This window comes from Nostoc sp. (genome assembly GCF_036919495.1).
Lineage (GTDB): Bacteria > Cyanobacteriota > Cyanobacteriia > Cyanobacteriales > Nostocaceae > Nostoc.
Window position 1 is genome coordinate 1 of record NZ_JBALBZ010000085.1, and the last position, 57,671, is coordinate 57,671.

The following is a 57,671-nucleotide window of genomic DNA, read 5'->3' on the forward strand; positions in this document are numbered from 1 at the left end:
ACTCTCAGAAGCCCAAGGGCCATGAAAGTTAAAAGTAACTGGTACTCCCTTTGGTAAAATATCTAAAATAGGAAAGCTATATAATGCAAAGTGCAAATTAATAGCATCTGGTTTGCTTGTTCTTGTTTTCTGGAAATTAGTGCGAATAGACCATAATCTTTGCCAAATAGCACTGTCGGGACTCGCTAAATTAGTCAGCTTAATCGGCGAATTTGTTTCCATCTTTGGTAGACCGACTCCGCATAATTCAACCTGGTCTTTATTTGCAGCTAATTTATGAGTAAGTTCATAAAGATACCTTTCTAATCCTCCGGGATTTTTGGGAAACCAGCCCAATCCAAGGGTGAGAATAGATGCAGATGACGAAGCAAAATTTTCTGGTTTCTTTTCCACTGATATATCTCCTATAAATATATTAAAACAGGCGCACATCTATGCGCTCCTTCATCTGTATCTAAACCTGAATCATTAAAATTTACGAATATACATTACCAATAAGATTTTTTGTATAGAACACTAATTTATAAACTATTTATATGTCAACGTCAACAAGGAATGAAACCTGTGTTTTTATTAACTAAACAACACTGACATAGATATATATGATACCTTCCAATCTAGAAAGTTGAATACTATATAGGGAGAGAGGAAAGCTGATATAAAGTAATAAACTTTAAATTACTTTGTATTAATTTTTACCATTAGCATTAAATAACAAGTAAAGATTAATACATAAAATATATTAGCTGAAAATTCAAAGAATCAGGTGAGCTTTATAAAGCTTATGTAAAACTTACTATAAAATGTTATGTCTATGCATAGCCTGTATCTTAGCCACTTCAAAATAGTTATATTTTTTGCGGATTACCGAAAAACCTATTGTATATAAATAATTAAAAGCTTAAAAAGTATATGAAAAATAAATTACTGGCGCAGTTAATAAAACTCCGTCACCAACTCAACCAGCACCTCGAAAAAATATTTAAGATTAGATATATACAAAAAAGTAAAACTTTTAATTTTTTACTCAGTCTGACTGTTGGAGTAATTGTTACTACTCTTGGAATTACAACAGACTGGGCGACAACAGGAACACGCACGCTTATCTACAAAACATCGTCGATAAGTAATACTATTGGCAGTGAGAATCTGTCGATACAAAAACATACCGAAACACCCACACTTATACACAAAGAAATCTCGCTAAATAATACTATTGCCAGTGAGAATCTGCTAGTACAAAGCAATACGGGAATATCCACACCTACCTATAAAACATCGTGGATAGGTAACACGATTGGCAGTGGAAATCTGCGGGTACAAAACAATATTGAGGCAATGTATGTTGCCCCTGATGGCACAGTTTATACTAACAGCCATTGGGATGAGGCGGGAATGGAAGCAGCCATCTATAAGGATGGTAAGGTTGTTGCTGCTATTGGGGATACTCACGGCTGGAGTCGTGGTGGTGGCATAGCTGTAACAGCGAATAGTAAATATATTTACATTGCCATGACTCAGGGATCGAAGGGTAAAACCAATGAAGATTACCCAGCAGAAGGAACAACTTGGCATTGCGTTAGACGCTATGATTTGTCGGGAAAGCCTGCGCCTTTTCCTAAAGGGCGTGGCTGGGATAAAAGTATGTTAATTACCAGTACTAAAAGTGAAGTCACTGGATTAGCAACTGTGGAAAACGAGTTGTATGTGAGTGATTTTGCTGCTAATAAGATTCGTGTCTATGATACTGATACGATCAAGGAACTCCGCAGCTTTACCGTTGCTAATCCCGGAGCAATAACTATTGATCCACAAAAAAATCTGTGGATTATTCAAAATAAAAATGGTAGTAAACCTACCAAGATTTTACATTATTCCCAAAGTGGAAAGCAATTACCCCAACAGATTGCAGATATTGTTGAACCAACTGCGATCGCAATTGATCATCAAGGTAAGCTATTGGTGGCAGAAAATGGGCCACGTCAGCAAATGTTGATTTATGACATCAAAGATCAGCCGACGCAGGTGGGTAGTTTTGGTTCTAAAGGCGGTATCTATGCAGGAGTTGCCGGTGAAGTTCGAGATTTGAAACTTTATGGACTTACCGGAGTTGGTGCAGATGCTTCAGGCAATATCTATATAAATAGTAATGGTTTCAATAAATCAGGCACAGATTTGCGGAAATTTTCGCCATCGGGAAAACTAATGTGGCGATCGCTGGGATTGATATTCGTCGATAATGCAGATGCAGATCCTAAAACTGATGGTGTAGATTTATTCACCAAACAAGAACACTATCTCATGGATTACAGTAAGCCTGCTGGTAAGCAATGGACTTACAAAGCCTACACCTTAAATCCTTTCAAATATCCTCAAGATCCCCGTCTGCATACATCGCCAGATGGAACCTTTGTTCGCCGCATCCAAGGGAAGCCGTTTTTATTCCTCACAGATATGTATAACAGCTTTCTGCAAATATATCGTTTCAATCCAGCCACAGATGGTAAAATAGCTATCCCAGCCGGAATGTTTGTCGGTAGCAATGGCGCAGATAAACCATTTCTCAAGGGAAATTGGCCACCGAATCAACCAAAACAAGGGGAATGGATCTGGCGCGATCGCAACGGAAATGGCAAATTTGAAAACAACGAATATGATACCAGCAAAGATTATCCTTATATCGGCGGCTGGTGGGTAGACAGCAAAGGAGATGTTTGGAAAGCTTTGCGAACAGAAGATGGCATCCGACACTATCCTTTACAGGGAATAGATGCTAAAGGCAACCCCATCTACAGTTATAGTTCGATAGAAAAGCAAACTACTCCCAAAATATTTAACGATTTACGGCGAATCGAATATTTCCCCCAAGCAGATACTATGTATTTGTCAGGCTTTACAGGAGATCACCCTGCATTTGGTGACGATACTGGAGTTGCTGGATCTGAGATTGCCCGTTTTGACAATTGGAGTAAAGGAAATCGTACTCCCCGTTGGCGGATTGTGATTCCCTACGACACTAACGGTAAACGCGAAGTGTCTACGGCGGCTATAAGTGTGGCGGGAGACTATGTATTTGCCGTGACAGTTAAAACCGCAGAGGTATATGTTTACAATACCAAGACAGGAGCGCAAGTACAACAGTTAAAACCAGGCCCAGAAGTTGGCAGCGAAAGTGGCTGGATTGATATACCCTACGGTATCCGCGCTTTTCGTCGTTCCAATGGTGAGCATCTGGTATTTGTGGAAGAAAATTGGAAAGGAAAAGTAATTATCTATCGGCTGCCGGGGTAAGCGTTTAATATCGTGTGCGCTTAAAAAAGTTTAGGGAATAAGCTATAGCAATCCTATCTGATTTGTAAAAATTCGCGGTGTCCAGATCCACGACTTATCAAAAAAATCGAAGAGCTAACTTTTCACGAATAATTGAGGATTGCTATAACCATATTTCCAGATTTAGTATTCCCAGATATATTAAGTTTTTTATAAACAAAAGTAAAAATTTACAACGGAATTTCAATGATAAATTCTGTATCCTGTATCTGTGTGGAAATGCAGCTTAACTGACCCCTATCTTTTTCTACCATAATCGAATAGCTAGTTAATAATCCCAAGCCTGTAGCACTACCTACTGATTAAACTATCTCTTGTTGTTTTTGACTTAGATGCATTGCAATTCCTTTCTCATAGTAAGCTGCTTCATTAATAAAAATAGGATAAACAGTAGACTCTCCTTCATAGAAAATGTCTTTTCCTTCAAAAGTTATAAACATTGGATCGCCTGGATTCAAAGGTTCATAATCCCTAAACTGGAGGTGAGGGTGAATCATGGCTTTAATCTCACCACAATTGCTTCTCGGATAATCGACAGATTTAATGTATTGATAGAATGTAAGCGTATTGTTTATCTGCGGAATATTCCCTTGGCTGCAACCCTCAAAATAGTCTAAAATTCCATAGATAAGCTGCTCTGTTTGCTGAAATAATTCTGCGTTTAAGATATTCTGAGCCACAGCACCAACTTCTATAACAAAACCCAACTCGCACAAAGAACGGAGAAATCCACCTTCTCTAGATTGTTGATTAACAAAAACCTTTACCATCGGATTTATAGAACTTAAATAAGCGCCTAACCGTAGTAAAAAAGGATGCATATCGCAAAAAATTAGACTTAAACCCATATTGGCAGTTGTGCTGTGCAAATCAACAATTACATCTACAAAGGGCTGATTTTGCGGTTGCAATATCTGTTGGATTGCTTTTGCCCGCGTATCTTCATAACTTGAGAGTTGAGGATTTTGTAAGCCTTGATTAGTAAAGCAACGATTTAAATCTTTGTCAATGTATCGTTTGCCTTCTTCAATAGCTTTGAGATTACCAAGTAATGCCAGAGTTTCAAAACTTGCTCTGTCGATTAAATTTGGATACTGCTGAAACTTTTTGACAAGATGTACTCCTGTTAACTCATTACCGTGGTTTCCTCCAACGATCGCAACTCGTTCAATCTGACTCATAACAACCTCATCTCTAAAAAACTACCCTACAGTTATTGAGAATAGTGCAAGATACAAGATAGAAGTATACCTGCTACTGACTAAATCTTGTAAAAGGCTGACGCGATGTCTACGACGGGCTATGACGCTCCTGCGTCGCTAACGCTACGCTATCGGCGTCGCTCCATATTAGAGCCAAAATATGATAACTGTTAAGCTGTTGGTTTTAGCACAAAAGGGGAGGAAATTTATGGAGTATAATTTTCAAGCGCTCGCTGAACTTTACAAAAACGCTCTCCTCAACGATGTCCTCCCCTTTTGGGAAAAATATTCTCTCGATTGGCAGCAAGGCGGCTATTTCACCTGTCTCGATCGCTACGGCAAAATTTATGATGCCGACAAATTCATTTGGCTGCAAAACCGCCAGGTGTGGACTTTTTCGATGCTTTACAACCAGCTAGAAAAACGCGAAAACTGGTTAAAAATTGCTAGCAATGGCGCTAATTTTCTTGCTCAACATGGCAGAGATAGTGATGGTAACTGGTACTTTGCCCTCACCAGTGAAGGGAAACCACTGGTTGAGCCTTACAATATCTTTTCTGACTGCTTTGCAGCAATGGCATTTAGTCAATATGCACTCGCTGGCGGTGAAGAATGGGCAAAGGATGTGGCGATGCAGGCTTATAATAACGTATTACGCCGTAAGGACAATCCCAAGGGCAAATATAATAAAACCTATCTCAGCACACGCCCGATGAAATCGTTGGCTGTACCAATGATTTTAGCCAACTTGACTCTAGAAATGGAATGGTTGCTGCCAAAGGAAACGTTAGAGAATGTCTTAGCTGAGACAGTCCGCGAAGTGATGAGCGATTTTCTCGACCAAGAACGGGGGTTAATGTACGAAAATATTACCCCTGACGGTTCTCACATAGATTCTTTTGAGGGAAGGCTGATTAATCCAGGCCACGGTATCGAAGCTATGTGGTTCATCATGGACATCGCCCATCGCCAAAACGACACCAAAACTATTAACCAAGCCGTTGATGTCGTGCTAAATATCCTGAATTTTGCTTGGGATAGCGAGTACGGCGGATTGTATTACTTTATGGATGCAGATGGTCATCCCCCACAACAATTGGAATGGGATCAAAAGCTGTGGTGGGTTCACCTAGAATCTTTGGTTGCATTAGCAATGGGTTATCGCTTGAGTGGGCGTGAGGAGTGCTGGGAATGGTATCAAAAAATGCACGATTACACCTGGTCACACTTTGCTGATTTAGAATACGGTGAGTGGTTTGGCTACCTCAATCGGCGTGGAGAAGTATTATTGAACCTTAAAGGTGGCAAATGGAAAGGATGTTTTCACGTACCGCGTGCATTGTACCTTTGTTGGCAGCAATTTGAGGCATTGTGATGCCTGCGGCGGTAAACAACGCACTCAGTTTAATCTTCAGGGAAAACGCATCTTATTTTTTATGCTCAAACAATTATTTGATGGCGTAGACTATACAACCGATCCACTTTGGATAGTCAAGTCATACTTTAATGCAATAGAGGGTATTTCTTTCCCTGATGCATTAAATTATCTTCTTGAAGGTACTGGTTATGGTAGTGAATATGCCATGTGTGAATTTCCTTGCGAAGATGAGGATGATATGTTTGAAGGAGTTCGTTTTTGTTTTCTGGATAAAGATGAAATAATAGTTTCTCAGGAGATATTCAAAAAATATCTCAAAATAGCGGCTGAAAGGTACATTGAACTTAATCCAGAAAGGGCAGATGAGGTTCAAAATGTACTCAAAAAATTATCTTAATAGCACTGAAAACTTCAAGACTTGTTAAATTAAGCAACAAATAAAATTTAGCAGATAGAAATTCAATTAATACCTTCAAAGTCAGTTTTAAATCAATTATAAATTACGATTATTTAGAAATTGTGAAATATATTGAGATGCCATTTCTGGCTGTTCAACTTGAGGGGCATGACCACAATTTTTGAGTTTTATTAATTTAGAATTGGCAATGGATTGCTGAAATTTTTCTGCATCTTCAGGTGGGAGCATTTCATCAGCTTCTCCCCATAAAAGTTAAGAAAACGCAATCTTAACCCCACTGAACATTTACTACACTCCGTACCCAAAAGCTTTACAAATAATAGATTTGCCCTAATCAAGCGTGCCATTTAGATATAAACTTTAATGCTTAACTGATAAAGTTAGCTGTGCTTCCCTGCACTAAATCTATACTCTAATTAACGTGTCATTCAAACCCTATGAGCTGCGAACATTTAGATAGTCTGACTACGGAGACTCTGATTTCTAAAGCAAACTACCCAGTATTTCGTTGTGAAGAGTGTATCCTAATAAACAGTCACTGGGTGCATCTCCGTATTTGTCAAAGTTGCGGCAAGATGCTGTGCTGTGATTCTTCTCCTCATCAACATGCCCGACAGCATTATCAGGAAACTGGACATTCAGTAATTAGCTCGGCTGAGTTAGGAGAACAGTGGTTATGGTGTTTTTTGGATGAACAGGCAAAAAACTATTAAAGTGAGGTAAACACAGGAGCAAAAGAGTGCAGAGGAACTGGAGACACTGCGCCAAGGGAAACCGCTACTTGATGATTATTACTTTTGCTATTTCTTAATAAAAGAGACATCTCCGAAAATGATTGTAGAGATGTTGCATTGCAACGTCTCTACAAGGGTTTCAGGTAACGCATAATTAATTTCTGGAGATGTCAAAGGTATTGAATGCTATATTTCCTTTATTTACAAAGGATAGCCAAATATTGCAAACATAAATCAAAGTTACACAACTGTTGTCAAAAGCTGAAAAAGGGTTGCCTTTTTAATTGCAGCATAGCTTAAAATGAGATTTTAGACTATTCACCCTAAATTAAATAATTTAATTAAAAATATCATCTTAAAGAAGATATTTCAATATTTCCAAAGACTGATGAACAAGTGTTAATTCTCATAGTTAATTGAAATTACTTAATTTAATATCAGGAGTGGTTATTGTGGAAAGTAATAGTAAACAACTCATAATTATTGGCGGAGCCGAAGATAAAAAGGAAGATTGTCAAATCCTACGCGAGTTTGTACGACGCGCTGGGGGTACGAAGGCAAAAATAGTAATTCTGACAGCAGCCACAGAACTACCTAAAGAGGTTGGAGAAAATTATATTAGAGTATTTGAACGGTTAGGATGTGAAGATGCTCGGATTGTTGATACAGAAACTCGTGATGATGCATCTTCGTCTAGTGCATTAGAAGCTGTCAGCAAAGCTACAGGAGTATTTTTTACTGGAGGAGATCAAGCTCGAATTACAAGCGTTATTAAAAATACTGAACTTGACAGAGTTATTCATAAGCGTTTTGCTGAAGGGGCAGTTATTGCAGGCACAAGTGCAGGAGCAGCTGTAATGCCAGATAAAATGATTGTAGAAGGCGATTCTCAAACTAACCCTCGGGTGGAAATTGTAGATATGGGCCCAGGTTTAGGCTTTTTGCCTGGAGTAGTAATTGACCAACATTTTTTACAGCGTGGACGCTTGGGACGCTTAATTTCAGCTTTGATACAAGAGCCTGCTGACTTAGGATTTGGTATTGATGAAAATACAGCGATGGTAGTTACTGATAAACAAGTTGAGATCATTGGTGAAGGTTCAGTCACAATTGTCGATGTAGAGGCCACATATAACAATAGGGACGAAATTTTAAAGGATGAGTCTTTAGCGATTTGTGGAGCAAAGCTTCATGTCTTACCGCGTGGCTACAAATTTGATTTGAAAACCCGCCAACCAATCTTAAATAATGGTTCTATGCCAAATGTGACTGTATTAGTAGGTTCAGCAAATAGTTAACTATACATCTGGTGAAAATGAATGTAGAGACGTAGCAGTGCTACGTCTCTACAAGGAAGGGTTCTAGATAACGCATATTTAATTTCTGGAGATGTCTTATCCTTTAATGAAATTATTGACGACAAAAATAACTCTAGCCAAATGGCTAATAAAATTGCACTTTATCAAGCTTTTTTAAAGCAAAAAATAATGAGCTAATATGTAATGTTTGCAGCAGAATACCTTTATCGATACCTTCAATGAGCTTTTTTAAAGGCAATAAAACTACATCAATTTGTTCGGTAAGGTCTAACTTTAAATCAGCTACACATTCCACATCTGTTGCTAAAAAACAATGGGTTAAATTGGTATGAGTCGCTGGATTGGGTGATAATATACCAGTTTCAATAAAATGATTGCTAGTGTAACCAGTCTCTTCCAATAATTCGCGTTTTGCAGCTTCCATTGGTAAAACATCTTCAGTTTCTACAGCACCACTAGGTAATTCTATAATTGTTTGTTTCAGACCGTGGCGATATTGCTTTACTAAAATAACTTCCTGATTTTTGGTTAAAGCTACAACATTTACCCATGTTGGATATTCAAGAACATAATAGGGGTCAACTATTGTTCCATTAGGCATTTGGCAAGTATCAGACCGTACTGAAATCCATCTATCTTTTACTAGATATTTAGATTTTAATACAATCCAATCAAATGGAGTTACCATATTTAAACCTCTATTCAACCTGTGTTACAGGAATTATTTTTTATGAGTTTAAATCACCTAAAGCTAGTATTATGACCACTCACTATTTTCTCTGGCAGCTAATATCTAACTAAAATACTATAGCAGTCCTAAATCATTTGTGAAAATTATATATCTCTTTTTTATTTCTTACCTTTGCGCCCAAAGCCAATACTTTGCGGTTCATTTTATTATTTATATTTTTCACGAATAAAATAGGACTGCTATAGTCATACTTTAGAAACTCACACTGGCAATAATGAAACATGGGCTGAAACTACCTTCCATCCTTCGGTAAACCTGTACCAAGTCTGGCTTTGTCGTCCGAAACGCTCTACACCATTGATGATTCGGCGAAATTCTAAAGTTACGGTTACTGCATCTTTCCCAAAGGTTACAACCTTGAGGTTCGAGATTTCTCGCTCTATTTTTGGGTTGGGTCGATTCTGGCGAAAGTTACGAACTTCCTCGCTACCATAGAGGTTTTCTGTGATTCCAAAGCGCACTACTTCGACCGCATCCCAAAACAAGCTATCCATCACCTCCAAATTGTTATTACAAAGAGCTTCTTCATACTTGAGGTACAAATGAGTTACTTCAGCGACAACAGCAGGGTCATTTATAGTAGTCATTGTTGTTACCAATTTTTGATGTTATGGCTGATTATGCACTCTTTTGAATTGTCAAAGCTATTTTTCTTTTAAGAATATCGAAGGCGTTGATAATCCCTTACAGCACACCAAGAATTGCTATGCACTGGATATTAATCGTACCGCTTAGGGCTAGCCAAGTTAGAGCTAAAGACTGAAGCATTCCTAGAATTTGGTGACGATTCCAGCGAACGGCAATGATTCCACCCAGGGGAATCAACACAAGTGTGGGAATTTGGCTGGCAAAGCCCACTAGACCTAGTAACCAAGCAGAATCGGTGAGGCGATATACTAACCAACTAGTAGCCACTTGAGTCATGGACGTACCAATCAGAGAAATTGCCTGACCTGTGTAGTACAGGCGAAAATTTCTAGAACTAAAAGCACGCAGCATGACCTGTGATTTGTTTGATGCTTCCATACATCACCCCTGAGTAGTTCCCAGTTCTTAACCGTGAATAAAAAAGTAGGCAGTCATTGTAAAGGCAACAATCATCACAAATTTCCGAATTAAGTGCGGTTCAAGTTTACGAGCATAATGGGCGCTTAAGTAACCACCAAGAGAGCCACCGACTGCCATTAAAATAGCTTGATGCCAAGCAATCACACCTGCAAAAATAAATGGAACGATCGCAATACCATTGATACAACTCCCTAAAAATGTCTTGAAAGCATTCATTTTGTGGATACTTTTGATACCTAAAAACGTTAGAGTTGCCAGCATTAAAATCCCTAAACCTGCGCCGAAGAAACCGCCATAGATTGCGATCGCTAGTTGAGCCAGTACCAAATTAAACAACGGTACAGATTCCGGTGATGTATTCTGGTTTCGACGCTGCAACCACTTTTTGAACGGTTCGCCAAAGGTAAACACAACTGTTGCTAGCAGCAATAGATAGGGAATCAGCTTTTTAAAGACATCTGGCGATGTATACAACAAAGCTATGGAGCCAATCATGCCACCAACTAAACTGACACCACATAGAAGTAAAAAATCTCGCCGCTCGATGCCCAAATCTTGACGATATGCTCCAGCACTGGCTAGGGCAGCCACCCATATAGCTGTATTATTGGTGGCGTTAGCTGCGATCGGTGGTACACCTGTAAAGATGAGAGTTGGAAAGGTGATAAAACTTCCACCACCCGCTACAGCATTTAAGCCGCCTGCAATGAAAGCGGTACTAAACAGAAGTAAGCTATGGAAAAGTGTTAAAGATGGTGGCATTATTTACGAATTATTAATTTGGGAATATCACTTGGAGAATGGGCAATCCAATCAGCACCATGAGCTTTTAATTCTTCCTCAGTTCCATAGCCATAGGTGACACCAATTGAAGCGATATGATGGCGTTTGGCTCCAATGATGTCATGTGAGCGATCGCCTATCATTACCACAGTAGAAGGTAAAAGTTTTTCTGTTAATAAAATATGGTGAATTAAGTCACCTTTTATGCTACGCGTTCCATCAAGTTCGCTACCATAAACACCATCAAAAAGCAATGATAAGCCAAAATATTCAATAATTTGTGTCGCATAAATATATGGTTTAGAAGTCGCCACAAAAGTTTTATAATCAGCAAAACCAATGGCTTTTAGGACTTCTGAAATTTGGGGATAAAGGGAGTTTTCAAATAATCCAATGGTGGCAAAGCGACGACGATAAAGTGAAATAGCTTGTTCAATTACTGTACTATCCAAGGTATTGAGTAATTGCGAAAAGCTATCTTTCAGTGGTGGGCCAATACACCAATGTAATTCATCAGCATTCGGTGGTTTGTAACCGAGTTCAGAGAGTGCATATTGAATACAACTAGTGATGCCAGGTTTAGGATCTGTCAAAGTCCCGTCTAAATCAAAAAGGATAGCGGAGAAAGGCATATCTTAATTCCCAATTCAACCCCTAATTTTGAGCGATTTCACAAAGCCTTCTGCACTAAGTAACGCGATGCCCAAGGTGACAACACCAATCCCTACACTCTGAATTACATTTAAAGTTTCGTTAATGGTTATCCATGCCACTAGCGCCGTCAATGCTGGACTACTAGAGCCAATTATAGAAGCGGTAGATGCGCCAACCATCCGAATGCCTACATTGTTTAAAGTGTGTCCGAGAAAGCTGACAAGACCCGAAAATATGCTACCAATCCATAGGGGTGTCCAATCAAGTTGGCCGCTCTTAGCTGGCCAAAACAGTAAGCTAACACCAGAAAGCAGTAGAGTGGAGGCAAAACTGATCCAAGTAAAAGGAATTGGATGGAATTTTTCTAAACATTTTTGGGCAATGATGCAATAAAAGGCATAAACAATCCCAGCGCCAAAACTAGCGAAAATACCGATCGCAATGGTATGACTGCTGTAGGTGGCAGAAGATTGGGGAATGGTGAGAGCGCTTCCCACCAGAATAATAGCCATTACCAGCCAACGGAACAATGTGGGGCGATCGCCAAAAAACCTCCAAGACAACAGTGCTGTAAATACGGGATATGTGAAGAAGAGTGTCAAGGCAATACCTGTGGGAATCAAGCCAATAGCAATGTAGAGTGAGGCAATATACACAAACATCAGTACTCCACAGCCAAGAGCTTGAATCAGAACATCCCTGCGCTTGCGGGTGAACAAGTCTTGGAGTTCTGTCCAAGCAGATGGATATAGCTTGAATGATAGAGATGCCATGAGTGGAACCACCAGCAGCATTCGCATGAACATCAGCAAGAAGGAATTCTGCAAATCCGGTTTAACGTATCCACCGAGTAAAAATAAACCTAGTACGAGATGTTCTGAAAACAAAACTCGGACAGTAACGTTGTGAAACGTCAAAACAAAGGAGGATAGAAGAACCGTCAGGATGCCCAACACGATAAAAAGTTTCCTTAGAGACGACTTGATTGTATTGTTAAAACCACTGGAATAACAAACCAGATGAAGTTTGAGGAAATCAAAGCCGTCGCTTCAAAAACACTGCCAGTTGTTCAATCAAAATTATGCCAAGGAACCGACGCCCACAGGTTCAGGAGCAGTCTTTGTAATGAACTGGTTCACCGGACGAGGCAAACCAAGATTTTCACGCAAAGTACTACCTTCATACTCAGTACGAAATATTCCTCGGCGTTGCAGTTCGGGAATTACCAAGTCCACGAATTCTTCTAAACCCCCAGGTAGCCAGGGCGGCATGATGTTAAATCCATCAGCCCCACCATTAACAAACCAATCTTCTAACTGATCGGCAATGTGTTCTGGTGTTCCGAGAATCGTTCGATGTCCCCGCGCTCCTGCAATCCACAAATATAGTTGTCGGATTGTTAAGTTCTCTCTACGAGCAAGATCGGTAATCAACTGCAAGCGGCTTTTGCCACCGTTGGTATCAGGCAGATCCGGTAGGGGCCCATCTAAGGGATATTTGGACAAATCATGGCCACCCACTAGCCCAGAAAGCAGCCCTAATCCAACCAAGGGATGAATCAACTCCTGAAGTTGCTCATATTTATCCTTAGCTTCTTGCTCAGTCTTACCAATTACCGGGAATATCCCTGGCATAATTTTGAGATGGTCAGGGGAACGTCCGTATTTAGCCAATCTCCCCTTGACACTGGTGTAGAAGGCTTGAGCTTCTGCCAATGTCTGTTGTGCAGTGAAAATCACCTCTGCTGTTTGGGCAGCTAAATCCTGTCCAGCCTCGGAAGATCCAGCTTGTACGATTACTGGATATCCCTGCGGTGGACGCGCCACATTGAGCGGGCCGCGTACCGAGAAATATTTACCCTTGTGGTGAGGAACATGCAACTTTTCTGCATCAAAGTAAATACCTGACTCCTTATTGTGAAGGAAAGCATCGTCTTCCCAACTGTCCCAAAGTTTGGTAACAACATCCACAAATTCCCTCGCCCGTTCATAGCGCAGCGAGTGTTCTAGGTGGTTTTCTTGGCTGAAATTCTGCGCTGCGGCTTCAGCAGCAGAGGTTACAAGATTCCATCCGGCACGACCACCGCTTAAATAATCTAGTGACGCAAACTTGCGGGCGAGATGAAAAGGCTCATCATAAGTTGTTGATGATGTTGCCACCAAACCGATATTTTCTGTCACCGCAGACAGAGCCGACAATAAAGTTAAAGGTTCAAAGTGGACGCTGAATTGTCCCGAACGGCTAAAAGCCTCAGCCCCTTGTCCTCTATCCCAGACAGCCAAACCATCTGCGAGGAAAAGCATATCAAATTTACCCCGTTCAGCCGTTTGTGCCAGCTGCTTATAATGTTGGAAGTTCAGACCTCCATCAGCCGGGGTGTTGGGATGCCGCCATGCTGCTACGTGATGACCACTACCGGGTAAAAATGCTCCGAGTTTAAGTTGTTTTTTTGTACTCATGTTTGTATTGGCAAGGGCGTACTTATGCTTTTTTCGTTCTCTTGTTTGGAACAAGAAAATGTTAGTTATTAAGACTCTGGTCTTGTTGCTTGGATGGAGGGTAGTTTAAAGAATTCATCGTACCAATTAGCAAGTTTTGGATATTTCTGCCGCCATTGCAGATCGGGAAGGCGGATTTCTAGTCCAAGTGCAGAGGCGAGGGTTATATGAGCAAGTTTAGAAGTTTGGTCGAGTTTATCTGATATCTTCTCGAAGTAGTCCAAAATTCTCAACGCCCGCGATCGCTCAAACTCGATCACCCCAAGAGACTGCTCGCTGAGAGGACGCCTTAACTCCCTTACCCAAACAGCAATACCATCTATGAACCCACCAGTCATACCTTCAAGTTGCTGTAAAAAGCCATTAGAAATGTCAGCAACTAGTTTAATTTCAGGATTTAAGTGATTCAGATAGACGCAAATTATACGTGTTTCACTTAAGATAAATCCGTCGTCAGTCGCTAGCGTTGGCACTTTACCTGTAGGGTTGTAATTTAGTAGGTCGCTGTTTGGATCTCGTGCAATGACTTTTTGCGTTTCGATGCGATGGCACAGATTCAATTCTATTATTGCTACCCGTGCAATGCGTGCATAGGGTGAGTTAGGTGTATAGAAGAGTTTCATGAAAAGCGCGATCGTGATTAGATACTGGCTTCAAACGTCTATCATTTTTGGATTTTAGATTTTAGATTTTTCCTTCAATCCAAAATCCAAGTTGCACTGTAAGCGCACCAAAGGTGCGACTCAAAATCTAAAATTGGTAATATCTGCTGATTTCTAATTCCTTTTATCTGCTAAACACCAGGAGTAGAGCCGCCATCAACGATAATCTCTGTTCCTGTAATCGATGCAGCAAGATCGGACACCAAAAATAACGCCAGCGCGGCAATTTCTTCTGGCTGGGCGATTCTTTTTAAAGGAATACTTTGGATGTTTTGCGCCTTTACTTGCTCAACGGTAATCCCTTGCGCTTGGGCGTTCTGCCGCGCTAAAGTCTCGGCACGCTCAGTAGCTGTAGCACCGGGCGATATGGCATTAATGCGAATATTGTACTCGGCTAACTCTTTAGAAATGCCCTTTGTAAAGTTGAGCAGAGCCGCATTGCTTGTACCACTAGCTAAAAAGTTAGGACGAGGTGTCCGTCCTGCACCGCCGACTATATTGACAATCCGTCCATCACCGCGACTTTTTTGATGGGGAACGACGGCTCTAACTAGGCGGATATAGCCCAATAATTTTAAGTTCCAAGCATCCAAAAATAAATCATCAGTGGATTCTAGGAAAGACCCAGCACGGGCTGAACCTGCATTGTTAATCAAAATATCAATCTGATTAAATTGGGCTAATGTTGTGGAGACAACTTTTTCAACATCCTCTGCTTTAGTTAAATCGGCGCTGATGGCAATAACTTTAGCGCCTGGCGTGGGTAAGGACTGGATGTCTGCTACAGCCCGATCTAAGCGTTCTTGATTGCGGGCTGCGATTGCAACATTCACACCTTCACTATAAAGTGCTTTGGCGGTGGCTAAACCAATTCCCGCACTTCCTCCGGTGACGATCGCTGTTTTACCTGATAATTTTAGTTCTAAACTCATACAACTTACGCTCAAAAATGTAATTTACTTGCGAACCAATAATATTGCCGATTGAGAGCCTGTATTGTGGATATCCAAGATGACTCGACTTTCCTCAGATGTACAACCCAGAAGTATCTTAATTTCTGTATCTCGCTTTTCCAAGTCAACACCACAAATGACGGCAGTTACTGTTTGACTAGATAAGCTACCTATCCAAACATCAATATCATTTCCATCTCCAGAGCGAGTGTCTTGTAAATATCCATAGTCCAGGGGATAAACTAAAGATGGATAACGTGGATGTGATGTCCCTTTTGGGCGATCTATCTTGAAATTGCTAGCGGCTACAAGCCGATCTAGTTTGAACCAGAAATCAGTACTATCCCCCATTTCATCTACTAATACTCAATTGGAAATGTGCAATACAGCCTTGCCAGGAAAACGCCTGTCGAGTAATTGTTGGGCTACATCAGCTATTTGTGTCCAAGAAGCTTCTAAATCAATGTGAGGACGCAACTTACCTGCTTCTACTAAACTTAAAAGCCGTTTTAGACCAACTGATGCTGATTCAAATCTCAATTCATCAAACAGACGTAAACCATACAGACTCACGCCACCAGTCCCGAAAAATTGGGCAGCGTTGAATGTCACTTCTGCTCCCCCAGATACTCCATACAGCACAGTTTTTCCATCCTGTGCCAATAAGCCAAGGGCTACCCCCAAAGTCTTGCCACCTACTGACTCTACAATTAGATGATAGGGGCCATAATCGCTAGCGGGTGAGAGGTCTTCGCCAATCACCACCGATTGTGCGCCTGCTTCTCTAACTAGAGTTTCATAACCAGCTTGACGAATATATGCGACAACGTGCGCCCCTGACAGCCGCGCTAATTGGATAGCAAAGTAACCAACACCTCCTGATGCACCTGTAACCAAAACTGGGCGGTCTAACAGCGAACCACCTTTTAGCACAGCATGATATGCGGTTAAACCTGCTACAGGCAGTGTGGCAGCTTGAGCAAAGGATATCGATGGCGGCACTTCTGCTAAGGCGTTGGTGGGAACAGACACGAGTTCAGCCCAAGCACCGGCGCGGCGCAAGCCAACAACACGCGTCCCTTGGGGAGGCCCCGACCCATCAGCAGCAGAGGTTTCCACTACACCTGCCAAATCCCAACCAGGCTGCCAACCAGCCTCAGCAGAAGTTGAACGTTTCACCTCTCCCCGATTGAGAGAAATCGCCGCCACTCTGACTAGTGCCTCATCTGGGGCAGGCTTCGGTGCAGTCACTTCACTTAGTGCCAAACGTCCAACCACATTCGGATCAACAATCACAGCACGGATTTTACTCATAGAGAATGCCCTGGCTTAGAGATGAATTTCTAGAGCGTTGGTTCACGATGTACTGCCTACAAGAATAAACTCGATAGATTTAGCTAGTCCTTTTTAATACCACATCTCTACAACTAGGTTAATGATATTTAATAAACTACGGTAATTTGATGGGTTTATAGTATTTTTAGGACGTAGAAAGAAAACTATCACAAGACAGACAAAAGAATCAAGCACCCAGCGAAAAGATTTGTTTCATCAATGCTTGCATTTATTGCTACGTTGTAAGCTAGTCGCTGTGAATATCCTACTCCTATGATAAGCTGCCTTGCAGGCATCTAGAGATATTACTACGTACTACGGGAGTATTCAAAAGTAAATAATTTTATTTTATGAAAATCAAGCGTTATTTATGGATCGCTATTTTAACCATAACTGCATTATTAGGTATCATTCTTCCAGGGAACACTCAGCAATATACCTCATCAAAGACTCTATTCCAAACATCTACATTTACTGCTTTGTCAATAGGTCTTTATGAGGGAACTACTAATTTTACCCAGTTGAAAAAATACGGTAATTTTGGTTTGGGGACAGTAAATCGTCTTGATGGAGAAATGATTGGATTAGATGGCAAATTTTACCAGATGAAAGCTGATGGAGTTGCCTCTGTCATTCCTGATTCGATGACAAGCCCTTTTGCTACAGTCACCTTTTTTAAACCACAAATATTAATTAATTTAGAAGGGCAGATTAATTATCAACAATTGCAGCAATTATTAGATCAGCGCTTACCGACTAAAAATTATCCTTATGCTATTCGTATCCAGGGTAATTTTCCTTATCTAAAATTTAGAAGTATTCCCAAACAAAGCCTACCCTATCGTCCTTTGACAGAGGTTCTTAAAGAACAATCAATTTTTGAGTTAAAGAATGTCAATGGTACTTTAGTGGGTTTTCGGACACCCAAATATATGCAAGGAGTAAATGTTAATGGCTATCACTTTCATTTCATAACTGAAAATCGGAAAACTGGAGGACATATTTTAGATGGACAATTTCAAAATGCTAAAGTAGAACTTGATACTTTATCAAACGTTGAGATAAATTTGCCCAAAACTGCTGAATTTGACCAAGCGGATTTGGGAGATAGCAAACCTGCTGAAGTCAACAGAGTTAGACGGTAACTAAAGATTTTTGGATTAAAGCTATGTCACTACCAGAAACTATTGCACAAGAAAAAGATACGCGTCCCCCGGTGGCGATTGGGCATTTGAGATTATATGTGAGTAATGTACCAGAGGCTAGGGATTTTTTCGTTAAAATAGGGTTGCGCCCGATCGCTCAATCAGAACAATTAGCTGTTTTAGAACTACGGGGAGGAACGCACTTAGTTTTGAGAACAAGTTCAGAGACGATCGCTCCTGGAATTAATGCGCCTTTTGATCTGATGGTAGATGATGTTTTTGCCACTAGAGATACTTTTAAGAAGTGGGGGCTGACTGTTTCTGAGATCGAAACAGGCAGAATCCACACTTCGTTTACTTTGACTGGGCCGGACGGCTATCTATTAACGTTAACTTCCTCACATACAGGCGGTAGAGAAGTTTAACAAAAAACAAGAAAAGTATCAGCCGTCAGAATTGGCCATGAATTAGAGTCCGACTTAGCTGAGGTGCGTAATCAATAGCGATGCTTACAGTGGGCTGCGCCAACGCACCTCAGCGACGTAAGCCAATTACCCGCTCTAAGTCTGCTCCGGTAAAAATTGCATCAGTCACATTAGCATTAGTCAGATTTGCATCTTCTAGATCGGCTTTCGTAAAATTAGCTTTGCTAAGATTTGCTCCCGTTAAATTTGCCTTTCCTAAGTCTGCATCGGTTAAATCAGCTCCACTGAGGTTAGCATTACTCAAATTAGTTTCATCCAAGTCAGCATCAATCAGGATGGCATTACTCAAATCTACTCCGTTGAGATCGGCTTTATCTAAGTTTGCGCCTCGGAGGTTACAGCCTTGACATTTTTTGGTGGATAGAAGTTTTTGAACTGAGTCGCTTGTTGCACTTACAAGGGTGGAAGGAGGTGAAAAAGTCTCTGGATTTTGCTGATTTGTTTGTAGGGATGTATTTGGAGCCGGGGCTAGATTCGGTTCTGCCGCCTGGGGTTGTTCCGGTCTAGAACATCCGGCTAAAACTCCTGCTGCTAACATGGCGATCGCAGCTAGACTAATCTTTTTCTTCACAGCTACAGACTTCAATTTTTATCACCATTTTCTGCTTTACATCAATTCTTAATTTAGCAATTCAAGCAGTAAGGGCAAGTCTATCTTAAGTTTAAAACAATGATTATCAAAAATTTTAACTGCTAGCATCACAGAATTTAGTAATAAAGCTTAGATGCATTTTCGTAAGCAAAACCAAGAAAATAGTGTTTTAAGGGATCAGTTACATTCAGTGGTTTTAAGTAGTCTACACAAGCTTTTTTTGAAATTATTGGAACAAATTATGAGTTGTATAAGTTTGAAATACTAATGTATTATAGGACTCATATTTGATTATTGAAATATACGTAGGGTGCGTTACGCCAAAGGCTAACGCACCGCCCAAAGGTTAGGTGCGTTAGGCTACGCCATAACACACCCTACTTACTACTTAGATTTTTTCAGAAATCAAATCATAGTCTTATAGTACTTTCTAAAAAGTTATGAATTTCAGAGTATTTTCCATTTTTCAACACCATGTTTGCACAACATGACCCTTAATCTGTTGTCCTAGCCAAGGTGTATTTTGTGAAAGTGTATAAAGACTTTTTCGTTCGACTTTCCAAATTTGCTGGGGATCAAATAAAGTAAGTTCTGCTGGTTGATGAGGTAAGATCGCACTAACTTTTTGCCCCAAACACTCTGCTGGACTGGTACTCAATGCCCGCCATAATTCTAAAGCGGTAAATTCTTCAGTTTCAACGAGATATTGCCACAGCAAAGGTAATGCTAACTCTAAACCAATTGCACCGGGAGGTGCTTCGGCAAAAGCTTGAACTTTTTCTTCGTAGCTGTAGGGTGTGTGATCAATAGCGATCGCATCTATCACACCCGCACGCACTCCTGCACGCAACGCCGCTACATCACTAGATTTTCCTAACGGCGGGTCTAAATGCAAGCTAGTGTTATAACTCTTAACAGCTTTTGTATCAAGTAAAAGGTGCATCCAGGTGGTGCTGGCGGTGATGGGTAAACCAGCAGCTTTGGCTGAAGCGATTAGTTCCACGCTGCGGGATGTAGAGACGCGCATGATATGGACTGGTGTACCTATAGTTGCAACCAATTCTAATAAAGCTGCGATCGCACTAGTTTCGGCGCTGGCGGGTATTGGGGGTAAACCGAAACGCAGAGCATCTGCCCCTTCTCTCATTACACCATTTGCTGATAACTGGCGATCGCTTGGCCAAAATGCTACTGGTTTACCCAACGGCTGGACATACTCTAACACTCGCCGCACCAGCGCCAAATTCTCTAAAGGCTTACCATCGCTAAAACCAATAACTCCAGCAGACGCTAAATCTGCCAACTCCGTCATTTGCTTGCCAGCAACATCTAGGGTGATAGCACCCCAGATATGAAGCAGGGGGAGAGGAGAGGCAGGGAGAGCAGGGGAGGCAGGGGAGGCAGGGGAGGCAGGGGGAGCTAAATTAATTTTTTCGCTCTCTTTCATTTTCCCGTGTCTCTTTTGCTGCAACTGTGCCACAAGTGCAGGGTTATCAATAGCTGGGGATGTATCGGGTAAGATGCTAATTCTGGTAAAGCCGCCAGCAGTAGCAGATTGTAAGAGCGATAACAGGGTTTCTCGTTCTTCAAACCCTGGTTCACCGGAATGGCTGTACAAATCCACTAACCCCGGCCCGATAACCAATCCCCGACAATCTCTGATTGGAGTATCGGGGCTAATGTCAGTAATGTGCGAAGCCACTTCTTGGATATAACCATCAGCAATCAGCACATCAAAGAGTTCATCGATTTTAGAAACTGGGTCAATTACCCGTACTTTTTGCAGTAGTTCAGTCATAAAAGTTTTTAGTTATGAGTTAGGGGTTAGGAATTATGAGTTATTTGTTCCTCAGTCATTGCTTCTAACCTTAATTCCTCACTTCTAATTCCTCAGACGCGATAAATCGCGTCTCTCTTGTACAGACGCGATTCATCGCGTCTCTTTGTCTTTTTATCACAACGCTCCTGCTGCTGTTTTATCTAGTACACCTCCGCCAAAGTGAGCGGTGATGTTCATCGCTTGCAATACAGGTAAACTATCGATTCCACAAGGATAGTCGATAACACTAACTGCGCCATTACCCTGACGGAAATTCCAGAAATTTTCCAGCGATAAACCTAGAACGTGACAAAGTAAGGTTTTATTAGTTGCATCGTGAGCTACTACTAATACAGTTTTAAATTGATTAGTTGATGCTGTTTCTACAATTGATTGCCAAGCTGTAACGCTACGTTCCCACACTTCTTGCAAATTTTCTCCTTCAGGCATTTGCACTTGGGCTGGCACTAACCGCCAGCGCTGCAACTCTCCGGGAAATTCTTGTTCTATTTCGGTTTCAAATTTTCCTTCCCAGAGTCCGTGGCTGATTTCTCTTAAACCATCTTGCAAGTCTAACTTTACATTAGGATGTTGTTTTAGGATGATTTCTGCTGTTTCTTTAGGGCGCAGCATTGGGCTACTTACAGCATAATCAATCGCTACGTCTTGGAGAAATTCGCTTGCTTTTTGCGACTGTTGTCTACCGTTGTCATTGAGAGGGACATCAATTTGCCCTTGAAACCTGGTTTGGCGATTCCAGTCAGTTTCACCGTGACGCACTAATAATAACCGTATTCCTTGATGATCCGGTCGCAATGAGGGTAGACTTTCCCCAGTGTGTTGTGTCTGATTTAAGGATTCTAGCTGAACTGGTTCCCCCAAGCCTCCAGCAAAATTTAGTACGCTGATGCCACAGTTAGATTGCTGTATTGAATGGTAGCGACTTGCAGGGATGCCCAAGGCTGTGCTAATCAGGGCGCGATTAATGCCGTTATGTCCCACTATCAGAATAGTTTCGCCTTGATGTTGGGACAAAGTTTCTTGCCAAAAGTGCCGCGCTTGTTCGTATAAAGCAAGAACAGGAAAATGTTCTCTTGTCCCTTGTGCATCATTTAGCAGCATCCGCAGTTCGTCGGGGCGTTGATGCCAAGTGCGATAATCTTCGGCAAATTTCTGCTTAACTTCAGAAGTTAGCAATGCTTGCCATAAAGGTAAGTCAATTTCTAGCAGCAAATCAGAAACTTGGATTACAGCAGACTGTTCAGGATGAGTAGCTAACTCACTATGGATAATATCTGCTGTATGTTTCGCTCGTTGCAGGGGACTGCTGTAAATCGCATTAAATAAAATATTGCTGAGGGCTTTGCCAGTTTTAGTGGCATCGTTACGACCTTTTTCGGTTAATGTTGACGCATCAGTGCGTCCCTGAATACGCCGCTCGGTGTTATAACCGCTTTGACCGTGGCGCACAATGATGACACGAGTCATCTAAAAGCCCTCCTCTTATCTAGACGATTAATTCTACTGCAAAATGATTGCACATTTAGCAATTCAGGAAGGCGGATTTAGTTAAATAAGAAACTTGATTCTTGTGGAGGACGTAGGATAAGCAGCTAAAATTGCTGCCGTGTTAACAATATTTCCTAACAAAACTGTTTTGATTCAACCAGGAATATTTGGTTTGATACTATTGAAAAAAATTTTTGCAACACATCAATAATATATAGGACTCATATTTGATTATTGAAATATACGTAGGGTGCGTTAGGCCAAAGGCTAACGCACCGCCCAAAGGTTAGGTGCGTTAGGCTACGCCATAACACACCCTACTTACTACTTAGATTTTTTCAGAAATCAAATCATAGTCCTATAGCAATCCTAAATGAGTTTTAAGGAAATTTACCCCCCGGCTAACGCCGTTCCCCCTTGGCAAGCTAGGGTGTACACACAAGTCTTACAGCAGCCATATCTTGATTAATAAATCTGGCACTGCATTTCTATCCCGCCTCGAAATGAATTCCGAGTCTCATAGCTAAAGTCCACTCAAGTGGACTAAATAATTAATTCAGTCCACTTGAGTAGACTTTGGCTATAAGCCGCTGAACTTTAGTTCTGGGCGGGATGCCAGTAAGTGTGACAGTTTCACTCTGACAAAAATGTGGCTAGAGAATTTTTCGACTTGTGTATACACCGTAGCCTTAGCAAGGGGGGACTAAAGGGGGGTATTGATAGTCTAAATTTTTTACGAATGATTTAGCATTGCTATAGGAGATGCGTACAGTTGTACATTGGTGTAAATTTAACGCTAAATTAGGGACTTCCAAGAAATAAATTATTCCAAGAAACGAACCACAGAGACAAGGCAGCGCGGTCTTGGGGGTTTCCCCCATGAGCGACTGCCGCGCAGAGAACGCAGAGAGAAGAAATAGAGAGAGTTTTTGCCTCAGTTTTGGAACATTTTTTTATTTGGAATTCCCTTATTCTCTGTCTATATCTAACTGCACTTGCAATCCATCATTGTCACTCCCAGACTGAGCCGGTGCTAATAAAACAGAAGTGTCTGGCTGTGATAATGATTCGTTAAACTGTATTCTGACTGGAGTTTTATTGTCTCTTCTATTATTGTTGGAAATGCTTGCTGGATTAGTTTGCTCAAAAAAGCTTTTAAAGTCATTTTGGGCTGTTCTATTATTAATTCCATCGAGAGAATCACCAGTTAATCTGTATTGCTCTAGATTTGAGCTTGATGTTGGTGACTGTGCGTATACTTGGCTTCCTAAGCTTGCAAAGGCTGCCGTAATCCCCAAGAAAGCAATAATTTTGGTGTTCATCTGTTTTATCCAAATTATCTTTAATATTGCTCGTCTGTTATTCTCTGGAAAAATTATTTTGATTAACTCTATTGTTAGGTTCTACAATAATAATTGTATTGCGTATCTACTTAGAACGTCAATGATTCTGGCTCTATCTAAAGATACTTATACTGTTATCGTATTGCTTAGATTTGTACAAGTTAGACAGTAAGGTTATCTGGTTCAGTTTCCGAGCGATCGCACTTAAGTTCTTTAAGATATGGCAGGATGAAATTAAGGATATTTAACAGTCGCTCTAGTGCGATGCCTACGGTGAGCTACGCCAACGCACTCAGCACAGAAAGCGGTAAGATTGCGTAGGCGTAGCCACGTCTTATACTAATTCTGTATGAAGATGCACATAATCAGTCCCCCCAAAACATCGGGGGGTAAATATATGCAGCTTCACAAAGAAACGGTATTAGAGGATGTTTGAAAAGTCGCAAAGTATACTATAAACCCCTCTCCAAACCTCTCTCCGTATCGGGGCGTGTACACACAAGTCGAATTACCCCCCTTAATCCCCCCTTATAAAGGGGGGAAACCGGAAATCTAGTTCAATCCCCCCTTATAAAGGAGGGAAAGCGGAAATCTAGTTTAATCCCCCCTTATAAGGGGAGGGAAAGCGGAAATCTAGTTCAAATCCCCTTTATAAGGGGAGGGAAACCGGAAATCTAGTTCAATCCCCTTTATAAGGGGAGGGAAACCAAAAATCTAGTTCCCTCCCCTTTATAAGGGGAGGGTTAGGGTGGGGTAAAACCTTGGGCTAATCAGCTATTTCAGACTTGTGTGTACACCGTAGCCGTATCGGAGAGAGGCTTTAAAACCCACCTTCGCAATAGCAATCGGCGATGTCTTGCAGTTCCTAAACCGATGCAGCGAAGCCTTAGAGCGCTACGAAGCAGCATTGGCATTCTACCGCGACATAGGTTTCTTGCTTGGGTGAAGCTAATACATTACAAGCAATCGGCATCTTGCAAGAAAATTTAACTTTGGATCATGGTTTTCATTCACAAAATCACGAGTTTCATTCACAAAATCATGAGTTTCATTCACAAAATCGTGAGTTTCATTCACAAAATCATGAGTTTCATTCACAAAATCACGAGTTTCATTCACAAAATCACGAGTTTCATTCACAAAATCATGATTTTTGCGCTAAATACTGAGTTTTTTGTTATATTAAACACTAATTATTGAGGACTTTACTGAACTAAGATCCAGCTTTAATAAGGCAAACTAGCTCTAAAGCAGATAAAAAGGATACACTGATGTCTCGTCAAAAACGTACATACCGCGTTCTCGAAAAAGCTGAATTCAGAACGGCGGGACTTAAAGCCATCGATCCTACTATGGATTTTGGCGATGGGCGCAACATGGAAAGCATGACACAACTAATTGAGCAATACCGTACCAAGATAGATGCTTATAATACTGCTCTAGCTGTGATTGACTCTTCTAAAACTGAGATGGACGAATTGGATAGAACCTTAAGCGATCTAACTGAGAAAATGCTCTTGGGAGTTGCCTTTAAGTACGGCAAAGACAGCCATGAATATCAGATGGCGGGTGGTGTTCGCAAAAGCGATCGCATCCGCAAAAGCACAGCAACACGTTTAAAGACGACTTCTAAAGAAGCATCTAGTGCAATACTGCTCGGTTAAGAATATTTGTAGGTTAGGTTGAACTTTAGTGTTACCCAACAAAGCCCCAGAAATGTTGGGTTACCCTGCGAGAAGCAAGCTACGTTCCTCAACCCAACCTACGAATTTTAAGCTTTTTCCGCTTAACCGAGCAGTATTGGCATCTAGTGAGAATATTAAAACTGCATCATAGTTTAATACGCTTGGGTTAATACCAATTCACGAAAGCCCTAATCTAGCAAGGAACTGGAGACTGGGGACTGGGTGAAAAGTCTTTTTGTGTCTAAGCTTTATCATCTGTTGATGTCATAATCACCCCCCTTAGTCCCCCCCTTACAAGGGGGGGAAACAAGAAAAATCCGGTTCCCTCCCCTTTATAAGGGGAGGGTTAGGGTGGGGTAAAAATATTTGGCACATCAATCATGACTTTTCAAACATCCTCTAAAGGCATGGCATTGTCCATTGTTGTCAACTTAAACAAAAAATCAGCATAAAATTTAATCTAAGAATATCAAACTAGATGTTCTTAGATTACATCATAAGTAAAAAATGTTAGCGTTCAAATGTTTTAATAAAATAGCGATCGCTATTTTAAGATAAAGCTTAATTCCCCGACTAATTGCTATTTTAAAATTTTATTTAATACTTCAATTCAGCAACACCTAAAATTAAGCTGTTAAATTATATTTTCAATAGCCTCTGCTTGAAAATGATGAGTATCATCAAGGCTCCAGCTTAGGAGTTCGCCAGCTTTGCCGTTTTGAACAGAAACTATTATATACGAGTAACCTTGCCAAGCGTATAGGCGATCGCATTCTGAAGGGATAGCAGGATGATCTGGGTGGGAGTGAAAAATGCCAATAATGTTGAGCGATTTATTGCGTGCTTCCCTTTGTGTTTTTAACATAACTTCGGGTGCGATCGTATATTGCCGTTTTTTACTTTCTGCTGTGTATTCCCCTGCAAACTCAGCCGCCGCTTCTGTATTCCAGGCATTTTCTGTTGGGATGACTTCTACCACAATTTTACCCCCATTAGCCAGATAGCCCAAAATCATACCACAGCACTCCTCTGGATAGGTGCTTTCTGCATGGGTGCGGATAGTTTGTAAGTGTTCTTGGCTAAATCGGATCATCTCTGCGTTTGTAATTTTAGTAACCTATAACGATTTTTGCACAGATATAAGATATTGCTAGGCGTAGGCTAGCAAGAACCGCAGCGATCGCACTATTCAAATATGTATTTTGTATCACTCATTTAAACATTAGCCTACTGCTTTTTGGAAATTATTGCCTAGAAACTAAAACAATATGAAGAAGAGACAAAGTTCAGTATTTGTATATACATCTATGGGCAAATAATGTGAAGAGTATGCAAAGACGTTTATTTAAGTATAAACATTTAAGTAAAATATTGACTATGTAATCATTTGAGGCTACCTATTCCTATTGAGATGTTATCTATTTTCAGCCTACACACCCAGAGCTATTTCGTTCTAGACATAAACCGCCCGGAACTTTATTTAGTTTTGGGCTAATAGCCCAACTCGTCTAAAGAGGACTAAAAGCCTTTATTAGTCGTCTTTAGACAATTTTTGCTATTAGCCTCAGAATTTATTCTGAGGCGGGCTAGATGAGAATGAAATAGCCCTGCTACACACCTGCGGAGAATAGCTCACTAATGTATAAGATTTTTCATAGACTGAATCTTCAAGAAATATTAGGGACTTCCAAATAAAAAAATGTTCCAAAACTGACGGAAAAACTCTTTCTATTCCTCCTCTCTCTCTGTTCTCTGTGTATCTGTGGTTTGTTTATTTGGATAATTTATTTTTTGGAAATCCTTTACTGTTCCTCAACAGTGGCGTGTAAAGTATGCCGAAAAGGTCAAATTTCGATGAAATTTTATGCCCAAAAACAGCACTAAATTCAAGATTGAGAACTGAAATTACTGAAAAAATCGATTTAATTAGGTAAAAATCATGGCAGATATTATTGGAACCAACGGGAATGATACCCTACTGGGTACTGACAGCGCAGACACGATTAAGGGTCTTGCAGGCAACGATACCATCACCGCTAAAGAGGGCGACGACACCCTGATTGGTGGTGGCGGCAAGGATACATTTGTTTACGATTTCGGCTACTTAAGCAACACTGATACCATCACCGATTTCGGTGGCGTAGGTAAAGGAACAAACCCAACAGCAGCAGTTACTGCCGAAGTGGACACCCTAAAATTTCAAGGTACTCCCTTCACTCCTCAAAATCTGCTGCTCACCCAGAATGGTAGCAATCTGGAAATCACCTTTGAAAACGACTCTTATGATACCAAAGTCATCCTGCAAAACTTTGCCCTAGAAAACCTGGATAACCTGAGCAAATCTACAGGAGCCACTGTAAACTTGGGCAATATAGAGTTTGATGGGCAAACTAGTGTTAGTGATAGCTTTGATGTCTTCAATGCCAACTCCACCCAAAGCACTATCTTTAATAAGAACACAGTTACCTTCCTTAACGACCTGAATAATAACGTTAACGGCTTTGACAACTCAGATGATGTCATAAATGGTCAGGGGGGTGATGACATCATTGATGGCAAAAGTGGCAACGATTTATTGCGGGGTGGTGCGGGCAATGATACTCTCATTGGTGGTGTAGGAAATGATACACTGTTTGCTGGTGCGGAGAATAAGATCCTTGGTAGTATTGGCAATAACTTGAATGCTGACTATAAGTATATTAAAGGCGATAATAATCTTCTCTCTGGTGGCGATGGTAATGATTTTCTCGATGCTTCTGGCGACACATACATTACTACTAATGTTTATTATGTCTCTGGCAATAACACTCTCAACGGTGGCGCTGGTGACGATACGTTAAATATTAAATTTTCAGAAGGCGATAACCTGCTCGATGGTGGCGATGGCAATGATTCTCTCTATGCCTCTAGCGACGCCAGCGACTCTATCATTGGCGTCTTTGGCAATAATACCCTCAACGGTGGCGCTGGTGACGATGACTTGAGTGTTAACTCTTCAACAGGCAATAACCTGCTCAACGGTGGCGATGGCAATGATTTTCTCTCTGACTCTGGCTTTCAGTACTTGCTTGGTGGCAATCTTGGTGCTTCAGGCAATAACACCCTTAACGGTGGTGCTGGTAATGATTACTTGACTGCTAACTATTCAACAGGCAATAACTTACTGGATGGTGGCGTTGGTAGCGATACCTTGGATGTTAGCGCTTCACAAGGCGATAACCTACTTAATGGTGGCGATGGTAATGATTATCTCACTGCCTTACTTGGGAGTCCCAGATCCGGCATTATTGATCTCTCTTCAGGCGATAACACCCTCAACGGTGGAGCAGGTAATGATACATTTAATATTAACTATTCAAAAGGCGATAACCTACTCAATGGTGGCGATGGCAATGATTCTCTCTCCGGTTCTGGCTCTTATTATGATGATTATGTAGGATTCGTCGCCGCTTCTGGCAATAATACCCTTAATGGTGGCGCTGGTGACGATACATTAAATGTTAACTATTCAAAAGGCGATAACTTACTCAATGGTGGCGATGGCAATGATTCTCTCTCCGGTTCTGGTTCCTTAGAGGATTATGAATTGTTCAACGGTTCTGGCGGCTACTTGGAGGTGCACGAATTCTTCGCCGCTTCTGGCAAGAATACCCTCAACGGTGGTGCTGGTGCGGATAACTTGAATGTTGACTATTCATCAGGCAACAATCTGCTGTCTGGAGATGATGGCAATGATACTCTTAGTGCCTCTGGCTACAAGTACGACAAACAGGGCAAGTCTGGTAAAGGAGTTTATTACAGAACATTAGGAAATAATACCCTCAACGGTGGCGCTGGTGCTGATAACTTAATTGTTGATTATTCAACAGGCACTAATTTGCTCTTAGGGGGCGATGGCAACGATACTCTTAGTGCATATAGCGCATTAGGTAATAACACTCTTAATGGTGGTTCTGGTAATGACATTATCACGGGTGGCAACGGTAATGACATCCTAATTGGAGGGGATGGTACTGATACCTTTGCTTTCAAGAGTTACAATGGGGGCATTGATAGTCTTTATGATTTCAACGCCACTAATGAGTTGATTCAGGTATCGGCTACTGGTTTTGGTGGCAACTTAGCAACACCTTCACTTAAGCCAAATCAGTTTACCATCGGCACATCTGCAATCACTAATGCCCAACGATTTATCTATAACAATGTTACAGGTGGATTGTACTTTGACCAAGACGGCAGTGCATCTGCATTTACTCAGGTAAAATTTGCCCAATTATCTGCTGGATTATCACTAACCGAAAACAATTTTGTGGTTGTTTAATTGTGATTAGCGCTCCATTACTTTAGGCAGGGATTGCGAGGTGTTAAAAATAGCATCTGGAAGTCAGAGTCTCCTATGAATAATATAAATGGCCTATTTCAGTCGGGGTTAAATCCCGACTGCTTTCAATGAGTAATATCATGTCCGCTTGATTGCTTATTAAACCCGAAGAACCCCACCCCGCCAAAGCTGTGCTTTGTCTCCCCTAAGAGCAGGCGGGGAGGGGTTGGGGGTGGGGTTCTTTTATTATGGGTAATTTGACGGACATGATATAACTGTTTGTACTTTCAGTATGTGTATGAATGATTGCTACTCAACTCAAAGTTGAGAACTAAGGTTACTGAAAAAATCGATTTAGCTAGGTAAAAATCATGGCAGATATTATTGGAACCAACGGGAATGATACCCTACTGGGTACTGACAGCGCAGACACGATTAAGGGTCTTGCAGGCAACGATACCATCACCGCTAAAGAGGGCGACGACACCCTGATTGGTGGTGGCGGCAAGGATACATTTGTTTACGATCTCGGCTACTTAAGCAACACTGATACCATCACCGATTTCGGTGGCGTAGGTAAAGGAACAAACCCAACAGCAGCAGTTACTGCCGAAGTAGACACCATCAAATTCCAGGGTGCAGGCTTAACTGCTCCAAATCTGCTGCTCACCCAGAATGGTAGCAATCTGGAAATCACCTTTGAAAACGACTTTTATGATACCAAGGTCGTCCTGCAAAACTTTGCCCTAGAAAACCTGGATAACTTGAGCAAATCTACAGGAGCCACTGTAGACTTAGGCAATATAGAGTTTGATGGGCAAACTAGTGTTAGTGATAGCTTTGATGTCTTCAATGCCAACTCCACCCAAAGCACTATCTTCAATAAGAATACAGTTACCTTCCTTAACGACCTGAATAATAACGTTAGCGGCTTTGACAACTCAGATGATGTCATTAATGGTCAGGGGGGTGATGACATCATTGATGGCAAAAGTGGCAACGATTTATTGCGGGGTGGCGCGGGGAACGATACTCTCATTGGTGGTGTGGGAAATGATACACTCTCTGCTGGTGCGGGGAATAAGATCCTTAGTATTAATAGTATTCATAACAATAAATTGAATGCTGACTATGACTATAAGTATTTTGAAGGCGATAATAATCTTCTCTCTGGTGGCGATGGCAATGATTTTCTCTTTGCTTCTGGCGACAGTAAATTATACAGTATTACTCCTGTTTATGATTATGTTTCTGGCAATAATACTCTCAACGGTGGTGCTGGTAACGATACGTTAAATATTAACTATTCAACAGGCAATAACCTGCTCGATGGTGGCGATGGCAATGATTCTCTCTATGCCTCTAGCGGCTACGACAGCTCTAGCATTAGCGTCCTTGGCAATAATACCCTCAACGGTGGCGCTGGTAACGATAACTTGAGTGTTAACTCTTCAACAGGCGATAACCTGCTCAATGGAGGCGATGGCAATGATTCTCTCTTTGACTCTGGGTTCCAGTACTATATTGGTGGTGCCCTTGGTGGTTCAGGCAATAACACCCTTAACGGTGGTGCTGGTAATGATTCCTTGACTGCTGACTATTCAACAGGCAATAACTTACTGGATGGAGGCATTGGTGATGATACCTTGAATGTTAGCGCTTCACAAGGCAATAACCTACTTAATGGTGGCGATGGTAATGATTCTTTTACTGCCTCTGGTGAGAGTCCCAGAGTCGGCATTGTTAGCTCTTCAGGCGATAACACTCTCAACGGTGGAGCTGGTAATGATACGTTTGATATTAACTTTTCAGAAGGTGATAACCTACTCAATGGTGACGATGGCAATGATTCTCTCTCCGGTTCTGGCTCTTATTATGATGATGGTTTCTTCAGTCCCCCTAAATTCATCGCCGCTTCTGGCAATAATACCTTTAATGGTGGCGCTGGTGACGATACATTAAATGTTAACTATTCAGCAGGTAATAACCTCCTCAATGGTGGCGATGGCAATGATTCTCTCTCCGGTTCTGGTTCCTTGGAGGATTACAAATTCTTCAACGGTTCTGGCTTCTCGGAGGTTCACGAATTTTTCGTCGCTTCTGGGAATAATACCCTCAACGGTGGTACTGGTGACGATAACTTAAATATTGACTATTCATCAGGCAACAATCTGCTGTCTGGAGATGATGGCAATGATACTCTTAGTGCCTCTGGCTATAAGTATGACAAACAGGGCGAGTCTGGTAAAGGAGTTTATTACAGAACATTAGGAAATAATACCCTCAACGGTGGCGCTGGTGCTGATAACTTAATTGTTGATTATTCAACAGGCACTAATTTGCTCTTAGGGGGCGATGGCAACGATACTCTTAGTGCATATAGCGCATTAGGTAATAACACTCTTAATGGTGGTTCTGGTAATGACATTATCACGGGTGGCAACGGTAATGACATCCTAATTGGAGGGGATGGTACTGATACCTTTGCTTTCAAGAGTTACAATGGGGGCATTGATAGTCTTTATGACTTCAACGCCACTAATGAGTTGATTCAGGTATCGGCTACTGGTTTTGGTGGCAATTTAGCAACACCTTCACTTAAGCCAAGTCAGTTTACCATCGGCACATCTGCAACCACTAATGCTCAACGATTTATCTATAATAATGTTACAGGTGGATTGTACTTTGACCAAGACGGCAGTGCATCTGCATTTACTCAGATAAAATTTGCCCAACTATCTGCTGGATTATCACTAACCGAAAACAATTTTGTGGTTGTTTAATTGTAATTAGCACTCCATTAAAAAGCGAAAAATTTTGAGAATGCTAGGTGCTTAAGATAGCATCTTGCATTCAATTTATTAATGCAATGAATGTTAATAGAAAATAGTGTTGGCTTACTTTGTCTTAAGCCGCCCTAGCTACAGCAAGCCACTTTTTGCATGTCTACAGGTGTCTACATTCCTCAACTTTCGGCATGTGTACAGATCATTTATCAGTTTTACTAGTTAATTTAAGCTATGTCTCCATTTTTACGCTTATGTACGTATACTTGTTATCACTTAGATATAGTACATTGTCACACAGTTTCTTTATCTTGCTCACTCGGTAAGCGTAGCCTAACCTAAGCGATCGCCACTATTAATTCTATATTTTTTTATTATTATTTCAAGCATCTAACAAGTTTTCTCCCTTGAAAGCCTCGGCACAAAGCACTTTTTGCCTATTGCTTTGTGTAAATAAATTCTGACTAGAAAAATGTTATAGATACGCAAGCACAAGTATTTACATATACATCAACAATAAGTAATATGAAGAGTATACAAAGATGTGTTTTAAGTATGGACATCTCGGTAAATATTCATATATGGTTATTACAGATGGTTATTAGAGTGTTATTTAAATGTTTTCTATTTTAAACTAGACACCCACGGGCGATAGTCCACAATCAGAATATGAAAATTCCTTGACCTATTTTTAAGATAACAGTACTTGCGTATTGAAAAATTAAAGTATGGAATGTGAGTTTCAGGCATTTAAGCTTAATTTGCCGACGTTTTTCAGTGATTAATATTCAATCAAGGATGATTAGAAAAAGCCTGAAACGACTTATTTGAGTTGATACACATAGTCATTTGTGCAGTGTGTGAAACTCTAATACTTAGACAAGTGCTACTTGTAAGCTTGTCAATAGGATAAATTTTCGATAATAATTACTGTTCCTCAACAGTGATATAAAAAAACTTGCCGAAAATTGAAACTTTCGGCTAGTTAGTTGTGCGCTAAAACAGCACTTAGAACTAAAGTTACTCCAAAAATCGATTAAATAAGGTAAAAATTATGACAAATATCATTGGAACCAGCAGTAATGATACTCTACTGGGCAGTAACAGTGCTGACACGATTAAGGGTCTTGCAGGTAATGATACCATTACAGCTCAGAAAGGTAATGACACCCTGACCGGTGGCGGTGGCAAAGATAAATTTATTTACAATTTGGGCGATGGCACTGATACCATTACCGATTTTGGTGGGGTAGGTAAAGGCACAAACCCGACAGCAGCAGTGATTGCCGAAGTGGATACCATAAAATTCCAAGGTGCTGGCTTAACTGCTAAAAATCTGCTGCTGACCAAGAATGACAACAACCTAGAAATCACCTTTGAAGGGGTGACTGGCACAAAATTAATCCTCAAAAACTTCAACTTAGAAAACTTGGATAACCTGAAAGCTTCTGGAACAAGACCAGCTCTTGGTAATATCCTATTTGATGGGCAAACTAGCATTACCCCCAGCTTTAATGTCTTAGATGCCAACTCCACTGCAACGAGCTTAGGGATTAAGAACACTGTAACTTTTCTTAATGACCTATCCAACAACATTAAGGGTTTAGATAATTCAGATGATGTCATTAATGGTCAGGGCGGTAATGACAAAATCGACGGATTAAGTGGCAACGATTTGCTGCGCGGTGGTACAGGCAATGATACCCTCATTGGTGGTGCGGGGAATAACACCCTCGTTGGTGGTACTGGCAGCGATTACTTAGACGTTAACTCTTCAACAGGCAATAACCTATTAGATGGTGGCGATGACAATGATACTCTCTCGGCCTTAGGTGACTATGATGTGGTATCTGGTAATAACACCCTCAACGGTGGCGCTGGTAATGATAGCTTAAGTGCTGACAGTTCAGCAGGAAATAACCTACTGAATGGTGGCAATGGCAATGATTTTCTTAGCGTCTCTGGTAGCTACTATGACCCGGAAGTATCTGGTAATAACACCCTCAACGGTGGTGCTGGTAATGATAGCTTGAGTGCTTTCTATTCAACAGGCGATAACTTCTTGGATGGTGGCGATGACAATGATTATCTTAACGTCAATCTTGCCAATGGTAATAACACCCTCAACGGTGGTCTTGGTGATGATTCTTTGAGTGCTAACATTTCAACAGGCAATAACCTACTGGATGGTGGCGATGGCAATGATACTCTTAGTGCCTCTAACTTCGAGGGCTACAGGTTTGATAACACCTCTGGCAAGAATACCCTCAATGGTGGCGCTGGTAATGATTTCTTGACTGCTGACTATTCACGAGGCGCTAATCTGCTCAATGGTGGCGATGGCAATGATACTCTCACAGGCTCTAACTACGGCTACGGCTACGGGGGAAGGTGTTATACCTGCACTGGCAAGAATATTCTTAACGGTGGTGCTGGTGACGATAACTTGAATGTTGATTATTCATCAGGCGATAATCTGCTCTCTGGAGATGATGGTAATGATACTCTTAGTGCCTCTGGCTATAAGTACGACGAACAGGGCGAGTCTGGCAAAGGAGTTTATCGCAGAGCATCAGGAAATAACACCCTCAACGGTGGTGCTGGTGCTGATAACTTGATTGTTGATTATTCAACAGGCACTAATTTGCTCTTAGGGGGCGATGGCAACGATACTCTTAGTGCATATAGCGCATTAGGTAATAACACTCTTGATGGTGGTTCTGGTAATGATATCATCACAGGTGGCAACGGTAATGACACTCTAATTGGAGGAGATGGTACTGATACCTTTGCTTTCAATAGTTACAATGAGGGTATTGATAGTCTTTATGACTTCAACGCCACTAATGACTTGATTCAAGTATCATCTGCTGGTTTTGGTAGTGAGTTAGCAACACCTTCACTTAAGCTAAGTCAGTTTACCATCGGCACATCTGCAATCACTAATGCTCAACGATTTATCTATGATAATGTTACAGGTGCATTGTCTTTTGATCAAGATGGTAGTGCGTCTGCATTTACTCAGGTAAAATTTGCCCAATTATCTGCTGGATTATCACTAACCGAAAACAATTTTGTGGTTGTTTAATAGTAATTAGCACTCTATTACTTTAGGTAAGCATGGATTGCGAGACGCTGAAAATAGCATCTCGCACTCAATTTATCAATGTAATTTAGTGCTACCAACAGATAGTAGATGTTGGATTTGGTTCTTCAACTTTGGCTTGCGATCGCCTAAATCTTTGTCAATAAATAAAACTCAATGATAAAAACTTTAGATTTTATTGACAACAAACTGTTCTTATTGACATGACGCAGCCACCTTGGTAATAATATGAAGAATATGTAAACTTGTTATTTTCAACATAGACATTTAAGTAAACACGTTAGTATATAGTTATTGTCAAGTTATTTAGATTTTTCCTATTTGCAAGCTAGACATCCACGGACAACAGACCGCAAGGAGCGTATAAAAATATCTTTGACTATCAAAAGTAAACTATTCTCTATTTAACGCTAGTAGGACTTAGGCATTGATAAAAAACCAACTTATTGAGTGTAAGTTTTAAGCATTTCAGCTTTCACGGCTGATATAGCGGTTCTCGACCTGGTGAGGTACATTTTGAAAGCTACTAACCTTGTCAAACAAGATTTGCGTGTACTTCAGTTGCTTAGGAAACGCTATAAAGGATGATAAAAAAGCCTAAAACTATGTGTTTTACTAAATGCACACGTTCATGAATTTGTACAGTGCCTAATACCATTTCTTTGTGAAGCTGCGCCAAATCTCTTAATTTGTTATTTCTTGGTATACTTGGCGCTCCTGGCGGTAGCCTGCGGCAAGCCCCTCCGGGTGACGCTCCTAACGTCGCTAACGCTGCGCTAACAGCAGTCGCTCATGGGGGAAACTCCCTTCTCTACGAGACGCTCCGCGTTGGCAGAGCCTCTCCCTTTGGGAGAAGACCGCGCTGCTTCACCACTTTGCGTCTACGTTCTTTATTTCTTGCACCATAAGCGCATCTTCATACAGAATTGGTATAAGGCTTAGATAGTCCTAAAATCAGTTGGCAAGTATTACTTACAAGCCTTTTTATATGCTCAATCTTCAAATACAAAGTGCTGTCCCTCAAGGGTGATATGAAAGTATACCTAAAACTTAAATTTTCGGGGGCTTTTTTGTGCCCGAAAACAGCACTAACAAGAGGTTAAGGACTTAAGTTACTGAAAAAATTGATTTAGTCAGGAAAAAATTATGGCAAATATCGTTGGAACCGACGGCTACGACTTGCTACAAGGTGGAACTGGCAATGATACTTTCATTGGTGGTCAGGGGGATGATACGCTGACTGGTGGCGGTGGCAAAGATATTTTTATTTACAACTTGGGCGATGGCACTGATACCATCACTGATTTTGGTGGGGTAGGTAAAGGAACTAACCCGACAGCAGCAGTCATTGCTGAAGTGGACACCATCAAATTCCAGGGTGCAGACTTAACTGCTCCAAATCTGCTGCTTACCCAAAATGGCAGCGATCTGGAAATTACCTTTGAGGGTAAGGCTGATGCCATAGTTATCCTGGAAAACTTCAAACTAGAAAACTTGGGCAATCTGAAAGCTTCTGGAACAAGACCAGCTCTTGGTAATATCTTGTTTGATGGGCAAACTAGCATTACCAGCAGCTTTAATATACTGGATGCGAACTCCACTCAAACTAGCCTGGGCATCAAAAACACCGTGACCTTCCTCAATGACCTATCCAACAACATTACGGGTTTAGACAACTCAAATGATGTCATTAATGGTCAGGGGGGCAATGACCGCATTGATGGCAAGAGTGGCAACGACTTGCTACGGGGTGGTGCGGGGAATGATACTCTCATTGGTGGTGCGGGGAATGACACTCTCATTGGTGGTACGGGGAATGATTCCCTCGTTGGTGATAACCTGCTTTCTGGGGGCGATGGCAATGATTCTCTTAGCGTCTCTGGTTACACCAGCTTCAGCTACCCAGACGACGTATACGACTCTCACTCGTCTGGCAAGAACACCCTCAACGGTGGCGCTGGTGACGATAACTTGAGTGCTGAGGGTTCAACAGGTAATAACCTGCTGTCTGGGGATGATGGCAATGATTTTCTTAGCGTCTCTGGCTACTACAAAGGAAATGACTACCAAGACTACGACTCTCGTTCGTCTGGCAATAATACTCTCAACGGTGGTGCAGGTAAGGATACTTTGAGTGCTGGCGGTTCAACAGGTAATAACCTGCTCTCTGGGGGTGATGGCAATGATTATCTCTCCATCTCTGGCTACTACAGCTACACTCCCAGCGACCCGTACTCACTCCGCGACATCTCCATCACATACGACTCTCGCTCCATAGGCAATAATACCCTTAACGGTGGCGCTGGAGACGATAACTTGAATGCTAGCAATTCAAAAGGCAATAACCTACTGGATGGTGGCGCTGGCAATGATTATATTTCCGCCTCTAACGCTTCTGGTAAGAACACCCTTTATGGTGGCAGTGGGAATGACACAATCTATGGTGGCAGTGGAAATGATATCCTTGCAGGTGGTTTTGGTAATGACACTCTCTATGGTGGCAGTGGGAATGATACTTTTGTTTTTAATAGTTTCAATGAAGGCATTGATAGACTTTATGACTTTAAGGCCACTAATGAATTGATTCAGGTATCGGCTGCTGGTTTTGGTGGCGGGTTATCACCAGGTTCACTTAATACAAATCAGTTTACCCTTGGAGCATCGGCAACTACTAATGCTCAACGATTTATTTATGACAATGTTACAGGTGGATTGTTCTTTGACCAAGATGGCAGTGCATCTGGGTTTACTCAGGTCAAATTTGCACAATTATCTGCTGGATTATCTCTAACCAACAACAATTTTGTGGTTGTTTAATGCTGATTAGCGTTTCATTTCTTTAGGCAAGTATTGCGAGTTGCTATTTTTAGCATCTCGCATTTGATGAATCAATGCAATTCGCTAAAGTTGATTCCGGGCTTTGAGTTGCAGATATCGCTCAACCACCTGATCGGCAATTTGATTTGCTGGTGCATCTAGTACTAATACACCTTTCTGTTTCAACTGAGCATAAGCTACTTGTCGTTGCATTAATAAATCTAGTGCCACTGCACGGGCATAAGCATTTGTAACATCATCTGTGAAAGTGTGTGCTAAACGATCAACTTGCGGATCTCGCAGAGTAACACAAAATGGCAGATAGCGGGGTGCTAGTTTGGAGAGTGCAGCCAGGAGTTCTGTAGAAGCGGTGACATCAATTAAGTCGGTAATCACTACTACAAGCGCCCTACGAGTTTGACGCTGCAAAACATTTGTCACCGCCCCCAAATAATCAGATTCAAATAACACTGGTTGAATTGGTGTCAGGCGATCGATTAGCTGATTTAAATGATTTTGACCGCGTTCTGGGGGAATCCACGTATGCATCTGGCGGTCAAATACACCAACACCCACGCGATCGCCTCGATGCAACCCTGCTAATGCTAAGGATAAAGTTGCATTCAAACCCCAGTCAAATCTCTGCAAATTCTGCACTTTTGCTGTCATTAATCGCCCGCGATCGAGCAAAATTAGTAAAGTTTGTTCCTGTTCGGGTTCTAGAACTCTCACCAGTGGCGTTGCATTATTATAGGCCCCAACCCGACGGGCGGTAGCTTTCCAATCAATAAACCGCAAATCGTCACCAGTGCGATAGTTCCGCAGTTCGGCAAACTCTGTACCGATACCAGTTTTGCGAGATTGGCGGATTGATCCTGATGATTGCAATGTTAAACGAATTGTTAGCGATCGCAATCCCACTAAATCAGGATAAACTTTCACTGGCAAACTTTGGGTAATCTGCCAATCATCCCAAGCTAATCCCCAAATTCCCAACTGTCGAACTTGAATATTTCCCCAAGAAAACTCGCCGCGCTGTGTTGGGTTGACGGTATATGTCAATTCTTGAGTGGTATTACTGGGAATAATAGCGCTGAGTGTGGGTGCAGATATACCAAATCCTGTTGGGTAGTAATCGCAGATTTCAATTAGGGCGTTGGCATTTGGCGATGTTACTTTTAACACCACTGGATTATCCCGCCCAATAGATAATCGTGAGGGTAATTCGCGGGTAATTTGCACGCGAGAACGGCGTACCCGCAAACCATCTACAACCATCAATCCGAGAACGATCGCATCAAATAGCAAAATGATGGCGATCGCTGCTTTAATGTTGAGAAAAAGGCATAGGATCGGGGCAATTGCTATACCTAAAACCAACAATAAATAAACTCGTCTGGAAGGAACCATTTTTTAGAATGAAAACTTAGGAAAAGATTAGCTTAACCTACATCATCATGGGCAAAGCGATTAAAGAGAAAATCTAAGGCATAATTACGTAGTTGGTAGTATTGTGGATCTTCCATGATACGGGCGCGATCGCGGGGACGAGAAAAAGGAATTTCCATAACTTCGCCAATTTTCGCATGTGGGCCGTTGGTCATCATTACCAATTTATCAGCTAAAAATAGTGCCTCGTCGATGTCGTGGGTAATCATCAGCACTGTACAACGGTTATCGCCCCAAATTTTCAGCAATTCTTCTTGTAATTCTTCTTTGGTGATAGCATCTAGCGCCCCAAAAGGTTCATCTAAAATTAAAACTTTCGGGCGAATCGCCAAAGCACGGGCGATAGAAACCCGTTGTCTCATCCCGCCAGACATTTGCATTGGTTTCTTTTCCATTGCATCAGCTAGTCCCACCATTGCTAAATGATCGCGGACGATCGCTCTTTTTTCAGCTTGTGGTTTGTTGGGATAAACGGCGTTAACAGCTAAGTAGATGTTTTCAAAAGCAGTTCGCCAAGGTAACAGGGCATAATTTTGGAAGACAACCATCCTGTCTGGACCTGGCTGGGTGATTGGTTCTCCTTCTAGTAAGACTTGCCCGGAGGTGGGAAAGTTAAAACCGGATACCATATTTAGCAGCGTCGATTTGCCACAGCCAGAGTGGCCGATGACGCAAATAAACTCGCCCTGTTCTACGTTGAGGTTAACGCCATCGAGTACGGTGAAGGGGCCTTTCTTTGTCGGGTAGACTTTGGTAACGTCCTTAATTTCTAGGAAAGGTCTGCGGTTGGTGGTTGCAGTAACAAATGGTTTTCCTAGTGTGTTTGTAGCTGTCAGGTTGCGGTTTTGCATGGTATTTGGTATTTGGGGATTAAAATGCTTAATGTGAAAGTTCAAAGATTCGTTGACTCAGAACTTGCACCAGTCCCTACGACCGCCTCAGAATGAATTCTGAGGCTTATAGCTAAAGTCTATCTATTGAAGACTAAGTAAGTAAGGGTTGTAGTCCACTTGAGTGGACTTGGGCTATAAGAAAAGAGAATTTATTCTCAGGGGGGATAGGTAGGTGCAAGATATAACTTGACGGAGTTCAAAGGTGGATTCATCCAGTTCAAAGACTCATTAACGGAGTTCAAAGGTGGATTCATCCAGTTCAAAGACTCATTAACGGAGTTCAAAGGTGGATTCATCCAGTTCAAAGACTCATTAATGGAGTTCAGAGGTTCATTAATGGAGTTCAAAGACTCATTAACGGAGTTCAGAGGTTCATTAATGGAGTTCAAAGACTCATTAACGGAGTTCAAAGGTTCATTAATGGAGTTCAAAGACTCATTAACGGAGTTCAAAGGTGGATTCATCCAGTTCAAAGACTCATTAACGGAGTTCAGAGGTTCATTAATGGAGTTCAAAGACTCATTAATGGAGTTCAAGAGATTTTTAACAACTAAAATTATTTAATCTTGTGGGGTGGGCATCTTGCCCGCCTTTGATTACGGGCGGGCGAGACGCCCACCCCACAAGAAGTAAGATGTGCTACTTCTCCCACTCCCCCTTTCTCTCACCATTCTTTTATGATGCGAGTCTTCTTCTCGGTGCATCAAGAACAACTTCCGCAATTGAAAAATCACGTTTAATTTTTAAGTTGTTGAGATAAGCGATCGGATCGTCGGCGTTAAAGGGAGTACCATCGAACAGTTGAATCGGTTGGCGAATATAGCTAATATCCAAACCTAATTCTCGTGCGGCGGTGCTGAAAACACGCACGCGACACACCCGTTCCACAACTTCTACCCAATTTCTGGGGAAGGGAGTATCACCCCAACGCGCCAATTGACTCATAATCCAAATTTGTTCGGTGCGACTGGGGCGGTTGATGGCGGAATCGGAATAAAACTGGTGATGGGCATAGTCCCGCAACGGATGATCTAAGTCACAGGTGAGACTATCTGGATCTTCGAGTTGAATGTATTCTAAATCAGTGCTGACATAATCTCGCCCTGCTAAAATTTGCCGAATTTCTTGGGTATTTTCAGGATTTGCACAATACACGCAAGCTTCTAACAAAGCTTTGGTTAAGGCAATATGCGTATTTGGATAATTTTCTGCCCAATCTTCCCGCACACCAAGAACTTTACCGGGGTGTCCTAGCCAAACTTCTAAGTCGGTAGCGATGGTAAAGCCGACATTTTCCACAGCAGCGCGGTAGTTCCAAGGTTCACCAACGCAGTAACCATCAATGCTTGCGGCTTTTAAGTCAGCTACCATCTGCGCTGGGGGAATGGTTTTCATATCCACATCGCTATCGGGGTCAATTCCACCAGCCGCTAGCCAGTAACGCAACAGTAAATTGTGCATAGAAGCGGGATGTACTACTCCCATTGTGTGCCGTTGGTCGCGGGTGAGAATCAGGTGATTTCTAAAGTCTGATAAGGTTTGCACACCTTGGTCGTAAAAGCGTTTTGCCAAGGTGATGGCGTTACCGTTGCGAGTCATGGTAAGGGCGGTGACAACAGGGAGGGGTTGATTATTATGTCCTCCCAAAGTTAGCCACATCGGCATCCCTGAAGGCATTTGAGCGGCATCCAAATAACCGCCACTTATGCCATCTTCTATACCCCGCCAGCTACTTTCGCGCACGAGGTTAACTTCATCTAAACCATGCTTGAGAAAGAAACCTTTTTCTTTAGCAACTGCCAAGGGGGCGCAAGCGGTTAGAGGTAAAAAGCCAATTTCTAAGTTAACTTTTTCTAATCCATGACGGGCAATGTCGGCAGTTTTCCGCGCCCGAATTTTTTTGATCCGTTTCTGCTGATTGAGGAAGTAAATCATCTCACTTCGCAAGCTGTAATAGCTGGGATGTTCTACTACTTCCATGCGCTTGCGGGGTCTGGGAATATCCACTTCTAAAATGTCACCAATTTTAGATTCGGGGCCATTAGTTAACATCACGATTCTGTCAGATAAAAGCACCGCTTCATCTACATCATGTGTCACCATCACGGCGGTAACTTGATTTTCTTCGCAGATTTGCATCAGTTGTTCTTGCAAATTGCCGCGTGTGAGTGCGTCTAATGCACCAAATGGTTCATCTAGCAAGAGTAATTTGGGACGAATCGCTAAGGCGCGGGCGATCGCAACTCGCTGTTTTTGTCCACCTGATAACATTCCCGGCTGCTTATCAGCATGGGGACGCAAACCCACCATATTAATATGTTTTTCGATAATAGCGTTGCGTTCAGCTGCGGGTAAACCCTTCATTACTGAATCCACGGCGAGGGCAATATTTTCTCTAACTGTTCGCCAAGGTAATAGCGAATAATTTTGGAACACCACCATCCTGTCTGGGCCGGGTTTGGTGATTCTTTGTCCTTCGAGAGTGACAATACCCTCAGTTGGCAAATCCAAACCCGCAATCATATTTAATAAGGTGGATTTGCCGCAACCGGAGTGACCAATCAAAGAAACGAATTCTCCTTTTTTAATTTGGAGATCGATTCCTTTAAGGGCGATATATTTGCCACCACCAGTTAATTCAAAAACTTTTTCAATTTGATCGACAGCTACGAACATAGGATATTTGGTATTTGGTATTTGGGCATTGGGTATTGAAGATTAGAGATTATTGGGGATTAAGGATTGGAAAAATCTTTCTTAGTTCCCATTCTCCATTCCCCATTCACTATTTTTGCTCTGCTGGTAAAATCTTGTTTTGCAGCCAGACCATCGCTTTATCTAGCACCAACCCAACAATGCCGATGTAAATTAGAGCTAAAATAACTTCGCTGACGTTGTTATTTTGATAAGCGTCCCAGATAAAAAAGCCGATGCCGACAATACCGGACATGACGATTTCGGCGGCGATAATCGCTAACCAAGCTAAACCGATCGCAATTCTCAAACCGGTAAAAATGTAGGGTAATGCCGCAGGAATCAAAATATTAATGAAATATTCTTTGCGGCTAAGTTGGAGAACTTTGGCGACGTTGTTGTAATCTTGGGGAATTTGGGTAACGCCGACAGCAGTGTTAATTAAGATGGGCCAAATGGCGGTGATGAAAATTACGAATAATGCTGCGGGTTCGTTTTGTCGTAAAGCTGCTAAAGAAATCGGAACCCAAGCTAGAGGTGGTACTGTCCGCAGTAGTTGAAAGATGGGGTCTAAAGCTTTGGACATGGTTTTATTAACCCCAATCAAAATGCCCAAGGCAATACCAACGATCGCAGCTAGGGTATAACTAATGGCAACTCGTTGCAGACTAGCAAGAATCTGCCAAAATAGACCTTTATCAATGCCACCTCGGTCATAAAATGGCCAGAAAATCAAAACCCAAGTGTCTTGGATAACTTGTATTGGCCCTGGTAATGTGGCTCCTGGAATCCAAGCGAAGAGTTGCCAGAGAACGAGGAAGATAGTTATAGCGATCGTTGGTGGTATCAGGTCAGGAAATTGCTTTTTCAGGCTGGATATAAAGCTATTACTCAATCTAGGGCTTACAGGACGTTTTTGAGCTATTGTCATGATGTTGTATTCTCCGCAAATTTTATTTGTTATTTGTCCTAGACGCGATTCATCGCGTCTCTACAAGAGTTTAATCGTGCCTCTAAATACTGACTTTTTTGATTTTCAAACTCTTCAAATATTCTTCTGGCTTTTCGGGGTCAAATTTGATGCCATCAAAAAACTCTTCTACACCACGGGATGTATTTGTAGGAATATCAGCAGTAGCAATGCCAGCTTCCTTAGCAGCTTCTTTCCAAATATCTTCACGGTTGACTTTGTTGATAAGTTCTCTAGCCTTAGCAGCATTATTGTCTACGTAATCTTTTGGCAAGAATCCCCAACGAACGTTTTCGACTATGAACCATAAATCGTGACTCTTATATGGATAAGAAACATTACCTTTTCCATCTTTCCAGTAGTAAGCAGCCATTGATTTATCATCAATTTTGCGACCATCACCCATGTCATATTTGCCTTGGTATGGATCTGCCAGTATTTCTGGTGAAGGAAGATTGAAATAATTTCGTGCAGCCAAAATCTGAGCCGCTTCTTTGCGGTTATCAAAATTATCTAGCCACTGTTGGGCTGCCATAATTCCTTTTAAAATTGCTTTGGTAGCCTTGGGATTTTTATCAACCCAATCGCCTCTGATGGCAAGATATTCTTCAGGATGATTCTTCCAAATCTCTGCGGTTAATGCTGCTAAATAGCCAATTTTTTCTTGAACAAGACGATAAGGCCAGGGGTCGCCTGTACTAAAAGCATCCATTGTTCCTGTTTTCATGTTGGCCACAGTTTGCGCGGCTGGCACTGTGAGCAACTTGACATCTGCATCTGGATCTAAGCCGCCTGCTGCTAACCAGTAGCGAATCCACAAATCTTGGTTGACGTGGGGAAAGGTAAATGCAGCTGTGAAGGGTGTTGAAGATTTTAATTCCTTAAGCAAAGGCTTTGCGCTGGCTAATTGTAAACTAATACCTTTGCCTTGGTGCTTGTTTGCGATCGCAATTCCATTTCCATGTGTAATTAATTGACATAAGACATACATGGGAATTTTTTGATTGCCTTTGGTAATTAAACCTTCTGTGATTAAATGTGGCATCGGCATCTGCCATTGACCGCCATCTATACCACCACCAGCAGAACCAATTTCTACGTTGTCTCTTGCTGAACCCCAAGAAGCTTGTTTGGAAAGGTCAACATTAGTCATGCCATACTTGGCAAAAAAGCCTTTTTCTTTAGCAATAATTAAAGGAGCCGCTTCTACAATAGGAATATACCCCAGCTTGACTGTAGTAGTCTCTGGTACTTGTTCGGAACTAATATTAGCAACCGACTGAGCAGTTGGTTGGGCTTTAGTGTTTCCACCAGTTAAGTTTTCGGGGGGATTACCCAAACAGCCTTTAAGGAATACAGCACTCGCAGATACTCCGGCTGTGAAAATGAATTTGCGACGGGAAATTTGATTAAAAAATTCTGTCATAATATCTCCTGAAAACGTAAATTTTATTTTTATAGCTATGACAATTTTGGCAAAAAACATTATGTTTATTGCGCTATTTCAATGATTAACCAAGCTATATTTGGCAGAGCGATCGCCGTCATCTTAGCAATGACACGATTACGTATATTAAGAACTAGGCTAATATATTGGCTCTACTCTACTACTCTAATGTAGTGCAGAGGTATCATTCACCTTGTTGAAATCAGTTTACAGCCTTTAAAGCCAAATTTGTTAACTTGGAGTATCGATTTATTAAACAAATATTAGATTGGATGTATAAAGAAAAATTTATCTATTTTCCTTAACTATAGGAAGAATTTCTAATATATAAACTCTTCTTTATGATGAGTATTATGTTTACTTGATGATTCCATATTTTACTTCTTTTGTAACTTAACTTTTAGTAGTAATTTGTCATATATAAGTTTTTATTTATAATGACTATTATATTGACATTATGATTTAGGGGCGTCCAGCTAGCTGTACGCCCCTACCAAAGTATTTGTATCAACTTGAAAGTGAAACGGTATTATACCTGTAAATGAGATTTTAATGTCTCAACTTAGTAAACCGTTGTGAGTAGTTTATGTAGTGTATTCGGCGTTAATCCTCACGTAGTCATAACTCAAATCACAACCCCAAGCTTTACCTGAACCATGACCATTACCAACGTTAACGGAGATTAATACTGTATCTTCTTGGAGATAAGCACCCGTCGCTGCTTTTTTTAAATAAGCACTCGCTGCTGCACGCTCAAATTGCAGAGGTTGCCCATTTTCCAACATTAAGAAATTCCCTAGCTTAATTTGCAGGTTTTCTTGCTCAAAAGGCACACCTGCACGTCCGGCGGCGGCGGCGATGCGTCCCCAGTTAGGATCGTGCCCAAAGATTGCAGATTTAACTAAAGATGAACCAGCGATGGTTTTGGCTATTTGTCGGGCTGAAATTTCATCATGGGCCCCTGTTACTTCCACTTCAATTAGACAGGTTGCGCCTTCACCATCACGAGCGATCGCTTTGGCTAAATGCTGACAAACTGCTGTTAACATCGCCTCTAATTTCTCTGCTTCTGCGCCCCATTCTGTAATTGCTGGGGTACGAGATTGACCATTTGCCAAGGCGATTAAGCTATCGTTGGTGCTGGTATCACCATCCACAGTAATGGAATTGAAACTTCTATCGGCCGCCCTTGCCAACATCTGTTGCCAAAGAGCTGGCGAAACCACAGCATCACAAGTAACAAATGCCAGCATAGTTGCCATGTTGGGGTGAATCATACCGGAACCCTTGGCAATACCACCAATTCGTACCGGGCGTTGGCGCAGCCCGCCGGAGGCATCGCTTATAGTTGTCTCTAGGGCAATGGATTTTGTTACCAAGTCTGTAGTGATAATCGCTCCGGCGGCGGCATCTGAGCCTGTTTCTGATAGTGCTGCTACTACCTTGGGAATCCCACTTCGCAAAGCATCCATCTTAATTCTTTGACCAATCACGCCAGTGGAAGCCACTAACACAGATTCAGATGGCATGTTTAGTGCTTGGGCTACTGCCATAGCAGATTCTAAAGTATCAAGATAGCCTTGAGTTCCTGTAGCGGCGTTTGCTTGTCCGGCGTTGCAGAGGATTGCACGAGCGCTCTGTTTAGCTTGCAAGCGTTGGCGACAATATTCTACGCAGGCAGCTTTAACTTGGCTAGTGGTGAACACACCAGCTGCGATCGCTTCCACCTCTGAGAATATCAAAGCTAAATCTGGCAACCCCGAAGGTTTCAACCCTGCGGTAATTCCCGCCGCTTGATACCCCCTTGGTGCTGTGATGCCACCTGTGATTTTTTGCCAATCTGCCATTATTCTTCCTTACAACTATCAAGTTGGATAGGTCAATTTGTGCTTTAGAAAAGTGCTTTAAAAAAGTGCTGAGTTAGGAATTAGGAGTTAGGAGTTATTCGTTTCCCCCTACTCCCCACTCTCCACTCCCTTTTATTGTCAGTTTATTTGCTGATGGCAATAATAATCTACTAGTTGGCAATTAGCATAATTGTTTTTACCTTTCTTATGAAGAAAGACAAAAGCAGAAAAGGAGAGCCACTTGGGTCACTCTCCAGATCATTACGGTGCATCTTTTTCTGACACCATATCACTTATGATCTAAGGTTTAATACTTATTTATTAAGACGATTTCTAAAAATTTGATGAAGCTTCTATGTAAATACCACATAACTCAAATAAAAAAGAGAGCCACTTAGGCAGCTCTCCAGATCATCAGGGTGCATCTACTTACCACAGCATAGCATTTTAGGTATGGGGGCTGTCACCAGTTTTTATATGAAGATTTCGTGAAGAATCACCGGGAAAATACGTAGTTGGGCATTGGTCAATATCATAGTTCTGCTTCCCCTGCTCCCCCTGCTCCCCCTGCCTCCCGCTAGGCGTTCAGTTTTTTCTCCACCAATTCGGTAGTTAGCTTAGGATCGGCACGTTTGCCTGTTTTTTTCAGAACTTGTCCGACAAAGAAGCCTTTGATGTTGGTGTTGCCGTTGCGATATTTTTCTAGTTCTTTGGGATTGGCAGCTATGACTTCATCAACGATGGGTTCTAGTACACTAGGATCGGTGATTAACTCTTGACCTGCAAAGGCTTTTTCAGGAGAAATACCAGTGAGCAAATCTGGCAACTTTTCTTTAGCTTGAGCATTGCTAATTTTGCCCGTTTCAATGCGAGTGATGATATCAGCTAGATTGGTGGGAGTTAGGCCGATTTCAGTAATAGTGAGTTTTTGCTTATTGAGATAAGCGGCGATATCTTGAGTAATCCAGTTTGCAGCAGCTTTGGGATTTGCTCCAGATGCGATCGCAGTTTCAAAATATTCTGCTATTGAACGATCTTCTGTCAGCACTCGCGCATCGTAAGCCGAAAGTCCCAACTCACTTTCATAATGATGACGTTTTTGGGCTGGTAATTCTGGTAATTCGCTGCGCCATTTCTCTAATTCGGCATCTGTCACCTCAATTGGTGATAAATCTGGTTCGGGGAAGTAGCGGTAATCGCTAGAACCTTCCTTTACCCGCATACTACTTGTGCGTTGAGCGCCTTCTTCCCACAGCCGAGTTTCTTGGATAATGCTCGCGCCTGCTTCGATGGCTGCAATTTGACGCTCAATTTCGTAGTCAATCGCCCGTTGGATGGCGCTGAAGGAGTTCATGTTTTTAATTTCTACCTTCGTGCCAAATTCCTTTCGTCCCACTGGACGCACAGAAATGTTGACATCGCAGCGCAGAGATCCTTCTTGCATGTTGCCGTCACTCACGCCGAGATACCGCACAATCCGGCGTAACTCTTCAGCGTATTCAGCTGCTTCTAATCCAGAACGCAGATCAGGTTCCGAGACAATTTCTACTAACGGTACACCTGCGCGATTGTAGTCTACCAGAGAATAGGAAGAACCGGAAAGGCGATCGCTACCTGCGTGTACCAATTTTCCAGCATCTTCTTCCATGTGCAGACGTGTGATGCCAATGCGTTTACGAATAGGATTTCCCTCAGCATCTACCAACTCAATTTCTAACCATCCGTGTTCTGCGATCGGTAAATCATATTGAGAAATTTGGTAATTTTTGGGTAAGTCAGGATAAAAATACTGTTTCCGGTCAAATTTGCTATATCTAGCGATTTGACAATTCAGTGCCAAACCAGCCTTGACAGCGTATTCTAATACTTTTTCATTAAGTACAGGTAAGACCCCAGGTAAACCCATACAAACCGGGTCAATGTTAGTATTTGGGTCAGCACCAAATGCCGTAGAGCTATTAGAGAAAATCTTGGTGTTAGTACTCAGCTGACAATGGGTTTCTAGACCAATAATCGCTTCATACTCAGTTTTTACGGTTGTAGCAGTGGTCATAATATCAATATTTCGGTCATAATCCTTGTAGTGGTACTATTGTAGCGGCGTATTGAGTTGCCCTGAAGACGGTTATTTGGGTGAGCAATGCTTACCCTTATGAGCTTGAAAAGGGAGATGCAAATACAAAGTGAAGAAAATCTTAATTATTAGTTCTGGGGGCGCTGGTAAATCTACCTTAGCCCGCGAACTGGGAACCATTTTAGGCTTAGAAGTGATTCACTTGGATGCTGGTTCATTCACAGCGCAGTTGTAGTAAATTTCAAACAACTCAGGCTGATTTCGGAAGTGTTTCGCTAATGCTTGAATGGCTGCACATCATATTCACGCCTGCTAAGTGCTTGACTACGAGTATATACACCTGTCAGAGATATCTTTCTAGATTTCTGAGTTTTTAGGGAGTGCGAGTCTATGCATCCAAAGCTTAAGATTCTCTGGATTTATATGCTGCGATCGCACCTCTGTGCTAACTGAAGATTTGTTAAAAATAACTATATACTGTGCATGGATATTAGGAATAATTTTATGGTTCTACAAGTTAACCCCATCCAAAAAGAACCGACTGTAACTTGGGAAGCACTTCCAGCCGACTTCATTTTACCAGACGATCCAGTGGAAAATATTCAACAACCCGCGATCGCTGCTGCGCTTACCGATGCTTTGGGAAGCACAGCACGCATCCAACCCCAGATGCTGATTGGCTCTAATTTTGGTCTTGTAGCCACAGTCAACAAAAAAATCGTTGTCAAAGCCCCAGACTGGTTTTATGTCCCTCAAGTGCAGCCTGTGGGAACAAATGTAGTTCGTCGTAGCTATACCCCGAATTTAGAAGGCGCTGCTGTGGCTGTAGTGATGGAATTTCTCTCAGATACAGAAGGGGGAGAACTTTCAGTCCGTTCAACTCCACCCTACGGTAAACTCTATTATTACGAAAAGATTCTCCAAGTTCCCACCTACGTAACTTACGACCCTTACGAACCAAGCATAGAAATACGATGCTTGCAAAATGAACAATATACTTTGCAGCAAGCAGACGCTAATGGACGCTTTTGGATTCCTGAGTTAGAGTTATTCCTCGGAATTTGGCAAGGTGAAAGATTATGTCAAACCATGAATTGGCTGCGCTGGTGGGATACAGAAGGAAATTTGCTGTTGTGGAGTAGCGAACAAGCCCAACAAGAACGCCAACGCGCCCAACAAGAACACCAACGCGCTGAACAAGAACGCCAACGTGCTGAACAGGAACGCCAACGTGCTGAACAAGAACGCCAACGTGCTGATATATTAGCAGCTAAGTTACGTGAGCTAGGTGTTGACCCTGATGTGTCGGCGTAGCCCGCACTTCTCTACGAGACGTTACGCGAACGGCTACGCTCAGGGCAAGCCGCTCAGTGACCATCGTAGACATCGCATAAACTCAAGGGATGCTGGGAATAATAATTTTGGGACATCAGCACCAAAATTCTATGAAACAGCAAAAAAATCAGTTTAGCCATCTTACTGCGATCGAAAGAAGTTATCTATCATTTCCGGCACAGCTTTTATTAAATCAAAACCTTCTCCAAGGCAAAATACTAGACTTTGGTTGTGGCTTTGGTAATGATGTTAAAATACTCCGCCAAAAAGGTTGTGATATTACAGGCTATGACCCTTATTATTTTCCAGAATACCCTCAGAATAAATTTGATACAATAATTTGTTTTTATGTTTTAAATGTTTTATTCCCTGAAAGACAAGCTAATGTTCTTATGGAAATATCACATTTGTTAAAACCAGAAGGTAAAGCTTATTACGCTGTAAGAAGAGATATCAAAAAAGAAGGTTTTAGAGAGCATTATGTCCATAAAAAACCAACATATCAATGTATTGTCAAACTTCCCTTTCCTTCAATTTTCTTAGATGAACATCGGGAATTATATGAGCATGTTCACTATAACCATCAGCGAAATTCGTCTAATTCTTGTATATTTTGTAATCCTCGTAAAAATTTAAACTTATTAACTGAATCAGCAAGTGCTTACGCTATCTTTGATGGCTATCCTATAAGTAAAGGACATATTTTAGTTATTCCTAAACGTCATGTTAGCAATTATTTTGAACTACCATTTAAAGAACAATCCGCTTGCTGGTTTATGGTGAACAAAGTACAAGAAATTCTCAAAGCAGAATTTGAACCTGATGGCTTTAATGTAGGAATAAATATCAATCGAGCCGCAGGTCAAAATATTATGCACGCTAGTATTCATATCATCCCTCGTTACAAAGGTGATACTGTCTCTAATAAAAGTGGAATCAGGAACGTTATTCCTAAAAAGCAATAGTTTTTCTGTTATAAGCTAGCCACAGCAAAGCTTTGATAGTTTTCGGAGATGTCTAATAATTCAGGAGCCAGAATTCTGCTATAACTTGACTTTTTTGACGTGATGATGAAAATCGCTGGAACATCATGACTTGCTCAAACTTATCTCATAAGGTTGAGATTAAATATTAAATGCTTCGTCACCATGCTTTTTCAGTGCAATCTCTACTTTGTTATTCTGAGCCTGACTGTAATCATCTCAACTACTGTTGCGTTTGCAGCTTGGCAACGTCGCTCAATTTCTTTGGCTAGCAAGCCTTTCATTTTGATGATGCTAGCGATCGCTGGATACGCTACAGTTGCAGCAATGGAAGCAGTCGCAATTCAGCTCCGAGAAAAAATATTTTGGTCAAAGCTGGAGTATGTCGGCTCAGGCAGCGTAATTACACTCTTCCTCATATTTGCAATGCACTTCACGAACAAAAATCGTTGGCTAACGCCTCGAAATACAGCGTTATTATGGGCTATCCCTACCTTAAATGTGATTTTGGTAGCAACAAATGAATGGCATGGTTTAGTCTGGTCTGGCTTTTTGCCAGATCCCCAAGGAACTAATTTTGTGATTTATCAACATAATCTTGGATTTTTTTGGATCATGACCTGCGTTTACCTCTACACGCTTACAGGGGTAGTAATGCTGATTCAGAAAGCCTTGCTACCATCAGTTCTGTCTCGTCGGCAGTCAAGCATGGCATTAGCCGGTGCAGTATTACCAATATTAGGCGCTAGCTTGTATATGCTCCGCCTCACTCCGCCTGGTCTAAATATTACTCCCATGAGCTTTATGCTGGCCGGACTGTTCTATTTTGTTAGCCTTTTTCGCTTCCGAATGTTTGACCTCGTTCCTGTAGCTAGAGACACGTTGATTGATAATATGAGCGACGGAGTGCTGGTGTTGGATGCCAAAAACCGGATTATTGACTTTAATCCGGCGCTAAAACATCTGATTGGGGTGAAAAAGCAGCATATTGGACAACCTGCTGCTCAAGTTCTGGCCCGATGGCCAGAAATCATCAGGCTTTACCATACTTACGAAAGCGTCAAAACAGAGATATTCATAGATTCGGTAACTCCTTGTTATGTAGAGTTGCTAATTACCTCATTACACAATGAGCGTAAGCAGTTAACAGGCCGTTTGCTTGTTTTGCGTGACATTACCCAACGTTATCAGGCTGAATTTGAACTCCGACAGGCGAATGAATATTTGCAAAAACAGGTACTTGAAATTAAAACATTACAGGTTCAGTTACAAGAACAGGCTATGCGGGACGGACTGACAGACTTGTTTAATCGGCGTTATTTTGACGAGATGTTTCCAAAAGAACTAATACGAGCAAGGCGGGATTCTAAGCGAGTTGCTTTGATAATTATGGATATTGATTATTTTAAAAATATTAATGATACATTCGGTCATCAGGCTGGCGATCGCGTAATTCAGCTATTTGCAGACCTTCTTCGCAACTATAGTAATTCTCAAAACATTGTGTGCCGATATGGTGGTGAGGAGTTTGTATTAGCTTTACCTGGGCTAACAAAGGAGAAAGCATTTCACCACGCCGAACAAATCCGGTTATCGTTTCAAGCTGCGCGGTTAGAATCTGGAGGTAAAGAAATATACATGACCGTTTCGGGTGGAGTGGGTGTGTTTCCAGATCATGGAAAAACCACTGATGAGTTATTGCAAGTAGTAGATCAAGCACTATATGCTGCTAAATTACATGGGCGTAATTGCATCAAATGTGTGCAATCTAATTGATAAGATGTAGAAATTTTAACAATCATTTATGAAAAAATACATAAATCTAACAATACCTAATTTTTAGGTTTCGTTGAAAATATTGCAAAATATTTCAGTTAAGCCAGATTATCTGGATCTATTCCCAGCGCTTTTAATTGTTCTGTCAATTGTTGCACTCTTTGTTCTGCAACTTCAGCGCGTTGTGCTTCTTGTTGAGCGCGTTGTGTTTCTTGTTGAGCGCGTTGTGTTTCTTGTTGAGCGCGTTGTGTTTCTTGTTTTATTTGTTCTGCGGGCGTGAGATAACGTTGTCCTTGCTCATCATACCAATACATCCATTCTCGCGTTACACCACAATAATTTCCTCTTTCGCAACCAATTCCTAAACCAATTTCTGATAGCCAAACGGGGTTTCCTTCTTGCAATTCATACTTACCATTAACTAACTTATGTACTTCCAAATGCGGTTTGCGGCGACGACGAGACGAATAAATCACGTAATAAAGTATACCTAAAGCTTCATATTCAGCCAATTTAGTAGTATACTCCTTGCGATAATTTTGGGAAACTACTTCTAGCACGAAAATCGGTACAACATTTTCATCCCACAGCACATCACTCGGACGCAGTTCCTCATCATAAAATCGCTCTACCCCTAAGCTCAAAAACCCATCTGGAACAATGACCGGTTTATCGGGGTGATAATAAATACCCATATCTATGGCAAAGAGCCAATCCATCCGTTCTGACCAAAGTATCAGCAGGATCGCCTTCAGCAAGCCTGGTATTAATTCTTGCAGTTCATTATCCACAGGCGTTTCATCTGAGTCTGGTAGTTCCTCGGCTGAGAGCAAGTACCTGGGCAAGTTGTACTCTAACATGGCTGGTTTCCCCAAAACTCAAAGGATATTTGGCTCACCAGAATTATAGCGATTTCTGGGCTAGCAATGTCTACGAGGAACTGTTCAGTGATGTATATACATTAACGATTAACGCCCATGAATAGCATTGCAACAGGAACGTGCATTAAGCCCAAAATTATTTATGTATTTGAGTTTGAGCAGTTGCCCTAAAATATGTCCATTTCTGCGATCAGAATCTCTATCACAGGAAAAATGCATGTGATTATGAGGCATTGAAGAAGGTAGAAATTTTATTGCGATCGCAGGAATCAGTCGTTAGCGCATATTTTTGTTCTACCTAACTTGCTCGCACACGATAAATAACCATTTTGACCTTTTTGATTATTTTATGGTCAAAGTCACAAGATCGATTTAGATTCAAGTTGCGATCGCCCATTACCATGATGTAGTAAGGCTGCCGTTCCAGCTCCTGTTTGCCTTCAAGATTTTAGAAGTAAATATTTTTAGTTTTAGCTTCAATATTATTGAATGACTTAAAAAATGATTTTAGTTAATTCAGCTTTATTCATCTTCAAGAGAACATCAAACTTCTCAGAAAGCTTTCACGACTTCCTTAGACTCTTGCACAAATATTTTATGCTAAGATGAACGTTTGAGCAGAAAGCGAACTCTAGTAATATACGATACGAACAAATCAAAAGCCGATCGGTTGGTGAATTGAAAAGCCTATTCGGGATAAAAGTTGCAATATCTTGCTTTGACTAAGGGATATCACTTGTGGTATTTAGAAATAGCCAAGATTTGATAGATATAATATTTACTCGCTCGTTTCGTGGTTGTCTATAGCATTGCCCGATCTAAAGTTGCAGCCCAGTCAAGAATACAGGTATTTTTACCCCACTCAGAAAGTTGCTTCAGCCGATAAAATTTTGGTAACTCTTAACTATTAATAAATATATCGGTGCTTAGTGCTATTCATGCTTTATATTTAGCTACAGGATGATGCAAATAGCCACTCACCTTCAATTACTTAGGAGGCAGTATCCACTGGAAGCGACTCATGCTTTGATACCACCACCAGATAGTGTAAGTTAAGGTTAAGTCGATATTCAAACGAATAATTTTTGCTGAATTGCGACAGATAAAGACTAAACTAAAAAGTCTTGTGCAGCAAAACCTGTAGCTTTAAATGAAGTAATCATGTCTAAGGTTCTTGTCTCAGATTCTATTGACCAAGCTGGAATTGACATTCTTTCGCAAGTTGCTACCGTTGATGTCAAACTAGGTCTAAAACCAGCAGAACTGATCGAAATTATTGGTGAGTATGACGCGCTGATGATTCGCTCTAGTACGCGCGTCACCCAAGAAATCATTGAAGCTGGCACTCAGCTAAAAATCATCGGTCGGGCTGGTGTGGGTGTGGATAATGTGGATGTTCCGGCTGCCACCCGTCGAGGAATTGTAGTAGTCAATTCTCCAGAGGGAAACACAATTGCCGCCGCCGAACATGCACTAGCTATGATTTTGGCTTTGTCTCGCCACATCCCCGATGCTAACGCTTCGGTGAAACGCGGTGCGTGGGATCGCAATAGTTTTGTTGGTGCGGAAGTCTACAAAAAAACTCTCGGCGTTGTCGGTTTGGGTAAAATTGGCTCCCATGTTGCGGCTGTAGCTAAGACAATGGGGATGAAACTCCTAGCTTATGACCCTTTTATTTCTACAGACCGAGCCGAACAACTTGGCTGTCAATTAGTTGAGCTAGATTTACTCTTCCAGCAAGCAGACTATATCACCCTACACATCCCCAAAACCCCAGAAACCACCCACTTAATCAATGCCACAACTTTGGCAAAGATGAAACCTACAGCCCGGATTATTAACTGCGCTCGTGGTGGGATCATTGATGAAGTAGCTTTAGCAGCAGCTCTGAAAGCGGGTAAAATAGGCGGTGCAGCCTTGGATGTGTTCGAGTCAGAACCACTAGGTGAATCTGAATTGCGATCGCTAGGCAAAGAAGTTATCCTCACCCCCCACTTGGGAGCCTCTACCGCAGAAGCTCAAGTGAATGTGGCTATTGATGTTGCTGAACAAATTCGGGATGTACTTTTAGGACTACCAGCGCGTTCAGCCGTCAACATTCCCGGACTCGGCCCGGATGTGTTGGAAGAACTCAAACCTTATATGCAACTAGCAGAAACTCTAGGTAATCTAGTAGGACAGCTAGCTGGCGGACGGGTGGAAGTACTCAATATTCGACTACAAGGGGAACTCGCAACTAACAAAAGTCAACCTTTGGTAGTAGCTGCCCTGAAAGGTTTACTTTACCAAGCTTTGCGAGAACGAGTAAATTACGTAAATGCCAACATAGAAGCCAAAGAACGCGGAATTCGGGTGATTGAAACCCGCGATGCTTCCATTCGAGACTATGCCGGAACGCTTCATCTAGAAGCCACGGGTACTTTAGGTACTCATTCTGTCACAGGCGCTTTGTTAGGTGAGCGGGAAATCCATTTAACTGATGTTGACGGTTTCCCGATTAACGTCCCACCGAGCAAATATATGCTGTTTACCCTGCACCGCGATATGCCAGGGATTATCGGCAAACTCGGTTCCCTACTCGGCAGTTTTAATGTGAATATTGCCAGTATGCAAGTAGGTCGAAAAATCG

Annotated in this window: 45 protein-coding genes and 2 pseudogenes (1 of these 47 running past the window's edge); 19 read left to right on the forward strand and 28 right to left on the reverse strand. The window is 41.6% G+C overall.

Annotated elements, in window-relative coordinates:
- The coding region (locus tag V7K25_RS12155) for a glycosyltransferase family 4 protein (RefSeq protein WP_335158196.1) at positions 1-393 on the reverse strand (393 nt) is incomplete at its 3' end.
- A gap of 519 nt (positions 394-912) precedes the next feature.
- Here V7K25_RS12155 and V7K25_RS12160 point away from each other — a divergent pair.
- Positions 913-3,291: a hypothetical protein gene (locus V7K25_RS12160; RefSeq protein ID WP_335158198.1), complete on the forward strand. Its 2,379-nt coding sequence runs from the start codon at positions 913-915 to the stop codon at positions 3,289-3,291.
- A gap of 341 nt (positions 3,292-3,632) precedes the next feature.
- Here V7K25_RS12160 and V7K25_RS12165 read toward each other — a convergent pair whose 3' ends face one another.
- Positions 3,633-4,511, reverse strand: coding sequence for an aspartoacylase (locus V7K25_RS12165; protein WP_335158200.1), 879 nt, complete (start codon positions 4,509-4,511; stop codon positions 3,633-3,635).
- Positions 4,512-4,740: 229 nt separating this feature from the next.
- Here V7K25_RS12165 and V7K25_RS12170 point away from each other — a divergent pair, with 229 nt between their 5' ends.
- Together V7K25_RS12170 and cdiI are read left to right on the forward strand one after the other, a co-directional pair.
- Positions 4,741-5,907, forward strand: coding sequence for an AGE family epimerase/isomerase (locus V7K25_RS12170; protein ID WP_335158202.1), 1,167 nt, complete (start codon positions 4,741-4,743; stop codon positions 5,905-5,907).
- A 61-nt stretch (positions 5,908-5,968) separates the two neighbouring features.
- Positions 5,969-6,307 carry a ribonuclease toxin immunity protein CdiI gene (cdiI, locus tag V7K25_RS12175; protein ID WP_335158204.1) on the forward strand — a complete coding sequence of 113 codons (339 nt, stop codon included), beginning with the start codon at positions 5,969-5,971 and terminating at the stop codon, positions 6,305-6,307.
- A gap of 96 nt (positions 6,308-6,403) precedes the next feature.
- Here cdiI and V7K25_RS12180 read toward each other — a convergent pair whose 3' ends face one another.
- Complete coding sequence (locus tag V7K25_RS12180; protein WP_335158206.1) at positions 6,404-6,556, reverse strand: alpha/beta fold hydrolase; 153 nt, start codon at positions 6,554-6,556, stop codon at positions 6,404-6,406.
- Positions 6,557-6,765: 209 nt separating this feature from the next.
- On the opposite strand from V7K25_RS12180, the gene V7K25_RS12185 reads away from it, so the two are divergent.
- Together V7K25_RS12185 and V7K25_RS12190 are read left to right on the forward strand one after the other, a co-directional pair.
- A complete protein-coding gene (locus tag V7K25_RS12185) occupies positions 6,766-7,041 on the forward strand; it encodes a UBP-type zinc finger domain-containing protein (RefSeq protein WP_335158208.1) in 276 nt (91 codons plus the stop codon).
- Positions 7,042-7,511: 470 nt separating this feature from the next.
- Positions 7,512-8,360 (forward strand): cyanophycinase, encoded by an 849-nt coding sequence (locus tag V7K25_RS12190; protein WP_335158348.1) that lies wholly within the window; start codon positions 7,512-7,514, stop codon positions 8,358-8,360.
- Positions 8,361-8,505: 145 nt separating this feature from the next.
- On the opposite strand, the gene V7K25_RS12195 is transcribed toward V7K25_RS12190, so the two are convergent.
- From V7K25_RS12195 to V7K25_RS12245, 11 genes are all read right to left on the reverse strand, one after another.
- Positions 8,506-9,069, reverse strand: coding sequence for an NUDIX hydrolase (locus tag V7K25_RS12195; protein ID WP_335158210.1), 564 nt, complete (start codon positions 9,067-9,069; stop codon positions 8,506-8,508).
- 263 nt (positions 9,070-9,332) lie between these two features.
- Positions 9,333-9,719: an oxalurate catabolism protein HpxZ gene (hpxZ, locus tag V7K25_RS12200; protein WP_335158212.1), complete on the reverse strand. Its 387-nt coding sequence runs from the start codon at positions 9,717-9,719 to the stop codon at positions 9,333-9,335.
- Between the two features lie 97 nt (positions 9,720-9,816).
- Positions 9,817-10,158: an MFS transporter gene (locus V7K25_RS12205; RefSeq protein WP_335158214.1), complete on the reverse strand. Its 342-nt coding sequence runs from the start codon at positions 10,156-10,158 to the stop codon at positions 9,817-9,819.
- 27 nt (positions 10,159-10,185) lie between these two features.
- On the reverse strand, positions 10,186-10,962 hold the full coding sequence (locus V7K25_RS12210) for a sulfite exporter TauE/SafE family protein (RefSeq protein WP_335158216.1): 777 nt from the start codon (positions 10,960-10,962) through the stop codon (positions 10,186-10,188).
- Positions 10,962-11,615, reverse strand: coding sequence for an HAD family hydrolase (locus V7K25_RS12215; protein WP_335158218.1), 654 nt, complete (start codon positions 11,613-11,615; stop codon positions 10,962-10,964). The genes V7K25_RS12210 and V7K25_RS12215 overlap by 1 nt, the downstream gene beginning before the upstream one ends.
- A gap of 15 nt (positions 11,616-11,630) precedes the next feature.
- Positions 11,631-12,593: a DMT family transporter gene (locus V7K25_RS12220; RefSeq protein ID WP_335158220.1), complete on the reverse strand. Its 963-nt coding sequence runs from the start codon at positions 12,591-12,593 to the stop codon at positions 11,631-11,633.
- A gap of 123 nt (positions 12,594-12,716) precedes the next feature.
- Positions 12,717-14,096 carry an LLM class flavin-dependent oxidoreductase gene (locus V7K25_RS12225; protein WP_335158222.1) on the reverse strand — a complete coding sequence of 460 codons (1,380 nt, stop codon included), beginning with the start codon at positions 14,094-14,096 and terminating at the stop codon, positions 12,717-12,719.
- Between the two features lie 68 nt (positions 14,097-14,164).
- Complete coding sequence (locus V7K25_RS12230) at positions 14,165-14,758, reverse strand: glutathione S-transferase family protein (protein WP_335158224.1); 594 nt, start codon at positions 14,756-14,758, stop codon at positions 14,165-14,167.
- A 170-nt stretch (positions 14,759-14,928) separates the two neighbouring features.
- Positions 14,929-15,729: an SDR family oxidoreductase gene (locus tag V7K25_RS12235; protein ID WP_335158226.1), complete on the reverse strand. Its 801-nt coding sequence runs from the start codon at positions 15,727-15,729 to the stop codon at positions 14,929-14,931.
- Positions 15,730-15,753: 24 nt separating this feature from the next.
- Positions 15,754-16,101, reverse strand: coding sequence for a hypothetical protein (locus V7K25_RS12240; protein ID WP_335158228.1), 348 nt, complete (start codon positions 16,099-16,101; stop codon positions 15,754-15,756).
- 15 nt (positions 16,102-16,116) lie between these two features.
- Positions 16,117-17,064 (reverse strand): zinc-binding dehydrogenase, encoded by a 948-nt coding sequence (locus V7K25_RS12245; RefSeq protein ID WP_335158230.1) that lies wholly within the window; start codon positions 17,062-17,064, stop codon positions 16,117-16,119.
- A 371-nt stretch (positions 17,065-17,435) separates the two neighbouring features.
- On the opposite strand from V7K25_RS12245, the gene budA reads away from it, so the two are divergent.
- Positions 17,436-18,230, forward strand: coding sequence for an acetolactate decarboxylase (gene budA / locus V7K25_RS12250; RefSeq protein WP_335158232.1), 795 nt, complete (start codon positions 17,436-17,438; stop codon positions 18,228-18,230).
- A gap of 23 nt (positions 18,231-18,253) precedes the next feature.
- On the forward strand, positions 18,254-18,655 hold the full coding sequence (locus V7K25_RS12255) for a VOC family protein (protein WP_335158234.1): 402 nt from the start codon (positions 18,254-18,256) through the stop codon (positions 18,653-18,655).
- Positions 18,656-18,764: 109 nt separating this feature from the next.
- Here V7K25_RS12255 and V7K25_RS12260 read toward each other — a convergent pair whose 3' ends face one another.
- The 5 genes from V7K25_RS12260 to V7K25_RS12280 form a co-directional block, all read right to left on the reverse strand.
- Positions 18,765-19,286, reverse strand: coding sequence for a pentapeptide repeat-containing protein (locus tag V7K25_RS12260; protein ID WP_335158236.1), 522 nt, complete (start codon positions 19,284-19,286; stop codon positions 18,765-18,767).
- 487 nt (positions 19,287-19,773) lie between these two features.
- The gene (locus V7K25_RS12265) at positions 19,774-21,105 is read right to left on the reverse strand and encodes a dihydroorotase (RefSeq protein ID WP_335158238.1); all 1,332 of its coding nucleotides are present in this window, start codon (positions 21,103-21,105) and stop codon (positions 19,774-19,776) included.
- 156 nt (positions 21,106-21,261) lie between these two features.
- Positions 21,262-22,614 (reverse strand): histidine phosphatase family protein, encoded by a 1,353-nt coding sequence (locus V7K25_RS12270; RefSeq protein ID WP_335158240.1) that lies wholly within the window; start codon positions 22,612-22,614, stop codon positions 21,262-21,264.
- A gap of 989 nt (positions 22,615-23,603) precedes the next feature.
- Positions 23,604-23,957: a hypothetical protein gene (locus V7K25_RS12275; protein ID WP_335158242.1), complete on the reverse strand. Its 354-nt coding sequence runs from the start codon at positions 23,955-23,957 to the stop codon at positions 23,604-23,606.
- 969 nt (positions 23,958-24,926) lie between these two features.
- The gene (locus V7K25_RS12280) at positions 24,927-25,118 is read right to left on the reverse strand and encodes a hypothetical protein (RefSeq protein ID WP_335158244.1); all 192 of its coding nucleotides are present in this window, start codon (positions 25,116-25,118) and stop codon (positions 24,927-24,929) included.
- A 131-nt stretch (positions 25,119-25,249) separates the two neighbouring features.
- On the opposite strand from V7K25_RS12280, the gene V7K25_RS12285 reads away from it, so the two are divergent.
- Entirely contained in the window at positions 25,250-25,642 is a 393-nt protein-coding gene (locus tag V7K25_RS12285; protein WP_335158246.1) for a hypothetical protein, read from the forward strand.
- Between the two features lie 655 nt (positions 25,643-26,297).
- Here the strand turns inward: V7K25_RS12285 and V7K25_RS12290 are convergent.
- Positions 26,298-26,756 carry a M67 family metallopeptidase gene (locus V7K25_RS12290; RefSeq protein WP_335158248.1) on the reverse strand — a complete coding sequence of 153 codons (459 nt, stop codon included), beginning with the start codon at positions 26,754-26,756 and terminating at the stop codon, positions 26,298-26,300.
- Positions 26,757-27,602: 846 nt separating this feature from the next.
- Here V7K25_RS12290 and V7K25_RS12295 point away from each other — a divergent pair.
- From V7K25_RS12295 to V7K25_RS12315, 5 genes and pseudogenes are all read left to right on the forward strand, one after another.
- Positions 27,603-29,984: a beta strand repeat-containing protein gene (locus V7K25_RS12295; protein WP_335158250.1), complete on the forward strand. Its 2,382-nt coding sequence runs from the start codon at positions 27,603-27,605 to the stop codon at positions 29,982-29,984.
- Positions 29,985-30,355: 371 nt separating this feature from the next.
- Positions 30,356-32,767: pseudogene (locus tag V7K25_RS12300) on the forward strand (beta strand repeat-containing protein); the annotation flags it as partial.
- Between the two features lie 1,057 nt (positions 32,768-33,824).
- Positions 33,825-35,858, forward strand: a complete 2,034-nt coding sequence (locus V7K25_RS12305; RefSeq protein WP_335158254.1) for a beta strand repeat-containing protein — start codon at positions 33,825-33,827, stop codon at positions 35,856-35,858.
- Between the two features lie 707 nt (positions 35,859-36,565).
- Positions 36,566-36,784 carry a hypothetical protein gene (locus V7K25_RS12310; RefSeq protein ID WP_335158256.1) on the forward strand — a complete coding sequence of 73 codons (219 nt, stop codon included), beginning with the start codon at positions 36,566-36,568 and terminating at the stop codon, positions 36,782-36,784.
- A 238-nt stretch (positions 36,785-37,022) separates the two neighbouring features.
- Positions 37,023-38,693 (forward strand): annotated as a pseudogene (locus V7K25_RS12315) (calcium-binding protein); the annotation flags it as partial.
- Positions 38,694-38,777: 84 nt separating this feature from the next.
- Here the strand turns inward: V7K25_RS12315 and V7K25_RS12320 are convergent.
- Positions 38,778-40,103 (reverse strand): DUF58 domain-containing protein, encoded by a 1,326-nt coding sequence (locus V7K25_RS12320; protein ID WP_335158260.1) that lies wholly within the window; start codon positions 40,101-40,103, stop codon positions 38,778-38,780.
- A gap of 32 nt (positions 40,104-40,135) precedes the next feature.
- Entirely contained in the window at positions 40,136-40,993 is an 858-nt protein-coding gene (locus V7K25_RS12325; RefSeq protein WP_335158350.1) for a nitrate ABC transporter ATP-binding protein, read from the reverse strand.
- 228 nt (positions 40,994-41,221) lie between these two features.
- On the opposite strand from V7K25_RS12325, the gene V7K25_RS12330 reads away from it, so the two are divergent.
- Positions 41,222-41,599, forward strand: coding sequence for a hypothetical protein (locus tag V7K25_RS12330; protein ID WP_335158262.1), 378 nt, complete (start codon positions 41,222-41,224; stop codon positions 41,597-41,599).
- Positions 41,600-41,710: 111 nt separating this feature from the next.
- On the opposite strand, the gene V7K25_RS12335 is transcribed toward V7K25_RS12330, so the two are convergent.
- The 5 genes from V7K25_RS12335 to gatB form a co-directional block, all read right to left on the reverse strand.
- Positions 41,711-43,711 carry an ABC transporter ATP-binding/substrate-binding protein gene (locus V7K25_RS12335; RefSeq protein WP_335158264.1) on the reverse strand — a complete coding sequence of 667 codons (2,001 nt, stop codon included), beginning with the start codon at positions 43,709-43,711 and terminating at the stop codon, positions 41,711-41,713.
- 109 nt (positions 43,712-43,820) lie between these two features.
- Positions 43,821-44,660: a nitrate ABC transporter permease gene (ntrB, locus tag V7K25_RS12340; RefSeq protein ID WP_335158266.1), complete on the reverse strand. Its 840-nt coding sequence runs from the start codon at positions 44,658-44,660 to the stop codon at positions 43,821-43,823.
- A gap of 82 nt (positions 44,661-44,742) precedes the next feature.
- Positions 44,743-46,125 (reverse strand): CmpA/NrtA family ABC transporter substrate-binding protein, encoded by a 1,383-nt coding sequence (locus V7K25_RS12345; protein WP_335158268.1) that lies wholly within the window; start codon positions 46,123-46,125, stop codon positions 44,743-44,745.
- Positions 46,126-46,730: 605 nt separating this feature from the next.
- A complete protein-coding gene (gene argJ, locus V7K25_RS12350; protein ID WP_335158270.1) occupies positions 46,731-47,993 on the reverse strand; it encodes a bifunctional ornithine acetyltransferase/N-acetylglutamate synthase in 1,263 nt (420 codons plus the stop codon).
- Between the two features lie 577 nt (positions 47,994-48,570).
- Entirely contained in the window at positions 48,571-50,046 is a 1,476-nt protein-coding gene (gene gatB, locus V7K25_RS12355) for an Asp-tRNA(Asn)/Glu-tRNA(Gln) amidotransferase subunit GatB (protein ID WP_335158271.1), read from the reverse strand.
- Positions 50,047-50,176: 130 nt separating this feature from the next.
- Between gatB and V7K25_RS12360 the strand changes: the two genes are divergently transcribed.
- The 4 genes from V7K25_RS12360 (at position 50,177) to V7K25_RS12375 (ending at position 54,161) form a co-directional block, all read left to right on the forward strand.
- A complete protein-coding gene (locus V7K25_RS12360) occupies positions 50,177-50,302 on the forward strand; it encodes a hypothetical protein (RefSeq protein WP_335158273.1) in 126 nt (41 codons plus the stop codon).
- A 269-nt stretch (positions 50,303-50,571) separates the two neighbouring features.
- Positions 50,572-51,381, forward strand: a complete 810-nt coding sequence (locus tag V7K25_RS12365) for a Uma2 family endonuclease (protein ID WP_335158275.1) — start codon at positions 50,572-50,574, stop codon at positions 51,379-51,381.
- A gap of 131 nt (positions 51,382-51,512) precedes the next feature.
- Positions 51,513-52,367 carry an HIT family protein gene (locus tag V7K25_RS12370; protein WP_335158277.1) on the forward strand — a complete coding sequence of 285 codons (855 nt, stop codon included), beginning with the start codon at positions 51,513-51,515 and terminating at the stop codon, positions 52,365-52,367.
- A gap of 183 nt (positions 52,368-52,550) precedes the next feature.
- Positions 52,551-54,161 (forward strand): histidine kinase N-terminal 7TM domain-containing diguanylate cyclase, encoded by a 1,611-nt coding sequence (locus tag V7K25_RS12375; RefSeq protein WP_335158279.1) that lies wholly within the window; start codon positions 52,551-52,553, stop codon positions 54,159-54,161.
- A 98-nt stretch (positions 54,162-54,259) separates the two neighbouring features.
- On the opposite strand, the gene V7K25_RS12380 is transcribed toward V7K25_RS12375, so the two are convergent.
- On the reverse strand, positions 54,260-55,021 hold the full coding sequence (locus V7K25_RS12380) for a Uma2 family endonuclease (protein ID WP_335158281.1): 762 nt from the start codon (positions 55,019-55,021) through the stop codon (positions 54,260-54,262).
- A 1,182-nt stretch (positions 55,022-56,203) separates the two neighbouring features.
- Between V7K25_RS12380 and serA the strand changes: the two genes are divergently transcribed.
- Positions 56,204-57,671 carry the 5' portion of a phosphoglycerate dehydrogenase gene (serA, locus tag V7K25_RS12385; RefSeq protein ID WP_335158283.1) on the forward strand. It continues 113 nt past the right edge of the window, so 1,468 of the gene's 1,581 nt are visible here — the first part of the coding sequence; the start codon lies at positions 56,204-56,206; its stop codon lies off the right edge, out of view.

Excerpts from the sequence above, each read along its gene's own strand:
- V7K25_RS12365 (WP_335158275.1), top strand. The coding sequence starts at position 50,572 with ATGGTTCTACAAGTTAACCCCATCCAAAAAGAACCGACTGTAACTTGG.
- V7K25_RS12170 (WP_335158202.1), top strand. The coding sequence starts at position 4,741 with ATGGAGTATAATTTTCAAGCGCTCGCTGAACTTTACAAAAACGCTCTC.
- argJ (WP_335158270.1), bottom strand. The coding sequence starts at position 47,993 with ATGGCAGATTGGCAAAAAATCACAGGTGGCATCACAGCACCAAGGGGG.
- V7K25_RS12345 (WP_335158268.1), bottom strand. The coding sequence starts at position 46,125 with ATGACAGAATTTTTTAATCAAATTTCCCGTCGCAAATTCATTTTCACA.
- V7K25_RS12195 (WP_335158210.1), bottom strand. The coding sequence starts at position 9,069 with ATGGTAACTCCATTTGATTGGATTGTATTAAAATCTAAATATCTAGTA.
- V7K25_RS12160 (WP_335158198.1), top strand. The coding sequence starts at position 913 with ATGAAAAATAAATTACTGGCGCAGTTAATAAAACTCCGTCACCAACTC.
- V7K25_RS12225 (WP_335158222.1), bottom strand. The coding sequence starts at position 14,096 with ATGAGTACAAAAAAACAACTTAAACTCGGAGCATTTTTACCCGGTAGT.
- V7K25_RS12210 (WP_335158216.1), bottom strand. The coding sequence starts at position 10,962 with ATGCCACCATCTTTAACACTTTTCCATAGCTTACTTCTGTTTAGTACC.
- V7K25_RS12255 (WP_335158234.1), top strand. The coding sequence starts at position 18,254 with ATGTCACTACCAGAAACTATTGCACAAGAAAAAGATACGCGTCCCCCG.
- V7K25_RS12235 (WP_335158226.1), bottom strand. The coding sequence starts at position 15,729 with ATGAGTTTAGAACTAAAATTATCAGGTAAAACAGCGATCGTCACCGGA.
- V7K25_RS12370 (WP_335158277.1), top strand. The coding sequence starts at position 51,513 with ATGAAACAGCAAAAAAATCAGTTTAGCCATCTTACTGCGATCGAAAGA.
- V7K25_RS12245 (WP_335158230.1), bottom strand. The coding sequence starts at position 17,064 with ATGAGTAAAATCCGTGCTGTGATTGTTGATCCGAATGTGGTTGGACGT.
- V7K25_RS12290 (WP_335158248.1), bottom strand. The coding sequence starts at position 26,756 with ATGATCCGATTTAGCCAAGAACACTTACAAACTATCCGCACCCATGCA.
- V7K25_RS12180 (WP_335158206.1), bottom strand. The coding sequence starts at position 6,556 with ATGCTCCCACCTGAAGATGCAGAAAAATTTCAGCAATCCATTGCCAAT.
- cdiI (WP_335158204.1), top strand. The coding sequence starts at position 5,969 with ATGCTCAAACAATTATTTGATGGCGTAGACTATACAACCGATCCACTT.
- V7K25_RS12230 (WP_335158224.1), bottom strand. The coding sequence starts at position 14,758 with ATGAAACTCTTCTATACACCTAACTCACCCTATGCACGCATTGCACGG.
- V7K25_RS12270 (WP_335158240.1), bottom strand. The coding sequence starts at position 22,614 with ATGACTCGTGTCATCATTGTGCGCCACGGTCAAAGCGGTTATAACACC.
- V7K25_RS12205 (WP_335158214.1), bottom strand. The coding sequence starts at position 10,158 with ATGGAAGCATCAAACAAATCACAGGTCATGCTGCGTGCTTTTAGTTCT.
- hpxZ (WP_335158212.1), bottom strand. The coding sequence starts at position 9,719 with ATGACTACTATAAATGACCCTGCTGTTGTCGCTGAAGTAACTCATTTG.
- budA (WP_335158232.1), top strand. The coding sequence starts at position 17,436 with ATGAAAATCAAGCGTTATTTATGGATCGCTATTTTAACCATAACTGCA.
- V7K25_RS12185 (WP_335158208.1), top strand. The coding sequence starts at position 6,766 with ATGAGCTGCGAACATTTAGATAGTCTGACTACGGAGACTCTGATTTCT.
- V7K25_RS12335 (WP_335158264.1), bottom strand. The coding sequence starts at position 43,711 with ATGTTCGTAGCTGTCGATCAAATTGAAAAAGTTTTTGAATTAACTGGT.
- V7K25_RS12265 (WP_335158238.1), bottom strand. The coding sequence starts at position 21,105 with ATGACTGAACTACTGCAAAAAGTACGGGTAATTGACCCAGTTTCTAAA.
- V7K25_RS12320 (WP_335158260.1), bottom strand. The coding sequence starts at position 40,103 with ATGGTTCCTTCCAGACGAGTTTATTTATTGTTGGTTTTAGGTATAGCA.
- V7K25_RS12165 (WP_335158200.1), bottom strand. The coding sequence starts at position 4,511 with ATGAGTCAGATTGAACGAGTTGCGATCGTTGGAGGAAACCACGGTAAT.
- V7K25_RS12285 (WP_335158246.1), top strand. The coding sequence starts at position 25,250 with ATGTCTCGTCAAAAACGTACATACCGCGTTCTCGAAAAAGCTGAATTC.
- V7K25_RS12215 (WP_335158218.1), bottom strand. The coding sequence starts at position 11,615 with ATGCCTTTCTCCGCTATCCTTTTTGATTTAGACGGGACTTTGACAGAT.
- V7K25_RS12325 (WP_335158350.1), bottom strand. The coding sequence starts at position 40,993 with ATGCAAAACCGCAACCTGACAGCTACAAACACACTAGGAAAACCATTT.
- V7K25_RS12375 (WP_335158279.1), top strand. The coding sequence starts at position 52,551 with ATGCTTTTTCAGTGCAATCTCTACTTTGTTATTCTGAGCCTGACTGTA.
- V7K25_RS12305 (WP_335158254.1), top strand. The coding sequence starts at position 33,825 with ATGACAAATATCATTGGAACCAGCAGTAATGATACTCTACTGGGCAGT.
- V7K25_RS12240 (WP_335158228.1), bottom strand. The coding sequence starts at position 16,101 with ATGGGGGATAGTACTGATTTCTGGTTCAAACTAGATCGGCTTGTAGCC.
- V7K25_RS12295 (WP_335158250.1), top strand. The coding sequence starts at position 27,603 with ATGGCAGATATTATTGGAACCAACGGGAATGATACCCTACTGGGTACT.
- V7K25_RS12275 (WP_335158242.1), bottom strand. The coding sequence starts at position 23,957 with ATGAACACCAAAATTATTGCTTTCTTGGGGATTACGGCAGCCTTTGCA.
- V7K25_RS12380 (WP_335158281.1), bottom strand. The coding sequence starts at position 55,021 with ATGTTAGAGTACAACTTGCCCAGGTACTTGCTCTCAGCCGAGGAACTA.
- gatB (WP_335158271.1), bottom strand. The coding sequence starts at position 50,046 with ATGACCACTGCTACAACCGTAAAAACTGAGTATGAAGCGATTATTGGT.
- ntrB (WP_335158266.1), bottom strand. The coding sequence starts at position 44,660 with ATGACAATAGCTCAAAAACGTCCTGTAAGCCCTAGATTGAGTAATAGC.